The organism is Pseudomonas iridis, assembly GCF_017980685.1.
Classification (GTDB): Bacteria; Pseudomonadota; Gammaproteobacteria; order Pseudomonadales; family Pseudomonadaceae; genus Aquipseudomonas; species Aquipseudomonas iridis.
The window spans coordinates 457,184-514,854 of sequence record NZ_JACXXO010000002.1 but is presented as its reverse complement, the minus strand read 5'-3'; the positions used below and the strand labels follow the sequence as shown (position 1 = coordinate 514,854).

42 protein-coding genes and 2 tRNA genes (2 of these 44 running past the window's edge) are annotated in these 57,671 nt (G+C 60.0%); 20 read left to right on the top strand and 24 right to left on the bottom strand.

Translation table 11 applies throughout. The features are described from left to right. Nucleotides 1-708 carry the start of an AsmA family protein gene (locus tag IEQ42_RS07155; protein ID WP_210703032.1) on the bottom strand. Its footprint begins 1,368 nt before the window's first position, so only the first 708 of its 2,076 coding nucleotides appear in the window; its start codon is at nt 706-708; its stop codon lies off the left edge, out of view. 385 nt (nt 709-1,093) lie between these two features. Here IEQ42_RS07155 and IEQ42_RS07150 point away from each other — a divergent pair, with 385 nt between their 5' ends. The 7 genes from IEQ42_RS07150 to IEQ42_RS07120 all read left to right on the top strand — a co-directional run bounded on the left by IEQ42_RS07150 (nt 1,094) and on the right by IEQ42_RS07120 (nt 6,375). Further along, nucleotides 1,094-1,513 (top strand): DUF2790 domain-containing protein, encoded by a 420-nt coding sequence (locus IEQ42_RS07150; RefSeq protein WP_042557425.1) that lies wholly within the window; start codon nt 1,094-1,096, stop codon nt 1,511-1,513. 170 nt (nt 1,514-1,683) lie between these two features. Beyond that, a complete protein-coding gene (locus tag IEQ42_RS07145) occupies nt 1,684-2,316 on the top strand; it encodes a TetR family transcriptional regulator (RefSeq protein WP_042557424.1) in 633 nt (210 codons plus the stop codon). A 301-nt stretch (nt 2,317-2,617) separates the two neighbouring features. Continuing rightward, complete coding sequence (gene ureE / locus IEQ42_RS07140; protein WP_115145917.1) at nt 2,618-3,118, top strand: urease accessory protein UreE; 501 nt, start codon at nt 2,618-2,620, stop codon at nt 3,116-3,118. After that, nucleotides 3,115-3,789: an urease accessory protein UreF gene (locus IEQ42_RS07135; RefSeq protein WP_210703031.1), complete on the top strand. Its 675-nt coding sequence runs from the start codon at nt 3,115-3,117 to the stop codon at nt 3,787-3,789. Before ureE ends, IEQ42_RS07135 begins: the two co-directional genes overlap by 4 nt. Nucleotides 3,790-3,827: 38 nt before the next feature. Next, nucleotides 3,828-4,442, top strand: coding sequence for an urease accessory protein UreG (gene ureG / locus IEQ42_RS07130; RefSeq protein ID WP_042557421.1), 615 nt, complete (start codon nt 3,828-3,830; stop codon nt 4,440-4,442). A gap of 27 nt (nt 4,443-4,469) precedes the next feature. Further along, nucleotides 4,470-5,042, top strand: a complete 573-nt coding sequence (locus IEQ42_RS07125) for a HupE/UreJ family protein (RefSeq protein ID WP_210703030.1) — start codon at nt 4,470-4,472, stop codon at nt 5,040-5,042. Between the two features lie 199 nt (nt 5,043-5,241). Next, on the top strand, nt 5,242-6,375 hold the full coding sequence (locus IEQ42_RS07120; RefSeq protein WP_210703029.1) for an AGE family epimerase/isomerase: 1,134 nt from the start codon (nt 5,242-5,244) through the stop codon (nt 6,373-6,375). A gap of 122 nt (nt 6,376-6,497) precedes the next feature. On the opposite strand, the gene IEQ42_RS07115 is transcribed toward IEQ42_RS07120, so the two are convergent. The 9 genes from IEQ42_RS07115 to amaB all read right to left on the bottom strand — a co-directional run bounded on the left by IEQ42_RS07115 (nt 6,498) and on the right by amaB (nt 17,645). Next, nucleotides 6,498-7,403: a cation diffusion facilitator family transporter gene (locus IEQ42_RS07115; protein WP_115145920.1), complete on the bottom strand. Its 906-nt coding sequence runs from the start codon at nt 7,401-7,403 to the stop codon at nt 6,498-6,500. A 177-nt stretch (nt 7,404-7,580) separates the two neighbouring features. Continuing rightward, a complete protein-coding gene (locus IEQ42_RS07110) occupies nt 7,581-8,345 on the bottom strand; it encodes an SDR family oxidoreductase (protein WP_210703028.1) in 765 nt (254 codons plus the stop codon). Nucleotides 8,346-9,183: 838 nt separating this feature from the next. After that, nucleotides 9,184-9,900, bottom strand: coding sequence for an ABC transporter ATP-binding protein (locus IEQ42_RS07105; protein ID WP_042557417.1), 717 nt, complete (start codon nt 9,898-9,900; stop codon nt 9,184-9,186). Then, entirely contained in the window at nt 9,897-10,769 is an 873-nt protein-coding gene (locus tag IEQ42_RS07100) for an ATP-binding cassette domain-containing protein (protein WP_210703027.1), read from the bottom strand. The genes IEQ42_RS07105 and IEQ42_RS07100 overlap by 4 nt, the downstream gene beginning before the upstream one ends. Next, the gene (gene livM / locus IEQ42_RS07095; protein ID WP_210703026.1) at nt 10,766-12,067 is read right to left on the bottom strand and encodes a high-affinity branched-chain amino acid ABC transporter permease LivM; all 1,302 of its coding nucleotides are present in this window, start codon (nt 12,065-12,067) and stop codon (nt 10,766-10,768) included. Before livM ends, IEQ42_RS07100 begins: the two co-directional genes overlap by 4 nt. A gap of 3 nt (nt 12,068-12,070) precedes the next feature. Then, entirely contained in the window at nt 12,071-12,985 is a 915-nt protein-coding gene (locus tag IEQ42_RS07090) for an ABC transporter permease subunit (RefSeq protein WP_042557415.1), read from the bottom strand. Between the two features lie 231 nt (nt 12,986-13,216). Beyond that, a complete protein-coding gene (locus IEQ42_RS07085; protein ID WP_210703025.1) occupies nt 13,217-14,350 on the bottom strand; it encodes an ABC transporter substrate-binding protein in 1,134 nt (377 codons plus the stop codon). Nucleotides 14,351-14,718: 368 nt separating this feature from the next. Further along, complete coding sequence (gene amaA / locus IEQ42_RS07080) at nt 14,719-16,002, bottom strand: L-pipecolate oxidase (protein ID WP_210703024.1); 1,284 nt, start codon at nt 16,000-16,002, stop codon at nt 14,719-14,721. A 152-nt stretch (nt 16,003-16,154) separates the two neighbouring features. Further along, nucleotides 16,155-17,645, bottom strand: coding sequence for an L-piperidine-6-carboxylate dehydrogenase (gene amaB / locus IEQ42_RS07075; RefSeq protein WP_042557412.1), 1,491 nt, complete (start codon nt 17,643-17,645; stop codon nt 16,155-16,157). Nucleotides 17,646-17,808: 163 nt separating this feature from the next. On the opposite strand from amaB, the gene IEQ42_RS07070 reads away from it, so the two are divergent. The 3 genes from IEQ42_RS07070 to nadE all read left to right on the top strand — a co-directional run bounded on the left by IEQ42_RS07070 (nt 17,809) and on the right by nadE (nt 20,977). Further along, nucleotides 17,809-18,711 (top strand): LysR family transcriptional regulator, encoded by a 903-nt coding sequence (locus tag IEQ42_RS07070; protein ID WP_042557411.1) that lies wholly within the window; start codon nt 17,809-17,811, stop codon nt 18,709-18,711. 210 nt (nt 18,712-18,921) lie between these two features. Next, nucleotides 18,922-20,145, top strand: a complete 1,224-nt coding sequence (gene pncB / locus IEQ42_RS07065; RefSeq protein ID WP_042557410.1) for a nicotinate phosphoribosyltransferase — start codon at nt 18,922-18,924, stop codon at nt 20,143-20,145. Between the two features lie 4 nt (nt 20,146-20,149). Then, nucleotides 20,150-20,977 carry an ammonia-dependent NAD(+) synthetase gene (gene nadE, locus IEQ42_RS07060; protein ID WP_210703023.1) on the top strand — a complete coding sequence of 276 codons (828 nt, stop codon included), beginning with the start codon at nt 20,150-20,152 and terminating at the stop codon, nt 20,975-20,977. Between the two features lie 174 nt (nt 20,978-21,151). Here the strand turns inward: nadE and azu are convergent, their stop codons facing one another. Beyond that, entirely contained in the window at nt 21,152-21,598 is a 447-nt protein-coding gene (azu, locus tag IEQ42_RS07055; RefSeq protein WP_042557408.1) for an azurin, read from the bottom strand. Between the two features lie 344 nt (nt 21,599-21,942). On the opposite strand from azu, the gene IEQ42_RS07050 reads away from it, so the two are divergent. Together IEQ42_RS07050 and IEQ42_RS07045 are read left to right on the top strand one after the other, a co-directional pair. Next, nucleotides 21,943-22,530, top strand: coding sequence for an LOG family protein (locus IEQ42_RS07050; protein ID WP_047299503.1), 588 nt, complete (start codon nt 21,943-21,945; stop codon nt 22,528-22,530). 68 nt (nt 22,531-22,598) lie between these two features. After that, nucleotides 22,599-22,787 (top strand): hypothetical protein, encoded by a 189-nt coding sequence (locus IEQ42_RS07045; RefSeq protein WP_042557406.1) that lies wholly within the window; start codon nt 22,599-22,601, stop codon nt 22,785-22,787. Nucleotides 22,788-22,920: 133 nt separating this feature from the next. On the opposite strand, the gene IEQ42_RS07040 is transcribed toward IEQ42_RS07045, so the two are convergent. The 4 genes from IEQ42_RS07040 to IEQ42_RS07025 form a co-directional block, all read right to left on the bottom strand. Further along, a complete protein-coding gene (locus IEQ42_RS07040; RefSeq protein ID WP_210703022.1) occupies nt 22,921-23,811 on the bottom strand; it encodes a transglutaminase family protein in 891 nt (296 codons plus the stop codon). Next, nucleotides 23,811-26,297: a circularly permuted type 2 ATP-grasp protein gene (locus IEQ42_RS07035; RefSeq protein WP_210703021.1), complete on the bottom strand. Its 2,487-nt coding sequence runs from the start codon at nt 26,295-26,297 to the stop codon at nt 23,811-23,813. The genes IEQ42_RS07040 and IEQ42_RS07035 overlap by 1 nt, the downstream gene beginning before the upstream one ends. 88 nt (nt 26,298-26,385) lie before the next feature. Then, complete coding sequence (locus IEQ42_RS07030) at nt 26,386-29,661, bottom strand: transglutaminase family protein (protein WP_210703020.1); 3,276 nt, start codon at nt 29,659-29,661, stop codon at nt 26,386-26,388. 277 nt (nt 29,662-29,938) lie between these two features. Further along, nucleotides 29,939-32,251, bottom strand: coding sequence for a YgiQ family radical SAM protein (locus tag IEQ42_RS07025; protein WP_047299499.1), 2,313 nt, complete (start codon nt 32,249-32,251; stop codon nt 29,939-29,941). Between the two features lie 221 nt (nt 32,252-32,472). Here IEQ42_RS07025 and IEQ42_RS07020 point away from each other — a divergent pair, with 221 nt between their 5' ends. The 4 genes from IEQ42_RS07020 to IEQ42_RS07005 all read left to right on the top strand — a co-directional run bounded on the left by IEQ42_RS07020 (nt 32,473) and on the right by IEQ42_RS07005 (nt 44,337). After that, the gene (locus tag IEQ42_RS07020) at nt 32,473-34,260 is read left to right on the top strand and encodes a leucine-rich repeat domain-containing protein (RefSeq protein ID WP_210703019.1); all 1,788 of its coding nucleotides are present in this window, start codon (nt 32,473-32,475) and stop codon (nt 34,258-34,260) included. A gap of 94 nt (nt 34,261-34,354) precedes the next feature. Next, nucleotides 34,355-36,928, top strand: a complete 2,574-nt coding sequence (locus IEQ42_RS07015; protein WP_210703018.1) for a hypothetical protein — start codon at nt 34,355-34,357, stop codon at nt 36,926-36,928. 86 nt (nt 36,929-37,014) lie between these two features. After that, on the top strand, nt 37,015-39,624 hold the full coding sequence (locus tag IEQ42_RS07010) for a hypothetical protein (protein ID WP_210703017.1): 2,610 nt from the start codon (nt 37,015-37,017) through the stop codon (nt 39,622-39,624). Between the two features lie 66 nt (nt 39,625-39,690). Further along, entirely contained in the window at nt 39,691-44,337 is a 4,647-nt protein-coding gene (locus tag IEQ42_RS07005) for an NEL-type E3 ubiquitin ligase domain-containing protein (RefSeq protein WP_228731951.1), read from the top strand. A gap of 45 nt (nt 44,338-44,382) precedes the next feature. Here the strand turns inward: IEQ42_RS07005 and dnaB are convergent, their stop codons facing one another. The 7 genes from dnaB to rnr all read right to left on the bottom strand — a co-directional run bounded on the left by dnaB (nt 44,383) and on the right by rnr (nt 51,680). Continuing rightward, complete coding sequence (gene dnaB, locus IEQ42_RS07000) at nt 44,383-45,780, bottom strand: replicative DNA helicase (protein WP_210703016.1); 1,398 nt, start codon at nt 45,778-45,780, stop codon at nt 44,383-44,385. 121 nt (nt 45,781-45,901) lie between these two features. Continuing rightward, on the bottom strand, nt 45,902-46,348 hold the full coding sequence (gene rplI / locus IEQ42_RS06995; protein WP_042557398.1) for a 50S ribosomal protein L9: 447 nt from the start codon (nt 46,346-46,348) through the stop codon (nt 45,902-45,904). Nucleotides 46,349-46,366: 18 nt separating this feature from the next. Then, nucleotides 46,367-47,260, bottom strand: coding sequence for a hypothetical protein (locus IEQ42_RS06990; protein ID WP_047299496.1), 894 nt, complete (start codon nt 47,258-47,260; stop codon nt 46,367-46,369). 36 nt (nt 47,261-47,296) lie between these two features. Further along, nucleotides 47,297-47,527: a 30S ribosomal protein S18 gene (gene rpsR / locus IEQ42_RS06985; protein WP_003171373.1), complete on the bottom strand. Its 231-nt coding sequence runs from the start codon at nt 47,525-47,527 to the stop codon at nt 47,297-47,299. Between the two features lie 28 nt (nt 47,528-47,555). Further along, nucleotides 47,556-47,978, bottom strand: coding sequence for a 30S ribosomal protein S6 (gene rpsF / locus IEQ42_RS06980; RefSeq protein ID WP_003236224.1), 423 nt, complete (start codon nt 47,976-47,978; stop codon nt 47,556-47,558). A gap of 307 nt (nt 47,979-48,285) precedes the next feature. Beyond that, complete coding sequence (gene rlmB / locus IEQ42_RS06975; RefSeq protein WP_042557396.1) at nt 48,286-49,053, bottom strand: 23S rRNA (guanosine(2251)-2'-O)-methyltransferase RlmB; 768 nt, start codon at nt 49,051-49,053, stop codon at nt 48,286-48,288. Then, entirely contained in the window at nt 49,050-51,680 is a 2,631-nt protein-coding gene (rnr, locus tag IEQ42_RS06970) for a ribonuclease R (protein WP_210703015.1), read from the bottom strand. The genes rlmB and rnr overlap by 4 nt, the downstream gene beginning before the upstream one ends. Nucleotides 51,681-51,905: 225 nt before the next feature. Between rnr and IEQ42_RS06965 the strand changes: the two genes are divergently transcribed. The 4 genes from IEQ42_RS06965 to IEQ42_RS06950 all read left to right on the top strand — a co-directional run bounded on the left by IEQ42_RS06965 (nt 51,906) and on the right by IEQ42_RS06950 (nt 55,067). Further along, nucleotides 51,906-51,992: transfer RNA gene (locus IEQ42_RS06965), tRNA-Leu, on the top strand. 181 nt (nt 51,993-52,173) lie between these two features. Beyond that, nucleotides 52,174-52,260: transfer RNA gene (locus IEQ42_RS06960), tRNA-Leu, on the top strand. Nucleotides 52,261-52,491: 231 nt separating this feature from the next. After that, nucleotides 52,492-53,502, top strand: a complete 1,011-nt coding sequence (locus IEQ42_RS06955; RefSeq protein ID WP_210703014.1) for an extracellular solute-binding protein — start codon at nt 52,492-52,494, stop codon at nt 53,500-53,502. Further along, a complete protein-coding gene (locus IEQ42_RS06950; RefSeq protein ID WP_210703013.1) occupies nt 53,502-55,067 on the top strand; it encodes an ABC transporter permease in 1,566 nt (521 codons plus the stop codon). Before IEQ42_RS06955 ends, IEQ42_RS06950 begins: the two co-directional genes overlap by 1 nt. 89 nt (nt 55,068-55,156) lie before the next feature. Here IEQ42_RS06950 and IEQ42_RS06945 read toward each other — a convergent pair whose 3' ends face one another. Then, on the bottom strand, nt 55,157-57,091 hold the full coding sequence (locus tag IEQ42_RS06945) for a methyl-accepting chemotaxis protein (RefSeq protein ID WP_210703012.1): 1,935 nt from the start codon (nt 57,089-57,091) through the stop codon (nt 55,157-55,159). Nucleotides 57,092-57,231: 140 nt separating this feature from the next. Further along, nucleotides 57,232-57,671 carry the 3' portion of an adenylosuccinate synthase gene (locus tag IEQ42_RS06940; protein ID WP_210703011.1) on the bottom strand. It continues 850 nt past the right edge of the window, so only the last 440 of its 1,290 coding nucleotides appear in the window; the start codon falls outside the window, past its right edge; it ends in the stop codon at nt 57,232-57,234.

Here is a 57,671-nt window from a genome sequence, read left to right as displayed (position 1 = left end):
TTTGCCCTGACCACTGAGATTCTGGCCGTGATACTGACCTTTCACCTTTAATGCAAAAGCGTAATCCTGCGGCGCGCCGACCTTGTCCTGCGTGGTTTTCGCCGCTTTGTCGCCGACGATATCGCTGTAAGGAATCGGCTTGCCCAAAGGATCGATCAGCACATCAAGGCTGGTCATCAAGGTCTGATCGTCAAGCGTGACGTGGCCCTTGTCGAACTTGATGGCGCCGATATCAACGACCCAGTTCGACGGCTCGGCATTCGGGTCCTTGGGATCGAACTTGAACGTCCAGTTGGCGCGGCCGTCAGCCAGGCGTTGCAACTCGGCGTTGGGCTCGGTCAGGTCGATGCGCGGGATCACCACCCGTTGCGCCAGCAAGGCCAACGGCGAAATACGCAACTCGACGCGTTTGAGCGTGACCATCTGCGGCTGCTTCGACCAGTCCGGGTTGCCCAGGCTCAAATCCTCGGCGACCACATGCGGCCAAGGCACCCAGGCGCGCCAGCCGCCTTCCTCCGGCTCGCGCTGCCAGATCACCGCGAGGTTGCCGTTGATGGCAAACGGTCGGTGCAGTTCTTCCGATACTTTTGCATTGAGCGGCGGTTTGATCCGGTTCCAGTCGAAGAACACGATGATCAGCACCAGTACGGCCAACAGCAGTGCGAGGATGGCGAAGGTCCAGCTGAAGATTTTTCCAGTGCGCGTCATGCACAAAACTCCTGATCACGACCGCACGCCAAAACCACGGCGTACGGCTGAAACGGCGGGCCAAAGCGGCCCCTATGAAATCTGTGACTGGCAAAAGGCCCGCAGGTTTAATCGAAAGACCGATTAAGACGCAAAAAGCCGCGCCAAATCCGACCGATCGGTCAGGCAGCGTTACCGCCACCCGCACTTTTGCGAGGCACGAGTGGGTCGAAAATACCCACTGCGGTGCAAAAGTGCCCCTCTGGAAGGCCCGTTCTAGAGCCTCCCGCCAGAACAATCAATTCTGTTGATTATTACCATTGCGTTTATGAACTTTTATATCGACTTATCGAGAGTAGCATTGCCCTCGTACCCACTTTATCGCCCCCCCAAGGAGCAACCCATCATGAAACGCCAATTACTACTGAGTCTTACCCTTTCGATGCTAGCCAGCACTGCTTTCGCTCTGCCCGCTGCCGAACAAGCCACTCCGCAAGTCAAAGACAGCCACTCGGTGTTCAGCCAAACCCTGGCCGAAGACGGCTATGATAAAACTCCACAAGGTCAGACCCTGGCTGAAGATGGCTACGACAAAACTCCACAAGGTCAACTTGCCGAGAACGGTCGCAATCGTCTGGAAGAAAAAGGTCTGGTTGAAGACGGCTACGACAACACCCCACAAGGCCAGGCTGTCGCTGAAAACGGTCGCAATCGCCTGGAAGAAAAAGGTCTGGTCGAAGACGGCTATGACAAAACCCCACAAGGCCAAGCGCTTGCCGAAGGTGGTGGTGACCGTGTGATCGAACGCAACAGCGCTGTGAGCTGAGCCCATGGCGGCCCTGAAAAAAAGCCCAATCCCCGGATTGGGCTTTTGCCTTTTTAGCCGCAACCCTCAATAAGTCGCCATTTCCCCGCTACCTGCCCCGCTGCCGTTCGACGCCGATAAAGCCGATTTGCTAGAGTGCGGCGCTTGTCCTGCCAAAGAACACACCTGCGATGCTGCCCCGCGCCGAACAGAAGCAACAGACCCGCAACGCCCTGATGGACGCTGCCCGCCACTTGATGGAAAGCGGCCGAGGATTCGGCAGCCTGAGCCTGCGCGAAGTGACGAAGACCGCCGGCATCGTGCCCACCGGTTTCTATCGGCACTTTGCCGATATGGACGAACTCGGTCTGGTGCTGGTCAGCGAAGTGGGCCAGACCTTCCGCGAAACCATCCGCTTGGTGCGCCATAACGAATTCGTCATGGGCGGCATCATCGATGCGTCGGTGCGGATCTTCCTCGATGTGGTCAGCGCCAACCGTTCGCAGTTCCTGTTTCTGGCGCGCGAGCAGTACGGTGGTTCGCTGCCGGTGCGCCAGGCGATTGGCCGTCTGCGCGAGAACATCAGTTCCGACCTCGCGGCCGACCTGACGATGATGCCCAAGCTTCAGCATCTGGACGCCGACGGCCTGAGCGTGATGGCCGATCTGATCGTCAAATCGGTGTTCGCCACCCTGCCTGACATCATTGACCCGCCAGCCGACGCCTTGCCCGAGCATTTGACGCCCCAGGCGAAGATCACCCAGCAGTTGCGCTTCATCTTTATCGGGCTCAAGCACTGGCAAGGCCTGGGCAGTACTGAGTAACCCCCTTTCTTTGTGATGTAGCCGAATTCCCCTGTGGGAGCGAGCCTGCTCGCGAAAACGGTTTGTCATTCACCCTTTCCGGTGACTGAAAGTTTGCCTTCGCGAGCGGGCTCGCTCCCACAATGGCTCAGCGTCACGGCTTCTATTTGGTGCATGTAAAAATCTTCATGCACCAAAACGCTTCAAATCTCCGCAACATCCTGCAACACCCTCTACGATCCTACAGGGATTTCCTACATATCGTCCGATTGGCAAGCCCCTTGCTCTAGCCTGAGTATTGTCCACTGCTGGAAGCTTTCCGATGTTGGTGATTCATCGCAGAATCGACCCTCAACCCGTCTGGGCCGCCGAGTTGCACCTGACCTTCGAAGCCCGAAGCAAGAGCCGTTTGCGCTGTTTCAGTGCCGAGAACGAAGACGTCGGGTTGTTTTTGGAACGCGGTCAGCCGCCGCTGTATGACGGCGAATGCCTACAAGCCGAGGACGGCCGCATCGTCCGTGTCTGCGCCCGCGCCGAACAACTGCTGCACGTCACCTGCGCCAATGCCTTCGAACTGACCCGCGCCGCGTATCACCTGGGCAATCGCCACGTCGCCCTGCAAGTCGGCGATGGCTGGCTGCGCTTGCTCGACGACTACGTGCTCAAAGCCATGCTGGAACAACTCGGTGCGCAGGTCGAAGCGCTTGAAGCCCCATTCCAACCGGAACACGGTGCCTACGGCGGCGGCCATCACCATTCGCGGCACGGCGACGAAGATTTCAACTACGCGCCAAAACTGCACCAGTTCGGCGTTCGTTTATGAACCCAGCCTGGGCGCTGCTGCGCCTGGCCAGTCCGCAATTGCCGATTGGTGGCTACAGCTATTCGCAAGGCCTGGAAATGGCTGTGGATAACGGCCGCGTGAACAACCCGGACAGCGCCCGCCGCTGGATCAGCGATCAGTTGCTGCTCAATCTCGCCCGTTTCGAAGCGCCGCTACTGCTTGCCCATTGCCAGGCAGCCGCCGAAGAAAACTGGGGCGAACTGCAGCAAATCTGCGAAACCCACCGCGCCAGCCGCGAGACTCGCGAGTTGCACCTGGAAAGTCGGCAGATGGGTTACTCGCTGCAGCAGTTGCTCAACGGCTTGCCAGAACTCGACGCGCCGGCACGCAGCTTTCTCGAGCAATGTGCCGAACCGCATCTGGCGCTCGGCTGGGCACTGGCTGCTCGCGCCTGGGGCATCAGCCCCCAAGACGCCCTCGCCGCCTGGCTGTGGAGCTGGCTGGAAAACCAGCTCGCCGTGCTGATGAAAACCTTGCCGCTGGGCCAGCAAGCCGCCCAGCGCCTGACCAGCGAATTGCTGCCGCTGCTGCAACAGGCGCAGCAAGACGCGACCCACATCAAACCCGAACACACTGGCAGCGCCGCGTTCGGCCTGTCCCTGACGTGCATGGCCCATGAGCGCCAGTACAGCCGTCTGTTCCGTTCCTAGGGCCCGTCATTTTGGGCCTTTTATTTTGGAGAAGCCGTATGAACACACAACCTTTGCGTATCGGTATCGGCGGCCCGGTCGGTTCCGGTAAAACCGCGTTGACCCTGGCCCTGTGCCTCGCCTTGCGCGAGCGCTACAACCTCGCCGTGGTCACCAACGACATCTACACCCGCGAAGACGCCGACTTTCTGGTGCGCAACGAAGCGCTGGCGCCGGAGCGGATCATCGGTGTGGAAACCGGCGGCTGCCCGCACACGGCGATCCGCGAAGACGCCTCGATCAACCTCGAAGCGGTCGATCAGTTGAACCGGCGTTTCCCGGGGCTGGACCTGATTCTGGTGGAGTCCGGCGGCGACAACTTGTCGGCGACGTTCAGCCCGGAACTGTCCGACCTGACCATCTACGTGATCGACGTCTCGGCGGGCGACAAGTTGCCACGCAAGGGCGGGCCGGGCATCTGCAAATCTGACCTGCTGGTGATCAACAAGATCGACCTGGCGCCGCTGGTCGGTGCCTCGCTGGAAATGATGGATAGCGACACCCGACGCATGCGCAACGGCAAGCCGTTCGTGTTCAGCAACCAGAAAACCGGTCAGGGTCTGGACGCAATCATCGCCTTCATCGAACGCCAGGGCTTGCTGACCGCAGCCTGATTCATTTATCAACAAGGAAGCTTATCCATGACACTCAAACGTATTTTCGGCGCCGTTGCGCTGCTGCTGACGCCGGCACTGGCCTTCGCACATCCGGGTCACGGCGACAGCGGCTTGATCGCAGGCATCAGCCACCCGATTGGCGGCCTCGACCACTTGTTGGCGATGGTCGCCGTCGGCTTGTGGGCCGCGCAGCAAAAAGGCGCGGCGCGCTGGGCGCTGCCTTGCACTTTTGTCGGCACCATGCTGATCGGCGGCATGCTCGGATTTGAAGGACTGGAACTGCCGGCGCTGGAAAGCGGGATCGCCGCATCGGTGCTGGCGCTGGGCCTGGCCGTGGCGCTGGCAGTGCGTCCGCCGTTGGTAATGGCGGTAGCGGCGACGGCGCTGTTTGCGTTGTTCCATGGTGTCGCGCATGGCCTTGAGTTACCGGAAATGAGCAGCCCTTGGGCGTATGCGGCAGGTTTTGTGGCTGCGACTGCTGCGCTGCATGCCGCCGGTTATGGCGTGGTGCGCGTATTGCCGCAGGCTGCGGCGCCGTTGGTGCGGTTGGCGGGTGCGGTTTCGGCAATGACCGGCGCTTGGCTGCTGGCCGGCTGATCTCTGCCGCCTGTACCGGCCTCATCGCTGGCAAGCCAGCTCCCACAGGTCATTTGGTGTAGCCACAATCATGTGAACACCGAAGATCCATGTGGCAGCTGGCTTGCCAGCGATGACGACCGATCAGACACCGGGCCTCTAAAGGCTGCCGCTCTGCTACCATGTCGCGCAATCGCCCCAGCCGTGACGACGTCCGCCAATGCCCCATGCTTCCCGCTCCAAATCCCTGCCTGAATTGACCGCCCTGTTCACCGAGGTGCAGCAGCACTTCGTCAACGTGATCGTGCCGCTCTGGCAAGGCCCGGGCTGGAATGCCGACATGGCACTGCCCTACGAAGCACTCGACGCCGCGCACCAACCCTTGCCAGCGCAACGTTATCGGGCGATGGCCTGTGCACGGCAGCTGTATCTGTTTTCCAGCCTGATCGGCGTTGTGGATAACGCAGCAGAACACGCGGCCGCGCTGTTCCGTTCTCTGCAACGACACTTCCACGATGCCGAGCACGGCGGCTGGTTCTACAGCATCGATGCCCAGGGCAAACCGCTGGATCAGCGCAAGGATCTCTACACCCACGCGTTCATCCTGTTTGCCTGCGCGCATTACTGGGAAAAATCCCGCGAGCCGCTGGTGGAATCGACGTTGAACGCCGCGCTGGAAGTCATCGGTCAGCGTTTCGCCACCGGCGATGGCCTTTACGAAGCCTGCCTTGACCGCAACTGGCTCACCCTCGAAACCGGCCCGCTGCAAAACCCGTTGATGCACCTGGCCGAAGCCTTCCTCGCCACTCTGCACGTGCGCCAGGACAGCGCTACGCAACAAGCGCTACTTGAGTTATGCACAGCCATGCACAAGCGTTTCATCGACCCGCAACATGGCGTGTTGATGGAAAAACCTTTGGGTGCTGTGGATAACTGGTACGAGCCAGGGCACCAGTTCGAATGGTATTTCCTGCTGCAATCGTCAGCGCTGCTGCGCGGTACGAAATTGCATTCGGCGCTTGATAAGGCGTTTGCCTTCACCGAGCAATTCGGCGTAGAGCATCCCAGCGGTGCGGTGCGGGCGATGCTTGATCTGGAAATGGACGGACGTCCAAAAGATTCGACTCAGCGGATCTGGGCGCAGGCCGAATACCTGCGCGCGCTGACCTTGCGCCCCGACAGCGAAGCCGTGGTGCTGCATCAATTGCAGGCGTTGCAACAGCGCTTTCTGCATGCCGGTGGCTGGCATGAGTGCCGCGATGAGCAGGGCGAAGTCAGCCGCAAGGACATGCCCTCGACCACGCCGTATCACTTGGCAACGTGCTATCGCGGGCTGGCTGAATATCTTCGCTGATTTGAACATTGCCTTCACGAGCAAGCTCGCTCGCACATTGGATTCGCACCGAACACACTCTTTGTGAACGGCGCAGATCACCCGTGGGAGCGAGCCTGCTCGCGATGGCCGTTATACGGTGTCTAGGCAATCCACTTCTTGTCGCCCGTGAAGCTGATGGTCAACCATCGCGCCGCATCCGGTTTGCCCAGCTTCGCGGAAATCTCTTCACGCAGGGCATCCAGTTGCCCGACATTCTCCAGTCGGTAATCCGCCGGCAACACCACATGAATCTCGATAAACCGCGCCCGTCCGTGCTTCTGCACGTAGGACACATAATCGTCGAAACCATGCTCGGCCTTCGCCGCGTCCATCACCTGGCGTACGTGGTCATTCAGCGTGTCCGGTGCAATGCCCAGCACATCGCGTAATGCCGGGCCGAGGATCTTGAAGGCCGGTGTCAGCATGGTCAGGGCCAGTACGATCAGGATCAGCGGATCGACGTAAACCGCCCACTCGCCATAGCCCTGGGACTTGAGCAGCAGCGCCGTGAGAAAACTGATCAACAGGCCCACAGAAAGCATCGCGTCCACCAGCCAACTGATGTTGTCGAACTGGATCAGGCTGGATTTGAGCTTGCGATTGCGCCGACGCACGTAGAAGAAGTACGCGAACTCGACCACGGTAAACACGGCGGCGTAGATGATCACCAGCCCCAACTCAATGTCCCGGCCACCGTCGATGATGCCGAACACACCGTTGAGAAACGCGTAGATGGCAATCAACAGCAGGAAACTGCCTTCAATCAGCAGCACCATGGGTTCCAGATGCCAGAAGCCGAACTGGAAACGGTGATTGCTTTGCTTGGCGATCAGCTTGGCAGTGATCAGCATCAGTACTTTGATGAAGGTTGCGATCAGCGAGAAAAAACCATCGAACAGGATGGATTGGGAACCTGAAACAAAACCGGTGACGATCCCGGCAATCGACACTGCAAACATCAGGATGGTCGATTGTTTGAGCAGCGACTGCTCACCTCGGTTACTCACGTAGCCTCCTCTGAAAACCTTGAAAACCGCGGGATGCGGTGGGGTTGTTGGGAGAGGAGTTTACCTTATCGGCATGTTTTGGCAGATATGGCCTCTTCGCCAGCAGGCTGGCTCCCACAATTGGAATGCATTTCAAATGTGGGAGCCAGCCTGCTGGCGATTAGGCTTGATGCGGTCTTAAGCCTTGTTACGCTCGATGGCAAACCCGGCCCAGGTCTGACTCACTGGCATCAATTCCAGGCTATTGATGTTGATATGCGCCGGCGCATTCATCACCCAGAAAATCGTCTCGGCGATGTCTTGCGGCTGGATCGGCTCGGCCCCGGCGTAGGTGGCGTTGTACCGTTCCTGATCACCAGCGAAACGCACCAGCGAGAATTCGCTCTCGCACAGCCCCGGCTCGATGTTGCTGACGCGCACGCCGGTGCCCTGCAAATCGCAGCGCAGGTTCAGCGAAAACTGCTTAACAAACGCTTTGGTCGCGCCGTAGATATGGCTGCCAGGGTACGGATAGTTGCCGGCGATGGAGCCGAGGTTGACGATGCCAGCGCCACGACCATGGCCGATCAGGCGCGGCAACAGCAAGCGAGTGGCGTACATCAGGCCTTTGACGTTGGTGTCGACCATGGTGTCCCAATCATCCAGATCGCATTTCGGCGCAGGGTCCACGCCCAACGCCAGGCCCGCGTTGTTGATGAGGCCACGCAGTTTGGCGAACGATGGCGGCAGGTTGGCAATCGCCTCCTCCATCGCCTTGCGGTCGCGCACATCAAGCACCAGGCCATGCACTTCAGTCTGCTTGGACAACTCAGCGCACAGAGCGTTGAGGCGTTCTTCACGACGACCGGTCAGCACCAGTTTCCAGCCAGCCTCGGCAAAACGACGGGCGCAGGCTTCACCAAAACCGGACGTCGCGCCGGTGATAAACAGGGTGTTGGACATCGTGTTCTCCTTGCTTCGACCGCGAGGGCAGCCATTGGAATAGAAAATCAGCAGGCAGCATGCCCGGCCACGCAAGCACGGGCAACACCCGCTCGCTGTATAAAAAACAAACAATCGTTCCGACGCCATAGCCAGCGTGGCCTGTAGCCATGTGCACGCATGTTATCCACAGTCCCTTCCACAGTTTCCGGGGGCAAGTGGAAGCGCGCAAAGCCGCGCCACACAAGGCTTTGCGGGCGAAATGGAAAGTTTTTTGCTTGACCATGGAGCGCTACCTGTGCGGGACATGGCATTTTGCACGACAGGTCGGTTGGAGCAGTGATTGCGCGAGGCCAGTAATTACGGCCCTTAGCGGGGTCTTTCCAGAGTTTAATCACAGACTTATCCACAGGTCTGCACTCATCAAAACTGCGGCGATGCAGCCCCCACAAAAAGGTTGACAAAGACGTCTGCCGCTCCAGCAAAAACGCCTGATCAAAAAACAACCACACGCCTGAGAGCCACGGTTTTAAAGGGATTCAGCCAGCTACTCCCACGTTATTCACAGCCAGCTCCACAGCAAACGGGGACAAGTCAAAACTGTGGAAAAACAGCCATTTGCAGCGTCTATATGTCGCGCTTTGGCAGGTAGCGGAATTTGTTTTCCACAATTTCATCAAAGTGCACCAAGGAACCTGTGGGAGCTGGCTTGCCAGCGATGGGGGAGTCACTGACAACACCTTGGCTGAATGGTGAACCGCTATCGCTGGCAAGCCAGCTCCCACAGGGATTGGGGTGCATCGCAGGGATAAAAAAGCCCCGAGGCTCGCGCGTCGGGGCTTGTGCATAACGATGTAACTCAGTGCCCGCCCAGATAGGCGTTACGCACCTCCTCGTTCACCAGCAACTCCTTACCGGTGCCCGTCAGGCGAATCTCGCCGTTGACCATCACGTACGCGCGATCCGACAGCTTCAACGCATGGTTGGCGTTCTGCTCGACGAGGAAAATCGTCATGCCGGTTTTGGCCAGTTCCCGCAGGGTCGCGAAGATCTGCTTCACCACAATCGGCGCCAGACCCAGGCTAGGTTCATCGAGCAGCAACAACTTTGGTCGGCTCATCAATGCGCGAGCAATGGCGAGCATCTGCTGTTCACCGCCGGACATGGTCATCGCCCGCTGCGTGCGCCGCTCTTCAAGCCGTGGGAATAGCTCGAACATGCGCTGCATATCCTCTTTGGCGTACTTGTCGCCAATCGGGATGGTGCCCATCAACAGGTTTTCCTCGACGGTCATGTCAGGGAACACCCGCCGTCCTTCCGGCGACTGCGCAATGCCGTTGGACGCGATGTAGTGCGATGACTTTTGGGTAATGTCGACGCCTTGATAAATGATCTGCCCGTTTGCCGCACGGGGCTGGCCGAAGATCGACATCAGCAATGTTGATTTACCCGCGCCATTGGAGCCGATCAGGCTGACGGTTTCCCCTTCATTGATCTGCAACGAAACGCCTTTGAGTGCCTGGATCGGGCCGTAGAACACGTCCAGGTTTTTCAGTTCGAGGATCGGTTGGCTCATACCAGCTCCTCTTCGTCGGCGCCCAGGTAGGCGGCAATCACTTTCGGGTCGTTACGGATGGCTTCAGGTCCCCCCTCAGCGATAACGATGCCGTGGTCCAGCACCACGATGTGGTCGGAAATGCTCATTACCATGCCCATGTCGTGTTCGATCAGCACCACGGTCAGATCATGCTCGTCGCGCAGCAGCCGGATCATTGCGCTCAGCGCTTCGGTTTCTTGTGGGTTGAGGCCGGCGGCCGGTTCGTCGAGGCAGATGATCTGCGGCCGCGTGCACATGGCCCGGGCGATCTCCAGACGGCGTTGCTGGCCGTACGAGAGCTCACCGGCGAGACGGTTGGCGCAGTCGACCAGATCGACCACTTCCAGCCAGTAGAACGCGCAATCCAGGGCGTCACTCTCAGCCTTGCGATAGCCCTTGGTGTTAAGGATGCCGGCGAGCATGTTGCGGTTGACCCACATGTGTTGGGCCACCAGCAGGTTTTCCAGCACGGACATTTCCTTGAACAGACGAATGTTCTGGAAGGTACGAGCCAGGCCTGCGCGGTTCACCAGATGGGTGCCGCCGAACATCTTGTAGTACACCCGGCTGAGAAAGCTTTTCGGCGAAACGAAGTCGGTCGGTTTGAACGACTCACCCAATAGCTGGATGACGTTGGTCTGCTGGCCGCGCACGTTGAGTTCGATCTTGCCGCCGGACGCCTTGTAGAAACCGGTCAGGCAGTTGAACACCGTGGTCTTGCCGGCACCATTGGGGCCGATCAGGGCGAAGATCGAGTTGCGTTTGACCTTCAGGCTGACATCGCTCAACGCCTTGATGCCACCGAAATGCATCATCAGTTTTTCAACAGAGAGTACGACTTCACTCATGGCGCAGTCCTCTCGTAGTGAATGGCACCTTTGCGTGGTTTGACCCCGGTACGGCTGATGCGAATCAACCCGCGTGGTCGCCAGATCATCATCAACACCATCAGAATGCCGAACAGCAGCACGCGATACTCAGCAAACCCGCGCAGCAGTTCCGGGGCGACGGTCAGCACAAACGCTGCAATCACCACACCGATGGTCGAGCCCATGCCGCCGAGCACAACGATGGCGAGGATCAGGGCCGATTCGAAGAACGTAAACGAGGTCGGGTTGACGAAGCCCTGATAAGTCGCGAAGAACACACCCGCCAGACCCGCCGTCGACGCGCCGATGGTGAAGGCCGAAAGCTTGACCAGGACGTGGTTGAGGCCCATCGAGCGGCAGGCGATTTCATCTTCACGCAAGGCTTCCCAAGCGCGACCGACCGGCATCTTCACCAGTCGATGCTTGATGTACAGCACGGCCAGCACCACGAGGAACAGCACCGCGTAGATGAAGTAGTACTTCACGTCCGGGTTGTAGGCGATACCGAAGTACTCATGAAACGGCACCCCGCCATCCTTCGCGCGCTTGCCGAGTTCCAGACCGAAGAACGTCGGCAGCGGCGCCGCCATGCCGTTCGGGCCGCCGGTCAGGGACAGCCAGTTGTTGAGGACCAGACGAATGATCTCACCGAAACCCAGGGTCACGATCGCCAGATAGTCGCCATGCAGGCGCAGCACCGGGAAACCGAGGATGCAGCCGGCAAGCCCCGCAGTGATCGCCGCCAGCGGCAGCACCGTCCAGAAACCCAAACCGAGATATTGATAACCGAGCGCCAGACCGTAGGCGCCGATGGCGTAGAACGCCACGTAACCGAGGTCGAGCAAGCCGGCTAGGCCAACCACAATGTTCAGCCCCAGCCCCAACAGCACGTAGATCAACCCGAGGATGACCACGCCCAGCAGGTACGAGTTGGAGAAGAAGGGCACGGCCACGGCCAGCAGAACTACCAGCGGGATAATCCAGCGCAGGCTTGATTTGTGATCGGCGGGCAATACATGCACACCTGACCCGGCGCTCTCGAATCCGTCGAGAATCTTCAAGCCCTTGGGCGTTTGCAGAAAAAGGCTGAGGGCAAAGCGGCCGGCCATGACGATGGCAATGATCCAGGCCACGCGGGTCATTTCAAGGTTGAAGCTGTAACCGTCGAGTACGACACCGACGATCGGCCCGAAAACAATCAAGGCAATCAGGCCGGCCAGAATCGCCTCAACCAGGCTTTTTTTGACATCAATGGATTTTTTGGTGGTTGAAGACATCGCTTACACCTTCGACACAAGAGGACGGCCCAACAGGCCCTGCGGCCGGAAGACCAGAACAAGTACGAGCAGCGAGAAGCTGAACACGTCTTTGTAGTCGGAGTTGACCAGGCCGGAGAACAGCGACTCGGAGATGCCGAGGATGATCCCGCCCAACATGGCGCCGGGCAGCGAGCCGATCCCGCCGAGTACCGCTGCGGTGAACGCCTTGATGCCGATGATGAAGCCGGCGTAGAAGTCGAAGGTGCCGTAGTTCATGGTGATCAGCACACCAGCGAGTGCCGCCATGGCTGCACCGATGATGAACACGTAGGAAATCACCCGATCGGTGTTGATCCCCAGAATCGAGGCCATCTTGCGGTCTTGCTGGGTGGCGCGGCACATGCGGCCGAGTTTGGTGTACTTGATGATGTAGGTCAGCAGCCCCATGCCGACGAATGCGGCCACCAGAATGAAGACTTTGGTGTAGGTCAGTTGTACGAAGCCGGTACCGACTTCAACCCGCCATGCACCGGTGAGCAGCGTCGGAACGCCCTGTTGTTTGGCGCCTTGGGCGATCTGTGCGTAGTTTTGCAGGATCAGCGAAATACCGATGGCGCTGATCAGCGGCGCCAGCCGTGTGGAGTTACGCAGGGGTTTGTAGGCAACACGCTCAATGACCCAGCCATACACCGCCGTGACGACGATGGTGAAGATCAGGGTGCCGAGCATCAGCAGAGGGAAAGATTCGATACCGAAGTACGCCAGCAGAGCCAGACTGATTGCCGCCAGGTAAGCAGAAATCATGTAAACCTCGCCGTGGGCGAAGTTGATCATGCCGATGATGCCGTAGACCATTGTGTAGCCGATGGCGATCAGGCCATAGACCGACCCGAGGGTCAGGCCGTTGACCAGTTGCTGCAGGAAAATACCATCCATAACGCAATCTCACGCAGTGAGGACCTGCACATCGTTGATGTGCGGTCCTTCTAGGAAAAATACAGAATTACGTCGGAACCGCTGTCCGCCAGACATCCACATTTCCCTGTGGGAGCTGGCTTGCCAGCGATTGCGGTGGATCAGCCAACATGTGTGTCGACTGAACGAACGCCATCGCGGGCAAGCCCGCTCCCACAGGGATTTGCGGAGTTCAAACGGTCGCGTCAGCCCTTACTTCTGTTTTTCCAGCTGGTGGTATTTGCCGTCCTTGTCCCACTGGTAAACCACGTAGTCGGAGACTTTCAGGTCGCCCTTGGAGTCCCAGGCTTTCTCGCCCATGACGGTTTTTACCGGGTTTTTCTTCAGCCACTCGGCGGCTTTTTCACCGCTGTTGGATTTGGCGCCGTTGAAAGCGGCGGCCAGGGTCTGAACCGAAGCGTAGGCGTACAGGGTGTAGCCTTCAGGCTCGGTGCCAGCCTTGCGGAAGGCATCTACCACAGCCTTGCTGTCGGGCAGCATGCGAGGGTCGGCGCCGAAGGTCATCAGCACGCCATCGACGAATTGCGGGCCGCCAGCGGTGGTCACCAGTTCGTCGGTAACGATGCCGTCATCGGACATGAACTTGACGTCTTTGAGGCCTTGCTCACGCAGTTGACGAACCAGTGGACCGGCTTCCGGGTGCAGACCACCGAAGTAGACAACGTCGGCGCCAGCGCCGCGGATTTTGGTGACGATGGTGCTGAAGTCTTTTTCACCACGGGTCAGGCCTTCGTACAGCACCGGGGTCACGCCGCGCTTGACCAGTTGGGCCTTGGTGGCATCGGCCAGGCCCTGACCGTAGGTGTCTTTGTCGTGCAGCACGACGACTTTCTTGCCCTTGAGCACGTCGACGATGTAATCGCCGGCAACGATGCCTTGCTGGTCGTCACGGCCGCACATACGGAACATGGCGCTCAGGCCGCGCTCGGTCACTTGCGGGTTGGTGGAACCCGGGGTGATCGCGATGATGCCCGCTTCGTCATAGATTTCCGACGCTGGAATGGTCGAAGAGGAGCAGAAGTGACCGACCACGCCGGCAACTTTCTGGTTGGTGAGGTCCTTGGCGACCGTCACGGCCTGCTTCGGTTCGCAGGCGTCATCGCCCTTGACCAGTACGATTTTCTCCCCGTTGACGCCGCCTGCTGCGTTGACCGCATCAGCCGCTGCCTGTGCCCCCTTCATGTACTGCTCGCCAAATGCCGCGTTGGCGCCGGTCATTGGTCCCGCTACACCGATTTTCACATCAGCTTGAGCAAACGCAGAAACACCCAACGCAGTAGCTACTGCGAGGGCCAGAAAGCCTTTCTTGTAAAACGTCTGGGACATGAGGTGGTGCTCCAAGGTTTTTTTTAGTTGGCACTGCGACTTCACTTCTCCTGATGCTCAGAGCAAGGGCCGTGCCATCGGTTTTTTATTCTTCAAAAAGTCGCTGCTTTCTTGTTATTTCGACTGTTTCGTTCCCATTTTCATTGGGCGTGCAACCGTCTAAACCGCGGAAGGTGAAACCATTTATTTCTTCAGGCGCAACCCGCTCGCGCCATCATTGCAACCGCGGCATCAATCGACGTGCAACCAGCCTGTAACAGCCCGCGTCACCGAACTGCACACTGCTGGTGCGGGACTGCTACAACCCGCACCATTACAGGCTAGTCGCTAAGCGAAAAAGCGCCGCTCCACGCAACATATTTCAACAATCAGATGACGATGCGCAGGCACTGGCCCGCGTGATACAGCGAAAACCCGGCCTCGTAGAGACAACTGCGCAATCCCACGCCTGCCAGCGGCTGCATCGGTGCAAAGGGAATTGGCAGGGCCTGAGGATTGCCATTACACAGGTAATCGGCGAAGGCCTTACCCACCACGGTGCCGGTCGTCACGCCACGGCCGTTATAACCGGTGACGGCGACCAGACCGGGCGCCGGTTCGAACAGGCGCATCAAGTGATCGGGCGTGAACGCAATACGCCCTGTCCAGGTGCATTCCCATTCGACAGGTTTCAGATTGGGGAAATAATGCTGTTGCACCCGATCGGCCCAGGCCTTGAGAAACCAGACCGGTTTCTGATTGCCGTTGCCGAGACTGCCGAGCAACAACCGCCCTTCTTTGTCGCGGCGAATGCTGCTCAACACTTGCCGCGTATCCCACGACCCCTGCCCGCCCGGCAGAATGTCCTGCGCGGCATCTTCGGTCAGTGGCACCGAGGCGACCTGATAGTAGTAACCGGGGAAGAAGTTGCGCTTGAGTTCGGTCCAGTCGCCTTCGGTATAGGCATTGGAGGCGATCACCACTTGCTCGGCCAGCACCGAACCGTGCTCGGTCTGCACTGACCATTGTTGCCCCACGCGCTCAAGTCGAGTGACCGGAGAATGATCAAACATCTGCCCACCGAGGCTGATCACGGCATTCGCCAGACCGGTGACATAGGCCATCGGATTGAGCGTGCCGGCGCGACGATCAAGCAGGGCGGCGGCGATTTTCTGCGTACCGGTGGCTTGTTCACAGGCCTTGCCGGTCAGTAATTCGACCGGTGCGCCGCGGCGTTTCCATTGTTGCTCACGACTGCGCAGATCCGCCTCGCCCTTGGCGTTGTGCGCCATGTGCAGCGTGCCTTCGCGGCGTAGCTGGCAATCGATGTTGTACTTATCCACAAGGCTGAACACCAGTGAAGGCGCTGCCCCGAGCATGCGGTTGAGCTGGCTGCCGACCGCCTCGCCGAAACCGGCTTCGATCTCGTCCGGCGGGATCCACATACCGGCGTTGACCAGCCCGACATTGCGCCCGGAGCCGCCGTGACCGGCACGATGAGCTTCCAGCACGCAGACGGTTTTGCCTTTTTCCAACAGATGCAATGCCGCCGACAACCCGGTAAACCCGGCGCCGATCACGCAGACATCAACCTTGACCTCACCCTTGAGCGCCGTGTTATCGGGCCTCAGTGGCGTGAGCTTTTCCCACAGACATTCTTCGCGTAACGGCATTGCCAGACTCCAACAGAAACCTGCCAAACACACTGCTGATCCTGTGGGAGCGAGCCTGCTCGCGAAAGCGGCGTTTCAGCCAACATTGATGTCGACTGACTCATGGTCTTCGCGAGCAGGCTCGCTCCCACAGGGAAAGAGCCGCCCTGATATCAGTCGAACGTAATGCCCTGCGCCAGCGGCAACTCCAGTGAGTAGTTCACGGTGTTGGTCTGGCGGCGCATGTACCCGCGCCAGGCATCGGAGCCCGACTCACGACCGCCACCGGTCTCCTTCTCGCCACCGAACGCGCCGCCGATTTCCGCGCCGCTCGGGCCGATATTGACGTTGGCGATGCCACAGTCGCTGCCGACCGCCGACATGAACCGTTCGGCCTCGCGCACATCCGTGGTGAAAATGCACGATGACAGGCCTTGCGGCACAGCGTTGTTCAGGCGCAGCGCTTCCTCGAAATCGCTATAGCCGACCACGTACAGGATCGGCGCGAAGGTCTCGCTGCAGACCACGTCGCTCTGCTCCGGCATTTCAACAATCGCTGGCGAGACGTAGTAAGCATTGGGGAATTGATCCTGCAATTGACGCTTGCCGCCGAACACCCGCCCCCCCTCGCTCAACGCCTGCTCCAGCGCATCCTGCATGTTTTCGAAGCTGTGTTTATCGATCAGCGGGCCGATCAGATTGCCTTCCAGCGGATGGCCGATACGCACTTTCGCGTACGCAGCCTTGAGGCGAGTGACGATTTCTTCCTTCACCGACTCGTGGGCAATCAAGCGACGCAACGTGGTGCAACGCTGGCCAGCAGTGCCGACCGCGCTGAACAGGATTGCGCGCACGGCCATGTCGAGGTCGGCACTCGGACCGAGGATCATCGCGTTGTTGCCGCCCAGTTCGAGAATGCTGCGCGCGAAACGCGCGGCGACTTTCGGCGCTACTTCGCGGCCCATGCGGGTGCTGCCGGTCGCACTGATCAGCGCCACTCGCGGGTCATCGACCAGCGCCTCACCGGCGTCACGGCCACCGATGATCACTTGGCAGAGACTCGCCGGAGCATCGCTGAAATTCTTCACCACGCGGTCAAACAGCGCCTGACAGGCCAGCGCCGTCAGCGGGGTTTTCTCCGAGGGTTTCCACACCACCGGGTTGCCGCAGACCAGCGCCAGCGTGGTGTTCCACGCCCACACGGCAACCGGGAAGTTAAAGGCGCTGATGACGCCGACCACGCCCAGTGGATGCCAGGTTTCACGCATGTGGTGGCCCGGGCGCTCGGAGGCGATGGTCAAGCCGTACAGTTGGCGGGACAGGCCGACGGCGAAGTCACAGATGTCGATCATCTCCTGCACTTCACCCAAGCCCTCCTGAGTGATCTTGCCCGCCTCCCACGACACCAGCTCGCCGAGATCGGCTTTGTACTCGCGCAACACTTCGCCGAATTGGCGCACCAGTTCGCCGCGGCGCGGGGCCGGCACCTTGCGCCACGCTTCGAACGCATGATCTGCGCGACTGATGTGCTGCTCGACTTCGGCCGGGCCTTCCCAGTTGACGGCGGCAATGCGGCTGCCGTCGATCGGCGAATGCACCGGCACTTTGCCGTTCTGATAAAGGGCCGGGTTCACACCAAGACGATCAAGCAATGCGGCAACCATGGGTCACTCCTCAAGCAAAAAACTGAATGTGTGCGGTCGGTTTTTCACGACCGGGCAGGCCTTTAGTTGTAGCGTCAGTACGGCGAGGCAACAAACGACCTTTACGCGAGATATCATTCCGTTTATTCATGCTGCGCATAGAAAGACAAGAAAAGGATCGGCCATGCTGAACAAACGCCACTTGCCTTCGATCACTGCATTGCAGTGCTTCGAGGCCGTGACCCGGCACCTGAGTTTCACCCGGGCCGCCGAGGAACTGAACCTCACCCAAAGCGCCGTCAGCAAACAGGTCGCGCAGCTAGAGGAATTGTTGCAGCACTTATTGTTCCGCCGGATACGTCGGCGTTTGCAGATGACCCCGGCCGGGGATTTGTACTTGGTGGAGGTCAGAAAAATCCTCACGCAGGTAGAGATGTCGACCCATTACCTGCGTTCCTACGGCGGTGAAACCGAAGTCCTGCGGGTCTCCACGCCTTCGACCTTCGGCGCCCGCTGGCTGGTACCCCGCCTGAAAGGCTGGCGCTTGCGCCATCCGTCGATCCATCTGGACCTGTGCAACGAGCAGGAGGCCGACGATTTGCTGCAAGGGCGCAGCGATCTGGCGTTCTATTTCGGCCAAGGCTCACGCCCGGGGACTGAATGCCTGAAGCTGTTCGGCGAAGAGCTTGTGCCGGTGTGCGCGCCCGGCAGCCTGCCCGACCAGCCTTTCACCGATCCGACGCAACTCACCGATCTGGTGCTGCTGCAGAATGCCTCGCGCCCACAGGCCTGGCACGACTGGTTCGACAGTCAGGGGCATCAGACCGAACACAGCTACCACGGCCCGCGTTTTGAAACCTTTTACATGTGCATCCGCGCCGCACAGGTCGGCTGCGGTGTAGCGCTGCTGCCACGGTTTCTGGTGGAAGAAGAATTGGCCGACGGCAAACTGGTCATTCCCTGGCAGCATGCAATGCCCAGCACCGACGCCTATTACCTGGCCTACCCGGAACACTCTGCGGAAGTGCCCAAGGTGAGGGATTTTGTGAAGTGGATGCTGGAGCAGATCGACAGTCCCATTGCCTGATCATATCCAAACTGTGGGAGCGAGCCTGCTCGCGAAAAGGCCGTCACATTCAATATCAATGTCAATTGCCATGACGCTTTCGCGAGCAGGCTCGCTCCCACAGAGATTGATGTTGTCTAAAAAAGCGCTGGCAATCCCCACCGCTGATATGCGCCACTAGCGCCATTGTTCGAGACCGCGCTACGGCGCGGCGCACCTGGAGACCCCGTTATGAGCGAGAGTGTGTTTGCCGATCGCATCGTGCAGAACCTGCTCGACACCGACTTCTACAAGCTGACGATGATGCAGGCGGTGCTGCACAACTACCCCAACGTCGAAGTCGAATGGGAGTTTCGTTGCCGTAACAGTGAGGACTTGCGTCCGTATCTGGCCGAGATCCGCTTTCAGATCGAGCGTCTGGCGGAACTGAGCCTGAGCGCCGATCAACTGAGTTTTCTGGAGCGCATCAGCTTCCTGAAACCGGACTTCCTGCGCTTCCTCGGCTTGTTCCGCTTCAATCTGCGCTACCTGCACACCGGCATCGAAAACGGCGAACTGTTTATCCGCCTGCGCGGGCCGTGGCTGCATGTGATCCTCTACGAAGTACCGCTGCTGGCCATCGTCAGCGAAGTGCGCAACCGTTATCGCTACCGCGAGACCGTGCTCGAACAGGCGCGTGAACAGCTCTATCGCAAGTTCGACTGGCTCACCGCCAATGCTTCGGCCGATGAACTATCGCAATTGCAGGTCGCCGATTTCGGCACCCGTCGGCGGTTTTCCTACCGGGTACAGGAAGAAGTGGTGAACGTGCTCAAGCACGATTTCCCCGGCCGATTCGTCGGCACCAGCAATGTGCACCTGTCGCGCGAACTGGACATGAAACCGCTGGGCACCATGGCCCACGAGTGGATCATGGCGCACCAGCAACTTGGCCCAAGGCTGATCGACAGCCAGATCGCCGCCCTCGATTGCTGGGTCCGCGAGTACCGGGGGTTGCTGGGGATCGCCCTCACCGATTGCATCACCACCGATGCGTTCCTCGGCGATTTCGACTTGTTCTTTGCCAAGCTTTTCGACGGTTTGCGCCACGATTCCGGGGACCCTGTGGCCTGGGGCGAAAAATGCATCGCCCACTATCACAAGCTCGGCATCGACCCGATGAGCAAGACGCTGGTGTTCTCCGACAGCCTGACCTTGCCCCGGTCGCTGGAGATATTCCGCGCACTGCACGAGCGGATCAACGTGAGCTTCGGCATCGGCACTAACCTGACCTGTGACATTCCGGGTGTCGAACCGATGAGCATCGTGCTTAAAATGACCGCCTGCAACGGCCAACCGGTGGCGAAGATCTCCGACGAGCCAGGCAAGACCCACTGCAAAGATCCGAATTTTGTCGCCTATTTGCGACACGTTTTCCAGGTTCCTGCCGATTCCAGTCTATCTAGCAAGGAGTGAATTCATGCAAGCCGTACAGCGTGAGATTGCTGAACAGCTCAAGGTGCAACCGCCGTTCGCCGACCACCAGGCGCTGCAAGCCGAAATCGCCCGGCGCATTACCTTCATTCAGGACTGCCTGGTCAATTCCGGGCTCAAGGCGCTGGTGCTGGGTATAAGCGGCGGCGTCGACTCGCTGACAGCCGGGCTGCTGGCCCAGCGCGCGATGCGTGAATTGCGCGAACGTAGCGGCGACAATGCGTACAAGTTCATCGCCGTACGCCTGCCGTATGAAACACAGTTCGACGAGCACGACGCGCAGGCCTCGGTGGATTTCATCGATCCGGACGAACGCCACACCGTCAACATCGGCCCGGCGGTAAAAGCGCTGGCCAGTGAAGTCGCGGCGTTCGAAGGCAAGCACGCGGTGTCGGTGGATTTTGTGCTCGGTAATACCAAGGCGCGGATGCGCATGGTTGCGCAGTACACGATTGCTGGCGCGGCGGGTGGTCTGGTGATCGGTACCGACCATGCAGCGGAAGCGGTGATGGGGTTTTTCACCAAGTTCGGCGACGGTGCCTGCGACCTCGCCCCGCTCAGCGGTCTGGTAAAAAATCAGGTACGGGCGATTGCCCGCAGCTTTGGCGCGCCGGAGTCGCTGGTCGAGAAAGTCCCGACGGCGGACCTCGAAGACCTGTCGCCGGGCAAACCGGACGAAGCGTCCCACGGCGTGACCTACACCGAGATCGATGCGTTCCTGCACGGTGAGCCGCTGCGTGAAGAGGCGTTCAAGATCATTGTTGATACGTACAAAAAGACCCATCACAAACGCGTGATGCCGTTCGCACCGTAATCCGTGAACGAATGAAAAAGCCCGCTGGGGAGTGATCCTCAGCGGGCTTTTCTTTGGCCAGATTATCTGTCGATGCAGCTGGCCCCTTTCGCGAGCAGGCTCGCTCCCACAGTTGATCGCGGTCGAATGTGGGAGCGGGCCTGCCCGCGAAGAACGATGACGCGGTGAACCTTATTACTTCAGGGTCACAGTGCCTTTCATCATCGAGATGTGGCCAGGGAACGAGCAGAAGAAGCCGTATTTTTCACTGGCATTGAGCTTCGAAACATCGAACGTCACCGAGTCGGTTTCCTTGGCGCCGATGATTTTGGTGTGAGCGATGACGCGAGCATCACCGTCCTTCAGGTAGTTCTTGTCGATACCGGCAGCCAGGCCATCGGTGGCGATCGGCTGCATGTCAGCTTCTTTGCTGATCACCAGGTTATGGCCCATGACGTTCTTCGGCAGGCTGCCGGAGTGGGTCAGTTCGATGGTGAAGGTCTTGCAGCTCTTGTCGATTTCAATGGCCTTGGTGTTGAAGGACATCTGGTCGGTGGAGTCAACGGTGGTTTTGCACTCGGCAGCCATCAATTGGCTGCTGGCCAGCGCCAGCAGGGATACCGCAACAACTTTGGAAAACATGGTGAATCTCCAAGGCAGGGTTAAAAAAAACACTAGTGGTTGAAAGACTGCCTGAAATCTTCGCAAGTTCCTATGACTTGAGTCAAAAATTGTATACAACTTTCAGGCTATGACACTCATCGACACAATCTAACGGCCAGATCACCCGGCTGAGTCCATGATCGGCGCATCTCACTGAAACGGAGCGTCTGTCATGATCTTTAACGGCCTGTTGTGCAGCTTGCTCGCCGCCTATGCCTGTGGCGCCAGCGGTACCTTTGAATCGCCGGAGCGCGAACGCTAAACCTTGGATCGAGGCGTGCCAGCCAGTACCCTGTGCGACTGATTCGATACCGGAGAAAGGCATGTCTCTCACATCCGTTTGTGTATTTTGCGGCGCCAACGCCGGCACTGACCCAGCCTATACCGAAGCCGCCGTGGCCCTTGGTCGCGCATTGGCCGAGCGCAAGTTGACGTTGGTCTATGGTGGTGGCGCCGTCGGTTTGATGGGCATCGTTGCCGATGCCGCACTGGCCGCCGGTGGCGAGGTGATCGGCATCATCCCGCAGAGCCTGATGGACAAGGAAATCGGTCACAAAGGCCTGACGCGTCTGGAAGTGGTCGACGGCATGCACGCCCGCAAGGCGCGGATGGCCGAACTCAGCGATGCGTTTATCGCGCTGCCCGGTGGCCTCGGCACCCTGGAAGAACTGTTCGAAGTCTGGACCTGGGGCCAGCTCGGCTACCACGGCAAACCGTTGGGCCTGCTGGAAGTGAAGGGTTTCTACAGCAAACTTACTGCTTTTCTCGACCATATCGTCGGCGAAGGCTTCGTTCGCGAGCCACACCGTGACATGCTGCAAGTGAGCGAGTCGCCGCAAACGCTGCTCCACGCCCTGGATAACTGGAAGCCGACCGTCACGCCAAAGTGGGTCGACCAAAAACCCGGCTAACCGCCGGGCACCGATACAGGGCAGAATACGCGCCGCTCAACCTCACCTTCGACCCCAGAGGATCGCCCATGGCCAAACCCAATTACTCCTTCGCCAAACGTCAACGAGACCTGGAAAAGGAAAAGAAGAAAGAGGAAAAGCTTCAGCGCAAGAAACAAGTAGCTGAAGAAGCGGCACTGAACCCTGACGGTGAAGTGGCGACGGATGATGATGTTGATGCAACCGAAGCACCGAAAGATCAGGCGCCCGACGCCTGAGCCCCACCGGGTTTGATGATCGAAATCAGACCCCGCGGATCCGTGAAGGGGCTGGCGGTACGACCGCCGGCCCTCACAGTTCTCCCCGCCGCATCCGAACACCACACGAGAACCCGCCCCCACAGGGATTGTGTCACTCGACTGGCATCACCGTGACCCGCACTTCCGGATCATGGCTCCCCCCGCCCAGAATCACCCCGCGCAACGGCGACACATCGGAAAAATCCCGTCCCCACGCCAAAGTGATGTGCTCCAGCGCCGGCTGCACATTGTTGGTCGGATCGAAATCCACCCAGCCCAGCACCGGGCAAAACACCGATACCCAGGCATGCGACGCATCGGCGCCGATCAATCGTGGCTGCCCCGGCGGTGGCCGAGTCAACAGATAGCCGCTGATATAACGTGCCGCCAGGCCTCTTGAGCGCAAGCAGGCCAGCATCAGATGCGCGAAGTCCTGACAGACCCCACGACGGCGCTCAAGCACTTCCACGAGCGGCGTCGCCACCTGGGTGGCTTCGGCATCAAAGGTGAATTCGCTGAAAATCTTCTGCATCAGGGCCTGGACGCCCAACAGTAACGGCTGCCCGGGTGGAAAACAGCTTTGCGAGAACTCGACGAAACTGCGTTTCAAATGCACGTACGGTGACTGGAAACGATAACGGCAAGCCTCAAGCAGATCGGAGGGTAGCGGCTGGCTGCTGTAGGTCAGTGCATTACGCGTCAGCTCCCACGCCGGAGACTGGTTGAAATCGAGCGACGGTCGCGCCAGCACTTCCACGGTGAGCCGGGCGTTGACCTGCAACTCATCGTGCGGTCGCTCGAACGCCAGCCGCGTCAACGGATTGCCGAACACATCCAGCTCATCGCGCCGTGCCGATGGTTGCGGGCTGATCAGCAATTGTCGTTGCGTGCAGCGCTGCCAACTGCACTCGCGCGGCCACAGGTGCGCCAACTGCTGGGCCAGCGAGACCGGGCTGTCGTAGTGATAACAGGTGTCGTGGAAGATCTGGTAATGCGCGCTCATCAGACGGACACCGTGCGCTGGCTGACATCATCGACATGGGCGAAATGGCGCAGGGCCAGTCGATCCGAGACTTGTCCGCTGGCTTCGGCAATCTCTTGCAGCAGATCCGCCAGACCATCGAGCGCCGAGCGCACGCTGGATGCTCCGAACAATGGATTCTCCAGGCAGCCCAGATCAAATCGTGCCAGACGGTCGACCAGTTGCGGCAATCCGGCCTCCCGTGGCACGCCGAAATCATCGTTCAGGCGTTTCAACGTACGAGTCACCAGTTTCAGCTGGAACAACACCGCATGCGGGTTCTGTTCATCGAGCAGCAACAGGTCGAGCACCGGAATCAACTGCGCCACCGCCAGATAACGTGAGCGGTAAGTGATGCTGCTATTGCCCAGTTCCAGCAACCACTCGAGCCCGGCCTGATCGAACGCAGCGGCGCCACGCAGAAACCCCGCCAGACTGCTGCTGAGAAATTGCAGGCGCTCGATGCGCCGACCGATCATCAGGAAGCGCCAGCCTTCGTCACGGGTCATGTCGTCCAGGGCAAACCCTGACAGCGCCGCCAGCGACATCACCAGACGGTTGAGAAAGTCCAGCAACTCGCCAAAATCCGGCTCGTCGGTCTCCAGCTCCAACGCTTCACGCTGCAACTCGACCAGCGCCTGCCAGTTTTCCCGCGAGAGCTTGCCGCGCACCTGCGAAGCCGCCCACTGCAAGCGTTGCAGGTTGGAGCGCAGGCTGAACGACCAGTCTTCGCCGAGCAGGGCGGCCAGCAAACGCTCCGGCAGTACACCTTCGTCCGGCAACAGCGACAGTCGCTCGCCGAGATCAACCGCGGCTTGCAGCGCTTGCGGGTCGTCGCCGTCGACATACCGCGCGAGCATGATGCGCAGCAGCCGCGCACTGTCATCGCAGCGCTCGCAGTAACGACCGAACCAGAACAGGTTTTCCACCACCCGCGACGGCAGATAAGGATCGCGCCTGACCAGATCGTGCACGCCGACGTTGCGCTGGGTCTTCCACTGTTCGCCGCTCGGCGGACGATCGCCCAGCACCCAGGTGTCCTTGCTCGCCCCGCCGCGCTGCATCGACACCACTTCGGCGTCAGCCTCGGCCGCCACCCGGGTCAGCCCGCCCGGCAGCACTCGATAGCCATCACCGCTGGCCGCGGCGTACACACGCATACCGATCGCTCGAGGTTGCAACTGGCCGTCTTCGGCTTGCCAGATTGGCGCCTGGGAGAGCTGGGCCAACTCTTGCGCAACATAGGCGTAAGGACGCGCCTGCATGCGCTCAGCGAGGGATTGGCGCTGCTTTTCACTCAGATCGCGGCCGAACACCGGCGCGAAGCTTTGTGAAGGAAAGGCCGGTTTGATCAACAGTTCAGGCAGTTTTTCCAGCGCCTGAGCCAGCACCGGCGCCTCACCACACCACCAGGTTGCAATGGAGGGCAGGATCAACTCTTCGCCGAACAGGAATTGGTTGATCCTCGGCAGAAAACCCAGCAAACCCGGCGACTCCAACACGCCGCTGCCCAGCGCGTTGGCGACCAGCACCCGCCCCTGGCGCACCGCCTCAAGCAGACCGGGGACGCCAAGCGCCGAGTCCGTGCGCAGCTCCAGTGGATCGCAGAAGTCGTCGTCGAGCCGCCGCATGATCGCGTGCACCCGGCGCAGGCCGCTGAGGGTCTTCAGGTAGACCGTGGCATCACGCACCGTCAGATCACCGCCCTCCACCAATGGATAACCGAGCTGACGCGCCAGATAGAGGTGTTCGAAATAGCTTTCGTTGAACCGCCCCGGCGTCAGCAACACCACCAGCGGCGCCTCGTCATCAGTGGGCGCCTGTCGAGCAAGTGTTTCCTGCAACGTGCGAAAGAAGCCGGCCAGATGCTGCACCTTCAGATCACGGTACAACTCGGGGAAGGCCCGGGACACGATGGTGCGGTTTTCCAAGGCGTAACCGGCACCCGAGGGTGCCTGCGTGCGATCTGCCGTCACCCACCAGCGCCCGTCCGGCGTGCGCGCCAGATCCACGGCGTACAGATGCAGAAAAGCACTGTCCGGCGGCACAATGCCCTGACACGGCCAGAGAAAATTGTTGTGGCCGAATACCAGCTCCGCCGGCAGCAAACCTTCGCTGATCAAGCGCTGCGGCCCATACAAATCGGCCAGCACGGCATTGAGCAGTCGTGCTCGCTGGGCGATCCCGGCCGACAATTGCTGCCACTCATCCGCCGCAATCACATGCGGCAGCAAGTCCAGCTCCCACGGCCGATCCGCGCCTTTGGGATCGGCATAGACGTTGTAGGTGACGCCGTTTTCCTGAATCTGCCGGGCCAGCAATGCCTGACGCTGCACCAGTTGCGCCGGTGTGCTGCGCTGCAATTGGTCGAACAGCCGTCGCCAATGCGGGCGCACCGCACCGCTGGCATCCAGCAGTTCGTGGTAAGTGCCCGCCGTCAGCGGGTAGCGGTCTAGCAGGTCAGGCATGGAAAGCTCGGCAGACAGCAAGGAAAGGTCAGACTAACGCAGGCAGATGACGCCCGGATAGACGAAAAATCCGGGCGCTGTGTGCGATTCAGAAACGGCGTAAATCGATTGTCATCGGTAGCTCGTCGTTTATTTCCACATTGGGTATAGGAAGTTTCCCCGGGGTGTGTCCGACCCGGAAGAAACGCGCCATGCGCCGGCTCTCCGCTTCGTTGGCGTTGACCGGCAGCGATTCGTAATTGCGCCCGCCCGGATGCGCGACGTGGTACTGACAGCCGCCCAGAGAGCGCGCCATCCACGTATCGAGCAGGTCGAACACCAGTGGCGCGTGCACGGGGATGGTCGGTTGCAGGCAGTTGGCCGGTTGCCAGGCGCGGTAACGTACGCCGGCGACAAACTCGCCGACTCGCCCGGTCGGATGCAATGGCACCGCGATGCCGTTGCAGGTCAGCAGGTAGCGTTGCGGTGGCAGGCCTTTGAGCTTGACCTGCAAGCGCTCCAGGGATGAATCGACGTAACGTACCGTGCCACCCGTCGTGCCCTCCTCACCCAGCACATGCCAAGGCTCAAGGGCCTGACGCAGTTCCAGTTCGATACCGTTGACCGCGTAATCGCCAACCTTGGGAAAACGAAATTCCAGATGCGCCGCGAACCACTCGGCCCGCAGCGGATAACCGGCACTGTTGAGTTCTACGATAACGTCGGCGAAATCCTGTTCGATGAAGTGCGGCAGCATGAACCGATCGTGCAGTTCGGTGCCCCAGCGCGCCAGTTTCGACGGCGCATAAGGCTCGCGCCAGAAACGTGCGACCAGTGCCCGCAGCAACAATTGCTGGGCCAGGCTCATGCGCGCGTGCGGCGGCATTTCAAAGGCGCGCAGCTCCAGCAAGCCGAGGCGCCCGGTGGCGCCGTCCGGTGAATAGAGTTTGTCGATGCAGAACTCTGCGCGATGGGTGTTGCCGGTGACATCGATCAGCAAGTTGCGCAGCAGTCGATCGACCAGCCACGGTGCGCACGCTTCGCCCGGCTCCGGCATCTGCGCGAAGGCGATTTCCAGTTCATACAAGGCGTCGTTACGCGCCTCATCGACACGCGGTGCCTGCGAGGTCGGACCGATGAACAAGCCGGAAAACAGATAGGACAGCGACGGATGGTTGTGCCAGTAACTGATCAGGCTGCGCAGCAGATCCGGACGGCGCAGAAACGGTGAGTCCGCCGGCGTCGCGCCACCGAGGACGAAGTGATTGCCGCCGCCGGTGCCGGTATGGCGCCCGTCGATCATGAACTTCTCAGTGGTCAGGCGGGTTTGCCGCGCCTCTTCATAAAGAAACTCGGTGCGCTCGACCAACTCGTCCCAGGTCGCCGACGGCTGCACGTTGACCTCGATCACGCCCGGGTCCGGGGTGATACGGAAATTGCTCAGGCGCGGATCGCTGGGCGGCTCGTAGCCCTCCAGCAGCACCGGGCAGCGCAGCTCTTCAGCGGTGGCTTCAATGGCTGCGACCAATTCCAGATAATCCTCGACCCGCTCCAGCGGCGGCATGAACAGGTACAAACGGCCCTCACGGGCTTCGGCGCAGAACGCGGTGCGGGTCAGCCAGTCGGCGGATTCGTCGATTTTCGGTTGGCGTTCGTCAGCCGAGGCCGGTTCGCCGTGACTGTTGAGTTGCGCAGTCTGCGGCAGCTCGGGGAAGTCCTGGTTCGGGTCCTGGGGATGGATAAACGGATACTCGGCCGCTTTCACCCAAGGCTGCGCGCCCAACGGCAAACGATAGCCCAGCGGAGAGTCCCCCGGCACCAGACGGCAATGCTCGTCGCGCAGATACCAACGCCCGCTCTGCCATTGATCGCCCTTGGCGGTGCGCGCCAGCGGCAGCACCTGGCCGATGACCTTGTCGAGTCCCTGACTGAAGACTTTGCGCAGCCGCGCACGCTCCAGCGGTTCTTCCAGACGCGAATCTTCGGCGCTGACGTTGCTCGGTAAAGTGCCCTCACGCCACAGGTAATAGAAATTGTCCTCGTAGGCCGGGAACACAAACCGCGCAGGCAGTTTCAGACGTTCGGCAACACTGGCCAGAAAGCGTCCGGCCAGTTCGCCATCGGCGGCGTAATCCTGCTGTTCATCGGCGATCAACGCGTTGTTGCGCCAGATCGGCACGCCGTCGCGGCGCCAATAGCAATTGAGCGACCAGCGCGGCAGCTGTTCGCCGGGATACCACTTGCCCTGGCCGAAATGCACCAGCCCCTGGGGCGCGTAATGTTTACGCATGCGCTGGAACAGCTCGGCTGAGAGCCGACGCTTGTCGTCGCCGAGGGCGGCAGTGTTCCATTCGGCGCCGTCCGGGTCGTCGATGGAGACGAAGGTCGGCTCGCCGCCCATGGTCAGGCGTACGTCGCCCTCCAGCAGGTCGGCATCGATCTGCCGGCCCAGCGCCTGAATCGCCAGCCACTGCTCGTCGGTGTAAGGCTTGGTGACCCGTGGCGCCTCCCAAATCCGTTCCACGGACATTTCATGGCTGAACCGGGTTTCGCAGGGCTCGACCATGCCGCTGATCGGTGCCGCCGAGGACGGATCGGGACTACAGGCCAACGGGATATGCCCTTCACCGGCGAACAGCCCTGACGTGGCGTCGAGGCCGATCCAGCCGGCGCCCGGCAAATACACTTCGCACCAGGCATGCAGGTCGGTGAAATCGATCTCGGTGCCGGATGGCCCGTCGAGGCTTTTCACGTCGGCGGTCAGTTGAATCAGGTAACCGGAGACAAACCGCGCCGCCAGTCCGAGGTTGCGCAGCAATTGCACCAGCAGCCATGCCGAGTCGCGGCACGATCCAGAGGCGTGTTCGAGGGTGTGCTCCGGGGTTTGCACGCCCGGCTCCATGCGAATCAGGTAGTTGATGTCTTCGCTCAGACGCTGATTGATCGCGACCAGAAAATCCACAGCGGGCAACGGCGTGCGGTCAATGCCGTCCAGATAGGCTTTGAATGACGGCGTCAGCGGCAGGGTTTCGAGGTAAGGCGCCAACTCCTTGCGCTCATCGGTGGCATAGGCAAAGGGGATTTTCTCGGCGTAGGGTTCGAGGAAGAAGTCGAACGGGTTGAACACCGCCATTTCCGCCAGCAGGTCGACTTCAATGCGCAGTTCGTCGGTTTTCTCCGGGAACACCAGCCGGGCGAGGTAATTGCCCTGGGGGTCCTGCTGCCAGTTGATGAAGTGCTGCTCGGGCGAGACTTTCAGCGCATACGAAAGAATCCGCGTGCGGCTGTGGGCAGCCGGGCGCAGGCGAACGATCTGCGGGCCGAGTTCGACAGCGCGGTCGTAGCGGTAATGCGTGACGTGATGCAATGCGACATGAATCGACACGGCGTGCCTCCTGCGAGCCTAAGCGTATTCGAAAGCGCGCAAGACTTATGCCATGCACAGGCTTGGGCGCTTTTGCGGAATGCTCAGGGCAGTACAGCACCAAAATCGGGCGATGCGGGGAAATGCTTTGGCGAAGTTGCGCCTAATTGTGGCGAAGATCAAAAGATCGCAACCTGCGGCAGCTCCTACAGGGAAATGCGAATCCCACTGTAGGAGTTGCCGCAGGCTGCGATCTTTTGACTCAAAAAAAAAGCCAACCCGAAGGTTGGCGTTTGCTTTAGCGTGGCACGACCGGTTTGCGTGTCGGCTTCGGCCCTTTGCCTTTGGCCGCGTCCTTGCGCTCCTTGGCGGCCTGCTGGTTGCGGGCGAACGCCGCAGCCTTGGCCTGTTCACGCTTGTCCCACGGATTGCCGCCATCACTGGCACGCGGCGGCAGGCCGGTGTGCTGAGTGAGAATCCTGGTGGTCTTCTCTTTACCTTCCTTCGCCACTTTATGGCTGCCAGCCGGCGTCGAGTTCTTGCGACGGGCGCTCTGGTAGGTGTCGGTAGACGGCTGATGCAACGGAATCAATTGATCCTTGCCCGGCCCGATCAGATCGCTACGGCCCATGCGTTGCAGCGCTTCACGCAGCATCGGCCAGCCCTTCGGATCGTGATAACGCAGGAACGCCTTGTGCAGACGACGTTGCTCTTCGCTCTTGACGATGGTCACGCTGTCACTCTTGTAGCTGACCTTGCGCAGCGGGTTCTTGCCCGAGTGGTACATCGCGGTGGCGGTGGCCATCGGCGACGGGTAGAACGCCTGCACCTGGTCGGCACGGAAGCCATTGCCCTTGAGCCACAGGGCCAGGTTCATCATGTCTTCGTCGGTGGTGCCCGGGTGCGCGGCGATGAAGTACGGAATCAGGTACTGCTCTTTGCCTGCTTCCTTGGTGTACTTCTCGAACATGCGCTTGAACTTGTCATAGCTGCCAATGCCCGGCTTCATCATCTGGTTGAGCGGACCTTCCTCGGTGTGTTCCGGGGCGATCTTCAGATAACCACCCACGTGGTGGGTCACCAGCTCCTTGACGTACTCCGGCGACTCGACCGCGAGGTCATAACGCAGGCCGGAAGCGATCAGGATCTTCTTCACACCCGGCAACGCACGGGCACTGCGGTACAACTGGATCAGCGAGGAATGGTCGGTGTTCAGGTTCGGGCAGATCCCCGGAAACACGCAGGACGGCTTGCGGCACGCGGATTCGATTTCCGGCGTCTTGCAGGCGATGCGATACATGTTCGCGGTCGGGCCACCGAGGTCGGAAATGACGCCGGTGAAGCCTGGCACCTTGTCGCGGATCTCTTCGATTTCGCGAATGATCGACTCTTCGGAACGGTTCTGGATGATCCGGCCTTCGTGCTCGGTGATCGAGCAGAAGGTGCAGCCGCCGAAGCAGCCACGCATGATGTTCACCGAGAAACGGATCATGTCGTAGGCCGGGATTTTTTCCTTGCCGTACGCAGGATGCGGGACACGTGCGTAAGGCATGCCGAACACGTAGTCCATTTCTTCAGTGGTCATCGGAATCGGTGGCGGATTGAACCAGACGTCGACTTCGCCATGTTTCTGCACCAGCGCACGGGCGTTGCCCGGGTTGGTTTCCAAATGCAGCACGCGGTTGGCGTGGGCGTACAACACCGCATCGCCACGCACCTTTTCCATCGACGGCAGACGAATCACGGTCTTGTCGCGGGTCATGCGCGGGCTGGCCAGAATCTGCACGACCTTGGCTTCTTCCGGATCATCGACCGGCCCCTTCTCCTGCTCGATGGCGCAGGCCTGGGTGTCCTGGGTGTTCACGTACGGGTTGATGATCTTGTCGACCTTGCCCGGACGGTCAATGCGCGTGGAATCGACTTCGTACCAGCCCGCAGGCGTGTCACGACGGATGAACGCGGTGCCGCGCACATCAGTGATGTCTTCAATCTTGTGACCGTAGGACAGACGCTGGGCGACTTCGACAATCGCCCGCTCGGCATTGCCGTACAGGAGGATGTCGGCGCAGGCGTCGATCAGGATCGAGTTGCGCACGCGATCCTGCCAGTAGTCGTAGTGCGCGATGCGGCGCAGCGAAGCTTCGATGCCGCCGAGCACGATCGGTACGTTTTTGTAGGCTTCCTTGCAGCGCTGGCTGTAGACCAGACTGGCGCGATCCGGACGCTTGCCGGCCATGCCGCCCGGGGTGTAGGCGTCATCGGAACGGATTTTCTTGTCCGCGGTGTAGCGGTTGATCATCGAGTCCATGTTGCCGGCCGCGACGCCGAAGAACAGGTTCGGCTCGCCGAGCTTCATGAAGTCGTCTTTGGACTGCCAGTTCGGTTGGGCAATGATCCCGACGCGGAAGCCTTGCGACTCCAGCAGCCGGCCGATGATTGCCATGCCGAACGACGGATGATCGACGTAGGCATCTCCCGTAACAATGATGATGTCGCAGGAATCCCAGCCAAGCTGATCCATCTCCTCCCTGCTCATCGGCAGGAATGGCGCTGGCCCGAAACATTCGGCCCAATATTTTGGATAGTCAAATAACGGCTTGGCTGCTTGCATGTCGGACGACCGGTGTTGAGATGAAAAATCGCGGTCGCGGAATATAGCACAAAATTTAACCAATTCCGACGGCAATGGTCGGTTTCTCTTCATCCCTGCATCACAGAGGCCGTCGGACGCCCACTCCCCTGCCGGGGCAAGCGTCCCGGCCATGCAATCACGATATCCAAGCCTTGCATTATTGCGGGGCGAACATGACAACGACTCAAGGATGAGTACTCATGATCGGCAAGACCAGCAAGGGCGCCAGCGGCGCCACCACGACAACGTTACCGAAAACCGGCGCGCCGGGACCTGATGGTCATCCGCGCATCGACGTCCATACGGTTCATCCTGCGGTCCTGCCCCATCGACCTGCGATCACGCGGCCTGATGGCGTCGATCCTGACGCCATCATGCCCGCGCCCACCGTACAGGTGAGCGCCATGCAGTCGCCGCTGAACGCGACGCTGCCCCCGCTATCGCGTGGCCTGGAAGATTACCGGGTGACGCCGCCGGGGTGGGACGACTCCCCTGCCCAGGGCGCGCGCATCATCAAGGGGCGCACCTACGTCACACTGCCCGACAACCACATCGTGCAGATCGCGATGGATCCTGAAACCGGGTTCTACCGGGCCAGGCACTCAAGCGAGCGCACGCCGTCCGGCCCACCCCTGCAACCCGATGCCGACGGCCAGTACTGGCGCGAAGTCCCTCGCCACGAAGCATCACCGCGGCACCTGAGTGACAGTCGCCTGGAGGCCTTTCGCAGCGAGATCGATTTCACCGGCATCGCACCCGACGCCGATGGCCTGCACCGTTTTGACGGCAGGCTTTACGCCCTGATCCGCAGCCACGCCTATCAAGTCGTGCGTGACCTTGAAGTGTCTACACCAACCACACCGGTCTGGCGCATCGTTCGCGCCCAAGACCCCGTCGCTGGCGATGCCGACAATGTCTACGTGGGCACTCGACCGGGCCGTTCGGAGCCGGTGGTTTTCGACCCTCGGCACGGCTGGATCGAAGCGGCGGTGCCGGGTGTCGGTGGCCTGTACCGCGCAGAGACACAGATACCGTGGTTCAACCCGGACTCCTACGGCGAAAGGTTGCGCGCGCTGCTGCCCCCGCAGCGCCGCGCGCGCGCGCTATTCCCCTTCCTGGACGAAAACCAGATCAACGCAATGCTGCAGAACATGGGCGTGGATACGCCGACGCGCCTGGCGCAGTACGAACGGGAGCTGAACGCCTTGCAGCGCCAGTTATCCTTCTGGCACCACGGCGACCAGACTGTCGCCCGTCAACGAATTATCGATTGCTGGAGAAAGAAGGGGGTTGTGCATCTGGCCGCCGCTGGCCCGCTGCTGGGCGAAAAACTTGATCTGAGTGGTCTGGGCCTGACCAACATGCCCTCTCTGGACGGCATCGACTTCCGTCATGTGACCGCCCTGGATCTGAGCAACAACAAATTGATTCTTGCCACGCACCTCAAGCCTTTCAAACACATCACCAGCCTCGACCTGTCGAGAAATGAACTGATCGACCTGCCCTACGACCTGCGTGAAATGCACGGTCTGACCCACCTGAACCTTGAGAAAAACCGGATTACCATCGACAAGTACACCTCACCGCTGCCATTAAAACTGGAGGTGGTAGTGCTGAACGATAACCTGATCAAGGAAAGGCTAAACCTCAGTCGCCTGCTTTTTCTGCGAAAGCTCGGACTGGCGCGCACAGGGCTGACGCAATGGCCGGAGGGTGTGAACGAGGCAGCGTTTCTTGAAATTCTCGATCTGCGGTCCAACCGGCTTACCGAAATTGCCGACTCGATTATCTCGCCCTCTCAAGACCAGCTGGTGCGGTCGGGAATGTTGAGCAACAAGATTTATGTTCGGGACAATCCGCTTTCCGCTGCCACCCTCGAAAAATTGAGGCTGTATCTGGTACGCCTGCGCATCGCCGGCTTCACCGATGCGCGCCCGCAGACTCTGCTGAGCGAAATCGCCGCGCCACTGCCCCCTCAGCAACCGTAGGACGCGAGGCACCTTCGCGGACACAAACCTTCACTGGACTTGCAGCAGCCCTGTCTGACAGGGCTGCTCGACGACTGCTCAAGGATGAGTATTCATGATCGGCAAAACACCCAAGGCCCCGTCCGGGCCCACCGCAGTAAAATCCCCGAAAACAAGTACCTCGTGGGCTGATGGCCTGGCGCGGATTGATCCCGCTGGCGGCACCTTTCACGCACACCACGGTACGGCGGCGCCCGCGCGCGTGGGCGGCGACATCGACGCAATCACCCCGGCACCGGCCGTGCAGGTCAGAGCCTTGCCTGCGCACACTGGCCTTGCGGCGCAAACGGCGGCGCCGACGCTGGAGGACTTCTGGATCGCGCTACCCCCTGGCTTACCGGAGCCCGATGTTCAGGGGGTGCGCACGATCGAAGGGCGCCAGTACGTGACCCTGGCGAACGGCCGCTTCGTGCAGGTTGCGGCGGACCCGGAAACGGGTGGTTATCGGGCCACGCGATCAAGTGAACGCGTACCGTCGGGGCCGCGACTGCTGGCCGATGCCGATGGCCGATACTGGCAGGAAGATCGACCTCAGGCGCCCCATGACCTGTCCGATACCCGCCTCGACGCTTTTCGCTGTGACCTGGATTTCACCGGTATCGAACCCGGCAGCGACGGCCTCTACCGGTTTGCCGGCAAGCTCTACGCCGTCATTCGTACTCGCGCTTATCAGGTTCTGCATGACACCGATGCCTCAACACCCGACACCCAGGTGATGCGTATCGTGCGCGCCGGGGACGCCGTGGCCCATGATGAAAACAATGTCTACTTCAGCACGCGGCCTGGCCGCTCGGAGCCGGTCGTGTTCGATGCCCGGCGTGGGTGGGTCGGCGCCAGCATCCAGGGCGCAGGCGGGATGCAGCGCGTGCACCGAGGCCAAGCCATGCACCAGCAACTTGTCGACAAGACACTCGCGCTCGAAACCGAAGGATTGCTTGTCCAGGCAGCCGGTGAAAAACGCTCAGAGGCAACCGATAACTGGCGCGCTCAGGAGCAGGGCAGCCAAGGTGAAAGAGGTGCACTGGCAATGCTGGAGGTGCGTCTTCGTCAAGAACTGGATCTGCTCAAGGCCTACATCGGCCGGTATGTAAACGAGCGGTACTGGATCAGCCGGGTCAAACCGGAAGGCATTTTCAGGAACGAACTGCACGAATTGCGCGTGCAGAGCGTCGACAATTGTGACCGTCTGATTGGCGCCAGCGACCGGCGCAAGCTCATCGAGCTGGGTGATTTGCACGACACGCGCGCAATGTACGAGGCCATTGCCGAGCACCTGTGGAAAAAACGCGAGATCCTGCAGATCCGTCAGCAACTGGTCGACGACATTCTCAGACAATCACGCTCTTCGGCGCTCGAAACCGCCCTGCCCACGACACATTCGATGGACTTGCAGGTGATTACCTCCGGCTGGGTCGAGGCTCGCAGCCGACTGCTCAGCGGCGACCCCGGCGATAGCCAATCAGCGTTGGCGCAATGGGCACGCTCGTACATTGAAACGGCTTCGGCGTTCCATGACATCGACAGCGTTCCGCAACAGGCGCGCCTGGCGATCATCACCGGCCTGCTGGACCAGACCGCCGCGATCAAGGCCTCATACGAAAACCTCGCGTTCGCGCCGGATTCTGCCGAGGCCGGTGTCCGCCGGCAAATCATCGAGGTCATGCAATCATTTGAGGAGACCCTGGAAAAGCGGGCAAGTCGCTATCACCGCGAACAGCTGACCACTCTGGCGATGCCGGCGCAGGACGAGGTCATCGACTTTGACTTCGTGCCCAATCAGGAAAACGCCGGGCAGGCACCTGCACGCCGACGTCTGTTTCGGGCCCGTCACCACGACGTTTACAAAATCAGTGTCGGCCTTCCGCGACGTACCGCTTCAGGCGAAGAAGTGATTGATGTCACAGACCCCGGCAGTGTCGAACAGGTCTGGCAGACGTACGAGCGCCGCGATGGCGAGTGGCGCCGACAGGCACCGCCTCCGGACATGGCGTTGCCCACGCTGATGGCGCTGGCCAATGAGCGAATGGAGCAATGCGAAGCCCACCTTAGAAGCGCCAGGCAGGATGAAAAAGCCAGGCGCAATGCCAGCAACATCGTGGAGTTTCTCGGCGCAAAAGCCGAGCAGCTCGATGACGTCGCGTTACAGCTGGAACGACAGCCGAATGCGGCCGACGAAGAGATCGCTGTGCTCATCAGCCAGTTGCGTCAGAACAGCCAGCGACTGCGCCAGGAAGGTGAGGACATCCGCGTGCGGCTCTACAAGGACAAGTCGTTCCTGAGCGCCAGCCGAGTGGCTTACCTGCTCGGCCAGAACCAGATCGTCGCCATGAAGACCCACACCCGGCTCGAACGGGGCAAGGGCAGCAACAAACATTATCTGGATATCTATTCGCTCAATGACAGGCGCACTGGCGAGCCGCTCTGGCATGCACATTTTCATTACGCAAAGGCAGACAGCGCCGCCGGTGATTTCACCGTTCAGGGCGGCCACCTGAAAACTCTCGAACAGAGCAGTTCGGGTCTGGCCTCCCAACGCCGGGATCAACAGGCCGGGCGGGTGCACGTCCCGATCTGGCGCGAAGCAATCGACAGCAGGACCGCGCAGAAGATTTTCGATGTTGCGCAGTGATAGCTCGCCCGTCCACGCCAGCACACCTTCCCCATCAGCCCTTGTACCCGCAGGGCTGATGGAGCAACCACTCAAGGATGAACACAATGGGAACCAAAACCCCGCCCCGCGTCACCGTCTCGGTCGATGTCCACACGCCACCTCGGCACACCGCAGATGGCAGCACCGCGCATCGCCAGGACGGTGACTCGTCGAATACTCATGCGCCACGACCGTCAAGGCCAGGCATGACGCCTGACAACGTGGACGTCGATGGGATTCATCATGTGCCAGCACTGACGGTAGGAAAAATTGGCACTACCACGGCATCAATACCGCCCCATACGCAGACGACCCTGACGCTGGAGCAGTACCGAATTAACGCGACACCCATCCACGTGCCGCTCGACGCAAACGATTTGCGCCTGCACAAGGGGCGCCATTACGCCGACCTGCATGACGGAGGCGTGACGCAGGTTGCGGTGGATGCGGACACTGGCCTGTACCGAGCCACCCGGTCCAGCGAGCGGATCGCGTCCGGCCCGCTGCTGCGGCGCGACCCTCACACCCGGGTCTGGCATCCGCTGACTGATGCCGATACCGCGACCTTCCCTCTGACCGAGGCACGCCTGCAGCCTTTTCGCACCGAACTGGATTTCAGCGGGGTCGAGCCCGGCAGTGACGGACTGTGGCATCACGACGGCAAACGCTACGTGGTCATCGGAAAAGGGGCGTATCAGGCGCTGCAGGATCTCGAAGCTTCCACGCCCGGGCAGCCTGTCCTGCGCATCGTCAAGGCAGCCGATCCGGTGGCCGCCGATAGCACGAACATCTATCACGCCAGCCGCGCTGGCGTGAGCCTGGCCGTGACTCGAGAGGCCGCAGACACCTGGGTTGGCGTCGCGGTGGGTCTGCAGGGCGGCATGCGTCGCAGTGCGCAGGCCAGGCTCACCAAAGACGTGCTGCTGGAGCGGTACCGTCCAATCAGTGAGGCTTTTCAGGTGATGAGTCAATCACACGCAACCTACGAGCAGCTCTGGGGCAAGGCGCGTGAATTGCCGGATGCCAGCGATGAAAAAACCAGGGCCTTGATCGGCCTGGAAGTGCATTTGCTCAAACACATCAAATTAGAGACTGACTTCGTACAGTCCTGCGTCGATAACCGGGAATGGCTGATTCACCTGAAGACCAGTGGCCTGTACAAACAGGAGCTGCATACCTTCCGCAAAGAGAGGGTGCAAAGCCTCAACCGGCTCATGGTGGTGATGGACTTGCGGGTACGGCCCACGATCGCGGCGCTTACCTTCGACAGTTTCAGGCGGTCCCTCACCCATCTGAACAAAAAGCTCAAGTTGCTCGATGAGCGCCAGGCCGTGATCGATCAAATCCTCAAAGACTCACGCGACTCCGCCGATGAAATCATCGAACTCAACAAGACAGTGCCCGGCCACGATCAGGTCAACGGTAGCAGGCTGACCCTCTATCTGCGCCTGCTGTCGGACCACCCTGAACACCCGCCGGAGGTCGGGACTCAGTCACTGCAGGCGATCAAGCTGCTGACCGCCGATATCGATAGCATTCCTGAGGCAGAGCATCCCTTTGTCCTGATCTACGCGCTTGATTGCCTCAAGGAAGACAGGTTGCACATCGCATCGCTGGCGACCTCCAGCAGCCCGGAAAAGGCCGGCTACATCAGGGAGATCCTGGCGTTGATCGAACCGTTCGAGCAGCGCATCGAAAGCCGCTTGAACCAGCAATATGAATCGTGGGGCGGTGATACGGAGCTGCCAGGTCTGGATCAGGACATCGACTTCGACTTCGTTCCGCGCCAGCCAGCGACGAGCGAAACCGCCGCGCCGCCGCTGCCACGCAAAATGTTCCGCACCCGTCAGCACGGTACCTACAAGGTGTTGATCGGCGAGACCGAAACGGCGGCCGACGGCAACGTTACGATCAATGTTCCTGACCTGTTCAGCCCGGATGCACCGCCCCAGCGATACGAAAAAAGACAGGGAGAATGGCAGCCTGTGCGGCCTGCAGTCGCCCCTGCCTCAAGGCCGGAATTGATCCGTGAAGCCAACCGGTTGCTGGATGACGTTGAGGTACACCTGGCCGAAGCAAAGGCGAAAGAAGCCAGGAATGAATACCCCGGCGAGATCATCCGGTACCTCGGCGAGCACGCCGATCGCTGCAGCGATCAGGCCACTGCGCTGGAAAACAGCCCCGGGGCCGCCGAGGATCCGGTCATGACCAGCCTGTCCAGACGTTTGCGGGCGGCTGGCGCGGCACTGATTCGCGGCGGACACACCGTGCAGGTCCGGATGTACAAGAACAGGCAGGTGCTGGACATCATGCGCCTGAATTTCCTGCTGGATAACGCCGAGCTGACGGCGACACGAACCGTGGTTCGCAAACCATTGGGCAAGGGCAGCAAGAAGTCTTTTCTGGACGTCTACAGCCTCCAGGATCGTACCGGCCAGGCGCCCTTGTGGGAGGCGCATTTTCACTATGACAGCGAGCACAGCCCGGCGCTGAACTTCCAGGTCAAGGGCGGCCATCTCAAGACGCTTGAGCAAAGCCGGCTGGGCCTTGAATCCCAGCGCCGGGATGCCGGGGCCGGACGCCCGCACCTGGGCATCTGGCGCGAGACGTTTGATGGCAAGACCGCACGCAAGATATTCGACCTGGCGGCCGCGACGCCCGCCAACCCGCGCTGACAGACCAGCGCGATAACCGACCCGACCGGGTCACCCATGAAATGACAAACCTTCAAGGATGAACGCATGTCACCCAAACAGCCTGTCAGAGGCAAAATCACTGTCGATATCCACGTACGGCCTGACGAACCTGACCACACGGCAGCGCAACGGCGCGATGCGTCCACGCGCCCCCATGCGGGGCCTGACGAAGCGCTATCGCCAACCGTTACCTTGCGCCACAGCATGCCCCTCGATGAGGCCGGCCTGGACGCGATCACGCCTGCACCGGTGTTGACCATCAAACCCACGGTAACCGCTGTTGCCCGACAAACAACTGAGTCAATGCCTCTGGCGCACTACTGGATCAGCGCGGACATCACCTTGGCGCCTGCCAACGAACACGGGGTCAGAATCCACAAAGGTCGGCAGTACGTGGATGTCGCCGAGGGAGGCATTGTCGAAGTGGCGCAGATTGCTGCCACAGGTCAGCTTCGCGCCCGCCTGCCGAGTGAGCTGCACCCTTCCGGGCCGGTGCTGGTGCGCGATCCAACCAGCCACCTGTGGGAGCCGCTGGAGGTTGCGCCCATCACTTTCGCCTTGAGCGAAGCGCGCCTGCAGGGATTTCGCACAGCGCTGGATTTCACCGGTATCACCCCCGGTGACGACGGACTTTTGCGCCTGGACGGCAAGCTCTACGTAGTGATCGACACCCACGCCTACCAAGCCCTGCACGACCTCGACGCATCGACGGCACTCACACCGGTGATGCGGATTGTCCGTGCCGAAGACCCGGTGGCCAGCGCTACCGACAACCGCTATGTCGCCACGCGCCCAGGCAGGTCGCAAGCCATCGTGTTCGACGCGGTCGACGGTTGGTTGGGCGTCAACGTCCCCGGCGCGGGAGGCATGCAGCGAGGGCAAAGTTCTCAGCCCTCCAACTGGAAGGATCATTTCAGCTCGGCGCTCAATCGCCTGAAAAGTCCGGCGGCGCGCGTGCGCAAACTGTATCCAGCCTTGACCGAGGCGCAAGTGACTGCCTTGCTCCGATCATTTGGCACGCAAGCCGCAACGCTGCTGACTCGTCAGGAAGCCGATTACCGGACGCTGAAAGCCGAGTTGGCCGCGTGGTCACGTGACAGCACCGCAACATCGACCCAGGGTTCCGGCACAGAATGGATCGCCTCTGTAGTCAATGACCTAAAGCGTTGCTGGAGAAAGGAAACCACCACGCTGAAAATCGTCTTTGCAGACGAACATCCGACGCTGCCACGGCTCACGGTCGACCTGGCGAATGTGCGCACCCTTGAGCTGGACTCCCTCAACTGGTCGGACGCCGCCGACGCCTTTCTCAACCGGTTCAGCGACCTGTCTCGACTCGCCGTGAACCGCTCCACGCTGGACAAGCTGCCTGTGGCCAACACCGCCATGCGCAACCTGATCACGCTGGATCTGAGCGGCAATCAGATCCGCCTCGATCAACGATCCGCCGCGCGTCTGGCCGGGCTCCAGCGACTGCAGCATATCGACCTGTCGGGCAATCCCTTGGGACGAACGCCGGATTTCGCTGCGATGGATCAATTGCAGACCTTGAACCTGAGCAACACCGGCATCGAACAATGGCCGACAGGTTTGCACCGGCAATCAGGGCTAACGCTGGTCGACTTACGGCACAACCAACTGAGTGAAGTGCCTGACGCAGTGCTCAATCCGCCAGTGGATCAACTGCCGGCCAGCGCCCGGATCAACGGCGTTACGCGGCTGGAAGGCAACCGTTTTGCAGCGGACTGCTGGAAATCCCTCGAGGCCTTCTGGGAGCGGGTCGGCGCCGAGCATCCCGAACTGGTCAGCCGCGCTCACCCGGCCGCGTTCCGGCTCGACGCTGACATCCCCGAGGTGGGCCTGATACGTCGATTGCACCCCGACAAGGATGCCCAGACGGCCAGGGTTTACCTGATGGGGCTGGATGCAGCAACGCGTAACGGGCTGGCCGGGCGGGTGGAAGCGTTGGAGCGCATCGACGTGCAATTGAAGGAATACGTTGAGAACGCGTCCACGGCCCATCCACGACTCAAACTCTGGAGGCAAGAAGTCGCCGAAACGCTCAGGCAATGCTGGCTCGACAAATCCGCAGACACGCTGACACTGCCCAAGGGCCTCGGGCCACTCCCGGTATTGCAGGCGGACTTCAGCCACGTCAAGACACTGGTGCTGCGAACCGTTGACTGGTCGGATGCCGGCGACCTGTTCCTGCGCAGCTTCACCAGCCTGGAATCGTTATCCATCACCCATTGCGACCTCAAGTTCCTGCCCGACAGCGTGGGTGAAATGAGCAAACTGACCCAACTGGACCTGAGTTCGAACACTATCGTTCTTGATGAGCAAGCGGCTACGCGAATCAGTGGTCTGAGCCGGTTGACGACCCTCGACCTGTCCGCCAATCCGCTGGACCTCATCCCCGACTTCAGCACCATGACGCAGCTGGAATATCTCCTGTTGTCCGACACGGAGCTCAATCGCTGGCCCAGCGGACTGCACGACAAAACAGCGCTGAAACGGCTGGACCTGCGTAACAACCGCCTGAACGAGGTGCCAGCGCAGTTCCTCGACCCCGCGCCCAAGCAATTGCTGGCCATTGCCCGGATCAACAGCGTCACCGCGCTCGATGGCAACGACTTTCCGTCCAACTACTGGCGCAGGTTCGACGACTACTGGCGGCGGGTGAACGAAGTGGACCCCGAACTGCTGACCTCTGGCCCCGATGACGTCATTTTTGACAGTGAAAACTCTCAGGCACAACGGTATCGGCGATTGTATCCGCGCAAAAACATCAAACCGTGCAGGGAATACCTGTGGAGTCTGGAAGAAGATGCCGCGTCCGCCCGGCTCACCGGCCTTGAACAGGACTTCAGCGGGCTGAAACGTCAGCTCGACGATTGGGTTTATTCCGGAGCAGGCAACCTCATGGGATACATTCCCGCCAACCAGTTGGCAGCCAACGCCAACTCGCGTCGCGACCGTCTGAAAGCCAGCGAGCGGATTATCAGTTGCTGGCGCCAGGAGACGCCGCAAAAACTCGCCTTCGACCGCACGCCCATCGGCCTTGAGCTGGACCTGAGCGGCCTGAGGCTGCCCAGTCTGCCGGACATCGACATCGACTTCAGCCACGTCGGCTCGCTCAAACTGAACAATATGGATCTCAGGGCTTCCCCGGAAGGTTTTCTGACGCGCTTTCGTCATGTGCGCTGGCTGTACCTGTCGCGCAATCAACTGCGCGAACTGCCGCCCGCCATTGGAGAGATGCACGGGCTGACGCGATTGGCGCTGGATAACAATCAGCTGTCCCTGACCGCCGAAACTGCCCGCGTACTGTCCGAGCGCACGACACTAAGAGCGCTGGATCTGCAGGATAATCCGCGGCTGGGTATCTGCCCGGACTTCAGCCGCATCACCGACATGCGCCACCTCGACCTGGCGAATACCGGCATCGATACATTCCCCTCCGGCATTGCCGAACAGCCACTACTGGACACTTTCGACCTGAGCAACAACCGCATCGTCGACATCCCCGATGCCGTCATCGCGCCAACGAACGAACGACTTCCGCATACCGTGCGCATCAACAATGTCACCAACGTACGCAACAATCTCCTGTCCGACGCCACGCTAACGCGCATCAATCAGTACAACGAACGATTGCTTCAGGCCGAGACACCGCTTTCGGGTCCGAATAATCTGGTCGACACGGCACGAGGTCATGTTCCTGCGGCCAACCATGCGACCGCTGCCGATCCAATGGCGCGTTGGACGAAGGGGATGGCCGCCGATGCCGTGCAGGCCAGAAGGATTCAATGGCAGGCCCTGGAGGCTCAGCAAGGCTCGGGCGGCCTGTTCGATACCCTTGACCGCCTGTTGTTGCCAGAGGGTGCCGGCCGCGCCGACCTGCAACAGCGGGTGTGGAAACTGATCGACAGCATCAGCGAAAACAGCGAGCGATCCGAAAGCTTGCGCCGGGAAGTGTTCGATCGGGCGGGAGAAGCCACCTGCTGTGATCGTGCGGCATTCACCTTCGCCAATCTCGAAACCAGAGTCATGATGCATCACGCACTCGCCCAGGCGGGCGACAGGGAACAGGGGCCAGCACTGTTCCAACTGTCCAGAGCCCTGTTCCGGCTACACGAGGTCGACACCCTCGCGGCGGCCGATATTGCCCAACGCGAGGCCGCAATCGCCGAGTCCAGGACGCCTGAAGAGATGCGCCGGCTGCCCGCGCCGCAGATACCGGAAGAGGTCGAAATCAGATTGTTCTATCGCCACGCCCTGCGCGACCGCCTGCTATTGCCCGGGCAACCTGAGCGCATGGGCTTCGGTCGCCTGGTCAATGTTTCAGATGAGCAGGTGAACGCGGCTCACCAGAGCGTGCTGGCGCTGGACAACTCCGTGCAAGAGTTCCAGGCGCTGGTGACCAGGGAGTTCTGGCAGAAATTCATCACCAACAAGTACCAGGTGGATTTTGAAACGCAGCGGCAACCGTTTCAGGATCGCCAGGCAGCGCTCGACGATTTGCATGCGGCCAACGAACTGGCGCCGGATGATTACCAGACGCAATCCAATTCACTGCAGGCGTCATGGATCGTTGCGGAAAGCGCGCTGATCGAAACCCTGACCCGCCAGGAGCTGGCCGGGTATCCAACCGGCAGCATCGTTGAGGAGGCGGCAGGCACGACGGCCTGACGCCATTGCGCCATGAGGCTGGCCGAGCGCGATTGCGGCCAGCCTTTATTCGTCGTCGTCGAAGTTGTAGCTGCCTGGTGCGAGGTTTTCGAAGCGCGTGTATTTACCGATAAACGCCAGCCGGATAAAGCCGATCGGGCCGTTACGCTGCTTGCCGATGATGATTTCGGCGATGCCTTTGTGCTCGGTTTCCGGGTGATACACCTCGTCCCGGTAAACGAACATGATGACGTCGGCATCCTGCTCGATCGCTCCGGATTCCCGGAGGTCGGAGTTGATCGGGCGTTTGTTAGGGCGTTGCTCCAGGGAGCGGTTAAGCTGGGACAGTGCGACCACCGGGCAATTGAATTCCTTGGCCAGGGCTTTCAAGGAACGCGAGATTTCGGAAATCTCGTTGGTCCTGTTGTCGCCACCGGAACCTGGAATCTGCATGAGTTGCAGGTAGTCGATCATGATCAGGCCGATGTCACCGTGTTCACGCGCCAGCCGCCGGGTACGGGCACGCATCTCTGACGGGCTGATGCCGGCGGTGTCATCGATGAACAGCTTGCGATCATTGAGCAGGTTGACCGCCGAGGTCAGCCGCGGCCAGTCATCATCTTCCAACTGACCGGAACGTACCTTGGTCTGATCGATCCGGCCGAGGGACGAGAGCATACGCATGATCAGCGATTCGCCTGGCATCTCGAGGGAGTACACCAGAACGGCCTTGTCGCTGCGCAGTACGGCGTTTTCCACCAGGTTCATCGCGAAGGTGGTTTTACCCATCGACGGACGGCCAGCAACGATGATCAAGTCAGCCGGCTGCAGGCCGCTGGTCTTCTCATCGAGGTCGGTGTAACCGGTCGACAGGCCGGTAATGGAGTTGTCGGTGTTGAACAACGTGTCGATTCGGTCGATGGCCTTGGTCAGCAACTCGTTCACACCCACCGGGCCGCCGGTTTTAGGCCGGGCCTCGGCAATTGCGAAGATCTGGCGCTCGGCTTCGTCGAGGATTTCCTCGGCAGTGCGACCTTCGGGGTTGAAGGCACTGTCGGCGATCTCGGTGCTGATGCCGATCAGTTGGCGCAACGTCGCGCGCTGACGAACGATCTGCGCATAGGCCTTGATGTTGGCGACGGACGGCGTGTTTTTCGCCAGTTCGCCCAGGTAACCAAGACCGCCAACCTGAGACGTCTGACCTTCCTTGTCCAGTTGTTCGGCAAGGGTCACGACGTCAATCGGGGAGTTCTGATCGGCCAGTTTGGCGATCGCACGGAATATCAGACGGTGGTCATGCCGATAGAAATCGCCGTCGGAGACTTGATCGAGCACGCGTTCCCAGGCGTTGTTGTCCAGCATCAGACCACCGAGAACAGCCTGTTCGGCTTCGATGGAATGCGGCGGCACCTTCAGGGCAGCGGTTTGCAGATCGTATTGCTCGGGAGCGGAGATATCGTTCATGGCCACTTGAGTTGTTTAGTAAAAACAGGGAATTCAGAAAGACAAAGGGCACGACCTGTAAACAGGATCGTGCCCGATGTTAACCGTCTGACGTACAAGCCGCCAGCCGATCAGGTGTTGCTTAAGCTGCTACCACTACAACGCGTACGGTGGCTTCAACTTCGGCGTGCAGGTGCACGGCTACGTCGAATTCACCTACGTTGCGGATGGTGCCGTTCGGCAGACGAACTTCGCTCTTCTGCACTTCAACGCCGGAAGCGGTCAGTGCGTCAGCGATGTCGTGAGTACCGATCGAACCGAACAGCTTGCCTTCGTCGCCAGCGGTGGCAGTGATGGTCACTTCCAGCTCGGCCAGTTGGGCAGCACGGCTTTCAGCCGATGCTTTACGGTCTGCGGCAGCTTTTTCCAGCTCGGCACGACGCTCTTCGAACGCAGCGATGTTCGCTGGGGTCGCTGCGGTAGCCTTGCCGTAAGGCAGCAGGTAGTTACGGCCGTAACCGGCCTTAACGTTTACTTTGTCACCCAGGTTGCCCAGGTTGGTGACTTTTTCCAGAAGGATCAGTTGCATGTGAAAATCCTCTAACTTTTAACCTTCACCGTTCGCGCTGTCGGTGTCTTTCGACACATGACGACCGCGAAAATCAATCAGGCTGTCGACAATGGCCAAGACCACTAGCAACGGATAGATCAGCTGCATGAACAGCAACAGCGTGACGTACAACCCCACCAGCCAGAAACCGGCCAGTCGCTTCTGCCCGACCAGCCCATGAATCAAGGCAAGTCCGGCGAACACCAGCGGTACACTGCACAACGGCGTCAACATGGCCATCTGTGCACCGAGATTCGGGCCCAGAAGCATCAACGCCAGCAGTAACATCGCCGGCCCCAGCGGGATCCGGATGGCGCGAAACTCGCGACCAAAACCACCCGGGTTGTACAACAACGCCTGCCAATGACGCCCGACAATCAGGCTCAGCACGCTGACGATCTGCAACAAAGCCGCAATCAGTCCGGTCAGGACTGGCGCAATCAGGGACGCGAAACGCGCTTGCTCATCAACCGACAATTGCTTGTAGGTCTCACCGAGAAGCGCTGGCATGACCTTTATGAGGGCCTGCGCGAGCATCTCGATCTGGGCCGCAAACGCCGCCCCGAGCACCACTGAAAACACCACTCCAACGGCTACGCTGACCAGCAGCGTACGAACCCAGGACTCACTTGCGCGCAAAACCAACGCAAGCCCCGAAGACCCCAAAAGCACCAGAAGTGCCCGTGGGTCATCGGCATACAACCACCAGATCAACGCTGGCAGCAGCCCCAGTGAAAGAACGCCAAGAGCGTCTTTCAATCCGCGCCGCAGAAGCACAAGGCTCCCGGCGGCAGCACCCAACCAATACAACAACGGCAATGTTGCACATCCGGCCACTACGAGAGTGGCCTGCATACGGCCTCGCATAATGAACTCAGCTATGGCACGCATGCATTCAATCCTTTGCTACTTGTCGACTGCCCGGTCTCAGCGGCCGTGGCTGTCGGTGTAGGCCAGCAGGGCCAGGAAGCGGGCGCGCTTGATAGCGGTGGCCAGCTGACGCTGATAACGAGCTTTGGTACCGGTGATGCGGCTTGGAACGATTTTGCCGGTCTCGGATACGTAGGCTTTCAGAGTGTTGAGATCTTTGTAATCGATCTCTTTCACTTCTTCAGCAGTGAAGCGGCAGAATTTACGACGACGGAAGAAACGTGCCATTTGATAGGCTCCTTAAAAGGTCCGTGGATTACTCGTCAGCGTTATCGCTGTTGTCGCTGTCATCACTATCAGCGCTATCAGCGCCTTCGTGCTCAGGACGGTCGCGACGCTCACGGCGCTCACTGCGGTTTTCTTCAGCCTTGAGCATCTCGGATTGGCCGGTAACGGCTTCTTCGCGACGGATGACCAGGTTACGGATCACAGCATCGTTGTAGCGGAAGTTGTCTTCCAGCTCGGCCAGGGCCTTGCCAGTGCACTCAACGTTCAGCATCACGTAGTGAGCCTTGTGAACATTGTTGATTGCGTAGGCCAGTTGACGACGGCCCCAATCTTCCAGACGGTGGATTTTGCCGCCGTCTTCTTCGATCAGCTTGGTGTAACGCTCTACCATGCCGCCGACTTGCTCGCTTTGATCCGGGTGGACCAAAAAGATGATTTCGTAATGACGCATGAATGCTCCTTACGGGTTGTAGCCTGCCGCTCAAAAACGGTCAGACAAGGAGTGAATGACACTTATGGACTTGCTGGCGCGGGGCACATGCGTGCCTGCCGTCACAGCAAGGGGCGCAATTGTAGAGAAGGGGCTGAAGAGGTGCAAGGCAATTGGTGATTATTTGAACAATCACCGATTCATGCCACACCACAAAACACTGTGGGAGCGAGCCTGCTCGCGAATGCGGTCTGTCAGGCAACATTTACGTCGACTGACACTCCCCTTTCGCGAGCAGGCTCGCTCCCACATTTGAACCGTGTACGACTCAGGACTTCTTCGCGGAAGCCTTGGCCTTGGCACCGCGCTGACGCTGCGCCTCGAACAGGCACACACCGGTTGCCACCGAAACGTTGAGGCTGCTGACGCTACCAGCCATCGGCAGGTTCACCAGATAGTCGCAATGCTCACGGGTCAGACGACGCATGCCCTTGCCTTCAGCACCCATGATCAGGATGGTCGGGCCGGTCAGGTCCTGGTCATAGATACTGACCTCGGCCTCGCCCGCCGTGCCGACAACCCACAGACCGCGCTGCTGGAGCTTTTCCAGAGTGCGCGCCAGGTTGGTCACTGCAACGAGCGGAATCACTTCCGCCGCGCCGCAGGCCACTTTACGCACGACAGGTGTCAGGGTGGCTGACTTGTCTTTTGGCACGATGACTGCCAACGCACCGGCAGCATCTGCCGAACGCAGGCAGGCGCCGAGGTTGTGCGGATCGGTCACGCCATCGAGCACCAGCAACAATGGCGCTCCGTCAGTGCGATCGAGCAATTCGTCGAGCATTGCCTCGCCCCAGACCTGACTCGGACTGACGTCCGCAACCACGCCCTGGTGCACGCCTTCAACCCAGGCGTCCATCTCGCGACGCTCGGCCTGCCCCACCTGGACACGATTCTCGTTAGCCAGTTCGATCAAGGTCTGCACGCGCGGATCGTTGCGGCTTTCAGCCAGCCAGATCTGTTTGACGCGCTTGGGGTGGTGACGCAGCAACGCTTCTACCGCGTGAACGCCGTAGATTTTTTCCAACTGACTCATGACTTCGCCTTCGGTTTACGTGCCCCGCCACTTTTGGCTGGAGCCGAACCCGCTTTCGGCGGGCCTTTACGGTGTTTGCTCGGCTTGGCTGGCTTGCCGCCGGTCGCACTTTCAGGCGCCGACCGTCCGGTCTTTCCCCCGGACGCCGCTTTACCACCGTTTTTCGCATCGGCGAGCAAAGCCTGCTTCAGTTCACGGCTTTTGCGCAGCTCGGCGTTTTTCGCCACGGCATCGCTTGGGCGATAGGCATCACTGACCTTTTCCTTGGCAGGACGGCGGCCAGCGGTTTTCGCTGGAGCCGGTTCTGCCGCGGTTTTGGCAGCGGGCGCAGCAGTTTCGGCGCCACGCTTCTTGCGACCAATCGGTGCGCTGATGGTTTTTTCGGCCATCTCGAAGTCGATCTTGCGCTCGTCGAGATCGACACGCATGACGCGCACCTCAACGGTGTCGCCAAGACGGAAGCTGCGACCGGTGCGCTCGCCCGCCAGGCGGTGATGCACAGGGTCGAAGTGGTAGTAGTCGCCCGGCAGCGCGGTGACATGGACCAGACCTTCGACATAGATATCGGTCAGCTCGACGAACAAACCAAAACCGGTCACGGCAGTGATCACGCCCGGGAACGATTCGCCGACGCGATCCTTCATGAACTCGCACTTGAGCCAGTTCACTACGTCACGAGTGGCTTCGTCGGCACGGCGCTCGCTCATCGAGCATTGCTCGCCGAGCTGCTCCAGCGCTGCCTCGTCGTACGGATAAATACGCGCCTTCGGAATGGTCATCGCACCGGCACGACGAACGTGCGGGGTGTCCTGTTTCGAATGGATCACGCTGCGGATGGCGCGGTGCGTGAGCAAGTCCGGGTAACGACGGATCGGCGAAGTGAAGTGGGTATAAGCTTCGTAATTGAGACCGAAGTGGCCCTGGTTGTCAGCGCTGTACACCGCCTGGCTCAGCGAGCGCAGCATCACGGTCTGGATCAGATGGAAATCCGGACGGTCCTTGATGCTGGCCAGCAGTGCCTGGTAATCCTTCGGCGACGGGCCTTCCTTGCCCTTGTGCAGGGACAGACCAAGCTCACCGAGGAACGCGCGCAGTTTTTCCAGACGCTCCGGCGGCGGGCCGTTGTGAACGCGATACAACGCAGGTATTTCGTGCTTCTTCAGGAATTCAGCGGTGGCCACGTTGGCCGCCAGCATGCATTCCTCGATCAGCTTGTGCGCATCGTTGCGAACGGTTGGACGGATCTCGGCAATCTTGCGCTCAGTCCCGAAGATGATCCGGGTTTCCTGCGTTTCGAAATCGATGGCGCCACGTACGTGACGAGCGGCCAGCAAAACCTTGTACAGCGCATACAGCTGCTTGAGGTGCGGCAGAACGTCGTTGTACTCGCCGCGCAGCTGACGCGCTTCGGTAAGCTTCGGCGTTTCGAGCATCGCACTGACCTTGTTGTAGGTCAGGCGAGCGTGGGAGTGAATCACCGCTTCGTAGAAGCAGTAGTCGGTCATCTCGCCGGATTTGGAGATTGTCATCTCGCAAACCATGGCCAGGCGATCGACGTGCGGGTTCAGCGAGCACAGGCCATTGGACAGTTGCTCAGGCAGCATTGGCACGACACGCTCGGGGAAGTACACCGAGTTGCCGCGAACCTGAGATTCATTGTCCAGCGCCGAACCGATCTTCACGTAGCTGGAGACGTCGGCAATGGCCACGTACAACTTCCAGCCGCCGGAGAACAGGCGCAACTTGCCAGGTTTGGCTTCGCAGTAGACCGCGTCATCGAAGTCGCGAGCATCTTCGCCGTCGATGGTCACGAACGGCAGATGGCGCAGGTCGATGCGCTTCTCTTTGTCTTTTTCTTCGACTTCAGGCTTGAGCTTGGCGGCTTCTTTCAAGACCGCTTCAGGCCAGACGTGCGGGATATCGTAGGCGCGCAGGGCGACATCGATTTCCATGCCCGGCGCCATGTAGTTGCCCACGACTTCAACCACATCGCCTTGCGGCTGGAAGCGTGGTGTCGGCCAGTGAGTGATCTTCACTTCGACAAACTGACCGATTTGGGCGTTGGCGTTACGACCCGGCGTGACCAGCACTTCCTGCTGGATCTTCGGATTGTCCGCAACGACGAAACCAATGCCGCCCTCTTCGAAGTAGCGGCCGACGATGGTTTCGTGAGCACGCGAGACCACTTCGACGATCATGCCTTCGCGGCGACCACGACGGTCGAGGCCGGAGACACGGGCCAGCGCACGGTCACCGTCGAACACCAGACGCATTTGCGCCGGGCTCATGAACAGGTCGTCGCTGCCGTCGTCCGGCACCAGGAAGCCGAAACCGTCCCGGTGCCCGCTGATGCGGCCCAGGATCAGGTCGAGTTTATCCACCGGCGCATAAGTGCCACGACGGGTGTAAATCAGTTGAGCGTCGCGCTCCATTGCGCGCAGACGGCGACGCAGGGCTTCGATCTGGTCTTCTGTGGTCAGACCAAACTCTTCGACCAGTTGCTCGCGGGCAGCTGGCGAACCTCGATCAGCAAGGTGCTGAAGGATCAGTTCGCGGCTTGGAATAGGGTTTTCATATTTTTCCGCTTCACGAGCGGCCTCGGGATCGAGGGACTGCCAATCGGCCATTAGAGAGTTTTCACCTTGTCTATATACGGGTTAGTTTGGCATAGGCGCCATCAAACGGGAAATTTCAGACTATAAAGGCCCATCTAAAGCACTGTATCGCCGTTTTAAAGCGGTTTTGAACACCGCTGGTAAAAAAAATCAAAATATTTGGCAGCAGGGGTTTACAGTTAAAAAGACGCTCCGTATAGTGCGCGCCATCGACGACGCACAAGCGCTGCCGATACTGCCCAGATGGTGAAATTGGTAGACACGCCAGCTTCAGGTGCTGGTGACCGCAAGGTCGTGGAAGTTCGAGTCTTCTTCTGGGCACCAATTTCGAGTTTGAGACTAGATCAGTTTCAGGACTCATACAAAAACCCGCGAAAGCGGGTTTTTTGCATTCTAAGGAAAGGATTTGTTGAAACCGATTTATTAAAATTAAATCAGGGGTTTACAGATCAAAAAGCGCTCCGTATAGTGCGCCACATCAACAGCGGCAACGCTTGCGATGATTGCCCAGATGGTGAAATTGGTAGACACGCCAGCTTCAGGTGCTGGTGACCGCAAGGTCGTGGAAGTTCGAGTCTTCTTCTGGGCACCAATTCAAATTCAAGGTTACGACCCTGGATTTCTCAAAAACCCGCGAAAGCGGGTTTTTGCGTTTCTGCCTTCCTGAAATTTCCGACGCCCTATTCGGAATTCGATTGCACCTGCAGGAACGAACACCAACTGCATTATCAGACCACTCCTCAGCCCGCAAGGCGCACTTGAGAAACAATATCGTTTATCATTGTTGCAAGATTTTGCAATGCGACAGTGAGGAACCCTGAGAATGACGTTTCGAAATACCCTGCGCCGAGGCTTGACCTTCACCCTTCTCGGCCTGGCACTCGCCACTCCCCTCACCCAGGCTGCCGATGCGGTTTCCCTGACTCTATACAATGGCCAGCACAAGGAAGTCGGCGATGCGATCGCCAAAGCCTTCGAAGCCAAGACCGGCATACACGTCAATGTCCGCAAGGGCAGCAGCAATCAGCTTGCCAGCCAGATCGTCGAAGAAGGCGACCGCTCCCCTGCCGACGTGATCTACACCGAAGAATCCCCGCCACTGAACAAACTTGGCGAGCAAGGCCTGCTGGCCAGGGCCGATGACGCTACGCTGGCCGTGCTGCCGGAAAAATACGTCGCAAACAACGGCACCTGGATCGGCGTAACCGCCCGGGTCCGTGTGGTTGCCTACAACCCGAAACTGATCGATGAGAAAGACCTGCCGAAATCGGTGATGGAGTTCTCCGATCCGCAATGGCAAGGCAAGGTCGGCTTCGTGCCAACCAGCGGCGCGTTCCAGGAACAGGCCGTGGCCATTATCAAGATGCACGGTCGTGACGCCGCCGAAGAATGGCTGACCGGTCTGCGCGCATTCGGCAAGACCTACAGCAACAACATGGTCGCGCTCAAAGCGGTGGAAAACGGCGAAGTCGCCACCGTGCTGGTGAACAACTACTACTGGTTCGCCCTGCAACGCGAGAAAGGCAAACTGGATTCGAAACTGCACTACTTCACCGGCGGCGACGTTGGCGGCTTGATCACTGTCTCCAGTGCCGCCGTGCTGAAATCCAGCAAGCATCCAAAAGAAGCCCAGCAATTCCTCGCCTATATGGCCAGCGAAGAAGGTCAGCGGGTGATCACTCAGACCACCGCCGAATACCCGCTGCATAAAGGAATGGAATCTGATCGCGGCCTCAAGCCGTTCAGCGAGCTGGAAGCGCCGAACGTCACCCCGGCCGACCTGGGCAATGCCGAAGAAGCGCTGGAACTGGAACGCGAAGTTGGCTTGAACTGATGACTGCATCGTTAGCCACCCCCGCCACGCGCGGGGGTTACGTGCCACGACGCAAGCGGCCGTCGATCTGGCTGTTGCTACCCGTGTTGTTGCTGGTGGTCATGAGCCTGCTGCCGCTGGCGTATGTCGGGCTGAAAACCTGGCAGGCCGGCTGGGCCGAAGCGCTGCACTTGTTGTGGCGCCCTTACGTTTTCGGCCTGCTGCGCAACACCCTGGCATTGATGGTCGGCGTGACCGTCACCTGCGGCGTGATCGGTCTGTCGCTGGCCTGGCTGCTGGAACGCAGCAACTTGCCGGGGCGACGTCTATGGGGCGTGATTTTATGCCTGCCGTTCGCGGTGCCGGCATTTGTCAGCAGCTTCACCTGGGTGTCGTTGAGCGCACAGTTCGAAGGCCTTGGCGGTGCGATTCTGGTGATGAGCCTGTCGAAATACCCGCTGATCTTCTTGCCTGTCGCAGCGACCCTGCGCAATCTCGATCCATCCCTTGAAGAATCCGCCCGCACCCTGGGCCAGAACCGTTGGGGGGTGTTTTTTCGCGTCACCCTCCCCCTGCTCTGGCCATCGCTGCTGGCCGGCTCGCTGTTGATTGCCTTGCACATGCTGGTGGAGTTCGGCGCGCTGTCGATCATCGGTCTGCAAACCTTCACCACAGCGATCTATCAGCAGTTCGAACTGGAATTCAGCAACGCTAATGCGGCAATGCTTTCTGCGGTATTGCTAGCGCTGTGCCTGGTGCTGTTGTGGCTGGAACTGCGCGTGCGCGGCAAGGGCAGACACGTACGCACCGGCCAGGGCGCGGCACGTCAGGCCGAGCAAGTCAGGCTGGGCCCCTGGGCCGCTGTCGGTCAGGTGTATTGCCTGACGCTGGCGATTATCGGCAGCGGGATTCCGCTGGGCATGTTGGCGTATTGGCTGGCCGTCGGGTCGTCGGCGGCATTCCCGGTCGCGGCAATTACCGAAGCGCTGCTGTCGTCGCTGGCGTTGTCACTGGGTGGCGCAGCGCTGTGCCTGCTGCTGGCGGTGCCGGTCGGCCTGCTGGTGGTGCGTTACAAAGGTCAACTGGCGATCTGGGCCGAGCGCCTGCCCTATCTGCTGCATGCGCTGCCAGGTCTGGTGATCGCACTGACGCTGGTGTATTTCGCCCTGCATTACGTGCCGGCGCTGTACCAGACATCTGGTTTGCTGCTGATTGCTTATGCACTGCTGTTTCTGCCGCTGGCTCAGGCACCGATTCGCACCGCGCTGAACAAGGCTGCACCGCAATTGGAAGAAGCGGCGCGCACGCTAGGCGCATCGTCGTTCACGGCATTTTGCCGGGTGACGCTGCCGATCATTTTCCCGGCATTGGGCGCAGCGTTTGCGTTGGTTTTTCTGGATGCGATGAAAGAGCTGACGGCGACCTTGCTGTTGAGTCCGACCGGACTCAACACGTTGGCGACCGAAGTCTGGGCGCATACCGCGAATGTCGAGTTTGCAGCGGCGGCGCCTTATGCGGCGCTGTTGATATTGGCCTCGGGATTGCCCGTCTATCTCCTTACGACGCGGATGTATTTGAGCCGCTGACAAAGCAAAAAGATCGCAGACTTCGGCAGCTCCTACAGGGGATTTGCGTTTCCCTGCAGGAGTTGCCGAAGGCTGCGATCTTCTGATCTTCAGGCCCGGAATTGCCCCAAGCTCGCCTTAAGCTGCGCAGCCAAGCCATCCAGCACCTTGCCACTGGCCGTGGTTTCCACCACAGCCTGGGCCGCTTTCTCGGCCTGCACATGGATCGTTTCGACGCGTCCACGCACCGCTTGCGCACCCGCAGCCTGATGCGCCGCCGCCTGCGTTGCCAGACCAATCGCTGCATGCACCTGCTCGACCGAAGCCTGCACCGACTGTTGCAACCGCGCACTGTCGCGCAGCACGAGCAAACCTTCACTGGCCTGACGTCCGGCCTGCCCGATCGCTTCCACCGCCTCACGCGCGCCTTGCTGCAACGCGACGATGTGCGCCTGGATGTCGCCGGTAGAGCTTTGTGTCTTGCTCGCCAGCGCCCGAACTTCGTCTGCCACAACAGCGAACCCCCGCCCGGTTTCGCCTGCCCGTGCCGCTTCGATCGCAGCGTTCAATGCCAACAGGTTGGTCTGCTCGGCAATCCCGTGAATGACCGTCAGCACCACTTCAATCTGTTCACTCTGCTGCGCGAGTCGCTCGATGACTTTCGCCCCCGTGTCGACCTGCCCCGCCAGCGCCTCGATCAGACTGCCGACCTTGGCCGACGTGCGGGTGTTCTCATCAGTGGCCTGACGAATATCAACCACCTGCTTCAACGCAGCCTGCATCGCATGGCTTTCCGATTGGGCCTCGTCCGCCATTTGCGAAAGCGCCCGCAGACTTTCCGCGACTTCGTCACGCTGCATCCCGGCCGCCGCATCGGCACCGGCATTGCGCAGGGTCATCGCGCCGATTTCCACGCCTGTGCGCTGGGCCACATCACCCGCCTCACGCACGATCGGCTGCAACTTGTCGACAAAGCGGTTGACTGCTGCCGCCATGTCACCGATCTCGTCCTTGCTGTTGATCTGTACGCGTTTGGTCAGGTCACCCTCGCCCGCTGCAAGGTCGTCCATCGCTGCATTGAGCATCTTCAAGCGGTTGACCACGCGATGGCCAAGCACCACGGCCAGCAGCAACAGCACGCCGCAGCCGACTAGCGCGAGGCCCATACCGATGCGCCAACGCAAGGTCGCGGCAGCGTCCCGCACTGTGCTGGCTGTATTGGCTTTCATCTCGGTAGCGGTGGATTGTGCCGATTGCAGACGCGCGCGCATCGCTGTGGCGCTATCGGCTGCGGCACCTTTGAGGCTGTCGCCGACCAATTGATCGCTGCTGGCGATCAATGCCAGGAAACGCTTGTCGAGCGCAGCCAGATCGGTCTCTACCGAGGCCGTGGAGACGCCCATCAGCACCTTGCCGATTTCAACGCCGTTAGGGCTGATCGAGGCTTCGAGGTAATAAACCGACGGATCGTTCTTTGCCGCATCCAGCACTTTATCCAGCGCACGCTCGCCCTGCCCCTTCTCCAGCAAAGCCTTGTTGATCGGATTTTCGCGATTGAGGTAACGGGTCAAATGTTGGCCCGTAGCGTCGTCGTAGACCACGAACAGCACATTGGGATTGCGCTGGGCGCGCCGGGCAAACTCGGACAGGGTCGGCACGTCGCTGTCCCACATCGCGCGGGGTGCGACCGAAGCCAGCAATTGGGCCATGTCATTGGCCGAATCCTTCAAATCCTTTTCCAGCGTTGCACGCAATTGCGCTTGTTCGTCCTTCAGGCGAGAAGACAAACCGGCGGTAAGACGCTGTCGGGTACTGGCGGACAAGGCGTCGAGACTCGACGTGACTTCACGCCCGGCCTGCTCCAGTTCCCCGGAGAGTTTCTGGCTGTCGGCACCGAGGCGCACCGCCAGATCCGCTTCCAGTGCCGTGACCGTGCTCCGCGTCAGGGCAACGGCCACCAACACCTGCACCAAAAGGGCGATACCAAGGGTAACGAACACGGGCCGCAACAGACGGCTTTGTAACAGTGAGAGAACGGCTGACACTATGAATCCCTCTACTTCTGACGCCATTAATTTGATGGCACTCTTGTAGGAAGACTTACAGCAAAGGTCATGCCGTCCAACAGGCATAAACGACAAAGGCCCCGATTAAGGGGCCTTTGTTTTTTTACATCAACGACTTATCAAGCAAACGGATGACGCAGAACGATGGTTTCGTTGCGGTCCGGGCCCGTCGAAATAATGTCGATCGGCGCGCCGATCAACTCTTCAACGCGCTTGATGTAGGCACGAGCGTTAGCTGGCAGCTCTTCCAGGGTTTTGGCACCCACGGTCGATTCGGTCCAACCCGGCACTTCTTCGTACACAGGCTGAAGGCCCACGTAGCTGTCAGCGTCTGTCGGGGCAACGTCTTTGCCTTCGACATCTTTGTAGCCGATGCAGATGTTGATCGTTTGCAGGCCGTCGAGTACGTCCAGCTTGGTCAGGCAGATGCCCGAGATGCTGTTCACATCGATAGCGCGACGCAGGATAACGGCGTCGAACCAGCCGCAACGACGGGCACGGCCGGTGGTAGCACCAAACTCGTGGCCTTGTTTGGCCAGGTGCGCACCCACGTCGTCAA

Excerpts from the sequence above, each read along its gene's own strand:
- nadE (WP_210703023.1), top strand. The coding sequence starts at position 20,150 with ATGCAAGCCGTACAGCGTGAGATTGCTGAACAGCTCAAGGTGCAACCG.
- IEQ42_RS07020 (WP_210703019.1), top strand. The coding sequence starts at position 32,473 with ATGATCGGCAAGACCAGCAAGGGCGCCAGCGGCGCCACCACGACAACG.
- IEQ42_RS07145 (WP_042557424.1), top strand. The coding sequence starts at position 1,684 with ATGCTGCCCCGCGCCGAACAGAAGCAACAGACCCGCAACGCCCTGATG.
- amaA (WP_210703024.1), bottom strand. The coding sequence starts at position 16,002 with ATGCCGTTACGCGAAGAATGTCTGTGGGAAAAGCTCACGCCACTGAGG.
- rpsF (WP_003236224.1), bottom strand. The coding sequence starts at position 47,978 with ATGCGTCATTACGAAATCATCTTTTTGGTCCACCCGGATCAAAGCGAG.
- pncB (WP_042557410.1), top strand. The coding sequence starts at position 18,922 with ATGAGCGAGAGTGTGTTTGCCGATCGCATCGTGCAGAACCTGCTCGAC.
- ureE (WP_115145917.1), top strand. The coding sequence starts at position 2,618 with ATGTTGGTGATTCATCGCAGAATCGACCCTCAACCCGTCTGGGCCGCC.
- IEQ42_RS07010 (WP_210703017.1), top strand. The coding sequence starts at position 37,015 with ATGGGAACCAAAACCCCGCCCCGCGTCACCGTCTCGGTCGATGTCCAC.
- IEQ42_RS07100 (WP_210703027.1), bottom strand. The coding sequence starts at position 10,769 with ATGAGTGAAGTCGTACTCTCTGTTGAAAAACTGATGATGCATTTCGGT.
- IEQ42_RS07085 (WP_210703025.1), bottom strand. The coding sequence starts at position 14,350 with ATGTCCCAGACGTTTTACAAGAAAGGCTTTCTGGCCCTCGCAGTAGCT.
- IEQ42_RS07105 (WP_042557417.1), bottom strand. The coding sequence starts at position 9,900 with ATGAGCCAACCGATCCTCGAACTGAAAAACCTGGACGTGTTCTACGGC.
- IEQ42_RS06955 (WP_210703014.1), top strand. The coding sequence starts at position 52,492 with ATGACGTTTCGAAATACCCTGCGCCGAGGCTTGACCTTCACCCTTCTC.
- IEQ42_RS07120 (WP_210703029.1), top strand. The coding sequence starts at position 5,242 with ATGCCCCATGCTTCCCGCTCCAAATCCCTGCCTGAATTGACCGCCCTG.
- rlmB (WP_042557396.1), bottom strand. The coding sequence starts at position 49,053 with ATGAGTCAGTTGGAAAAAATCTACGGCGTTCACGCGGTAGAAGCGTTG.
- IEQ42_RS07125 (WP_210703030.1), top strand. The coding sequence starts at position 4,470 with ATGACACTCAAACGTATTTTCGGCGCCGTTGCGCTGCTGCTGACGCCG.
- IEQ42_RS07015 (WP_210703018.1), top strand. The coding sequence starts at position 34,355 with ATGATCGGCAAAACACCCAAGGCCCCGTCCGGGCCCACCGCAGTAAAA.
- rnr (WP_210703015.1), bottom strand. The coding sequence starts at position 51,680 with ATGGCCGATTGGCAGTCCCTCGATCCCGAGGCCGCTCGTGAAGCGGAA.
- rplI (WP_042557398.1), bottom strand. The coding sequence starts at position 46,348 with ATGCAACTGATCCTTCTGGAAAAAGTCACCAACCTGGGCAACCTGGGT.
- IEQ42_RS07025 (WP_047299499.1), bottom strand. The coding sequence starts at position 32,251 with ATGCAAGCAGCCAAGCCGTTATTTGACTATCCAAAATATTGGGCCGAA.
- ureG (WP_042557421.1), top strand. The coding sequence starts at position 3,828 with ATGAACACACAACCTTTGCGTATCGGTATCGGCGGCCCGGTCGGTTCC.
- IEQ42_RS07005 (WP_228731951.1), top strand. The coding sequence starts at position 39,691 with ATGTCACCCAAACAGCCTGTCAGAGGCAAAATCACTGTCGATATCCAC.
- amaB (WP_042557412.1), bottom strand. The coding sequence starts at position 17,645 with ATGGTTGCCGCATTGCTTGATCGTCTTGGTGTGAACCCGGCCCTTTAT.
- IEQ42_RS07070 (WP_042557411.1), top strand. The coding sequence starts at position 17,809 with ATGCTGAACAAACGCCACTTGCCTTCGATCACTGCATTGCAGTGCTTC.
- IEQ42_RS07110 (WP_210703028.1), bottom strand. The coding sequence starts at position 8,345 with ATGTCCAACACCCTGTTTATCACCGGCGCGACGTCCGGTTTTGGTGAA.
- IEQ42_RS07035 (WP_210703021.1), bottom strand. The coding sequence starts at position 26,297 with ATGCCTGACCTGCTAGACCGCTACCCGCTGACGGCGGGCACTTACCAC.
- IEQ42_RS07050 (WP_047299503.1), top strand. The coding sequence starts at position 21,943 with ATGTCTCTCACATCCGTTTGTGTATTTTGCGGCGCCAACGCCGGCACT.
- IEQ42_RS07040 (WP_210703022.1), bottom strand. The coding sequence starts at position 23,811 with ATGAGCGCGCATTACCAGATCTTCCACGACACCTGTTATCACTACGAC.
- azu (WP_042557408.1), bottom strand. The coding sequence starts at position 21,598 with ATGTTTTCCAAAGTTGTTGCGGTATCCCTGCTGGCGCTGGCCAGCAGC.
- livM (WP_210703026.1), bottom strand. The coding sequence starts at position 12,067 with ATGTCTTCAACCACCAAAAAATCCATTGATGTCAAAAAAAGCCTGGTT.
- IEQ42_RS07150 (WP_042557425.1), top strand. The coding sequence starts at position 1,094 with ATGAAACGCCAATTACTACTGAGTCTTACCCTTTCGATGCTAGCCAGC.
- IEQ42_RS07045 (WP_042557406.1), top strand. The coding sequence starts at position 22,599 with ATGGCCAAACCCAATTACTCCTTCGCCAAACGTCAACGAGACCTGGAA.
- rpsR (WP_003171373.1), bottom strand. The coding sequence starts at position 47,527 with ATGGCACGTTTCTTCCGTCGTCGTAAATTCTGCCGCTTCACTGCTGAA.
- IEQ42_RS06950 (WP_210703013.1), top strand. The coding sequence starts at position 53,502 with ATGACTGCATCGTTAGCCACCCCCGCCACGCGCGGGGGTTACGTGCCA.
- dnaB (WP_210703016.1), bottom strand. The coding sequence starts at position 45,780 with ATGAACGATATCTCCGCTCCCGAGCAATACGATCTGCAAACCGCTGCC.
- IEQ42_RS06990 (WP_047299496.1), bottom strand. The coding sequence starts at position 47,260 with ATGCGTGCCATAGCTGAGTTCATTATGCGAGGCCGTATGCAGGCCACT.
- IEQ42_RS07135 (WP_210703031.1), top strand. The coding sequence starts at position 3,115 with ATGAACCCAGCCTGGGCGCTGCTGCGCCTGGCCAGTCCGCAATTGCCG.
- IEQ42_RS07090 (WP_042557415.1), bottom strand. The coding sequence starts at position 12,985 with ATGGATGGTATTTTCCTGCAGCAACTGGTCAACGGCCTGACCCTCGGG.